Source organism: Cupriavidus necator (assembly GCF_040578825.1).
GTDB lineage: Bacteria > Pseudomonadota > Gammaproteobacteria > Burkholderiales > Burkholderiaceae > Cupriavidus > Cupriavidus necator_E.
In genome coordinates this window covers 1-57,671 of sequence record NZ_JBEFLI010000039.1, presented here as the reverse complement: position 1 = coordinate 57,671, position 57,671 = coordinate 1, and the positions used below count along the sequence as shown (strand labels likewise).

Here is a 57,671-nt window from a genome sequence, read left to right as displayed (position 1 = left end):
CGGAAATGGCGCCGGCGCTGGAAGTGGTAGAGCTTTTCCGGAAAGCCGGCGACAAAGGCCGGGCCTTCCTCGAAACGCGTGGCGGCCGGCTGGCCCACCACGAAATTGACCGGCACGCCGCGCAGCAGCCCCGAGAACGCGTTCTCTTCCGACGTCATCAGCGACTGCCGCTCGGCATCCGCATTGCACCAGTCGAACACAAAGGTACGGTTGACCGGATCCACCTGCAGGATCGACGTGACGAACTGGTGCCCGGTGCGCGTGCGCACGCTCAGCATGCACTTCTGCCACGACAGGTCGCGCAGCACCGTGCCGATCTGCGAGTTGTGGGTCAGGCGGTAACGCTCATCCGGCGGCGCGCCGGCCTCAAAGTCGTCGGCTTCGGCGCCAGGGGCGGCATCGGCATCGGAAAGCCCGGGGGCATCGTGCAGGTTCATGGATTCACGCTACGTCTGGAATGGCGGGATGCCGCAGGGTGCGGGGCGCGGCAAGGTCGGGCCCGCCGTCCGCGCGGCGCATGTTAAGCGCGTGCCCCCGCGTCGGGCAAGACTCATGGCGACACCTTCGGCAATTCTGTGGCGGAACTTGAGGACAGACTTACGTGGGGTAGCGCGCACGCCGCTTTCAGGCGTTCGCGGGCACAGGTGGCGACGCGCCAATCGTTGCCTGCGCTTCTTCGCGCAGCCACGCGAGCAGTACCAGCCGGCGCGTGTCGTGTTCGAACGGCGCCGGCGACAACAAATGGTAAGCGGAGCCGTCGGCGATAAAGCCCGCCGGCGCCGCGAGGCGGCCATCGGCAATCTCGTCGGCCACCATCCACTGTGAGGCCATGGCCCAGCCCAGCCCCGCCGCGGCGGCCTGCAGGCTCAGGTAGAAGTGCTCGTACCAGGCGTCGCCATCGAACTGCATGGGGAATGCGGTCGTGCCGCTGGCCGCTTGCGAGCGTTGCCAGCGTTCCCAGGCAGAAGGCCTGGTGCGGGTGTGCAGGCGCACCGGCATGACGGGCGCCGCCTGGCCAGAGGCGTCCGGCCGGCACACCGGCCCCACCCGCTCCTGTGCCACCTCGCGCGCGTGCCAGCGCGGATCGAAGGCAAAGTCATTGCGCCGCAGCGCCAGGTCGGCGCCGCTGCGGGCAAAGTCGATCGGCCCGCCGGCGGCCATCAGGTGCAGCGGGATATCGGGGTGGCGCACGGCAAAGCGCGGCAGCCGCGGGATCAGCCAGCGCATGGCGATGGTGGGCTCGCACGACAGCACCAGCGCGCGCCCCGGCGGCTGGGTGCGGATACGCGCCGCGGCGCCGGCCAGCACTTCCATCGATTGCGTGGCGGCAGCAAACAGCGTGCGCCCGGCCTCGGTCAGGAAAACGCCGCGGTTGCGCCGCTCGAACAGCGCCACGCCAAGCGTCTCTTCGAGCTGGCGGATCTGCCGGCTGACCGCGCCATGGGTCAGATGCAGCTCGTCCGCGGCGCGAACAAAGCTTTCGTGGCGCGCCGCGGCCTCGAAAAATCGGATCCAGCCCAGCCAGTGCATGGCTTCAGTTTATGTCAGGTTTTCTCACGGAATTGCGCGACTATATATCGGTTGTGGCGGCGCTTCGGCTTACGCAGAATTGGGTACGCTCGGATAGCCGGCTGCGGCGATCTGCGGACAATTGCTAGATAACCTGACACAAAATGATCCCAATCGCCCCCATCCCTGAATTGCTGGCGGTCGCCGCCGTGACCGTGCTCGCCGTCGTCAGCCCCGGTCCGGACTTCGCCATGGTTACGCGCAACAGCTATCTGTACGGGCGGCGCGCGGGCCTGCTTAGCGCGCTGGGCATCGCACTGGGCGTACAGGTGCATGTGCTCTACACGATGTTCGGGGTCGCAGTGCTGATGGCGCATGCCCACAGCGTGCTGACGGTGGTGAAGGCGCTGGGGGCGGCTTACCTGGTGTGGATCGGCATCCAGACGCTGCGCAACCGGCAGGCGCTGGCGGTGGATCTGCAGGGCGAGCGCACGATGCGGCCGCTGGCGTCGCTGCGCATGGGCTTCCTCACCAATGCGCTGAACCCTAAATGCACGCTGTTCGTGGTCAGCACCTATACGCAGGTGGTGGATGTACGCACGCCGGTGCCGGTGCAGTTCGGCTACGGCGCCTTTATGTCGGTGGCGCACTGGGTCTGGTTCAGCCTGGTGGCCTGCGTGTTCACCGCGCCGGCGCTGCGCGCAGCGATGCGGCAGCGACAGCGGCTGCTGGATCGGACCATCGGTTCGGCGCTGTGCGGGCTGGGGGTGGCGCTGGGTTTCAGCAACCTGGGCTAGGGGCCGCCATCAGCGGCCACGCCGCATGGACCAGGTGCTGGGCGCCCTGCGGGCCGAGGCGGCTTTCGAACAGCACCAGCCGCTGCACCGGCCATGGCTCGCTCGCCAGCGTGCGGCTGGTATCGAGCCAGCCGCGCAGCACGCTTTCAGGCACAGATGGCTTGCAGCGCGCCAGCGTCAGGTGCGGATGGAAGCGCCGGCGCTCGGGCGTCATGCCGGTGCCGTCGGCCAGCGCCTGCCCGGCCGCCGCATGCAGTACGCGCAGCGTGTCGAGGCCGGGGCCGGGCGCCAGGCCGGCCCACAGCACCGATCCCTGGCCGCTGCGAAAGCGCCCGGTGCCGAAGGTCTGCAGCGTGAACGCGGGCACGCGGATCCGGCCGAGTGCAGCTTCGACCGGCCCCACCAGTGCTTCGCACTCGCCAAGGAAGTGCAAGGTCAGGTGGACCTGCTCCGGCGGGACCGGCCGCAAGCCGCTGGCGGCGGGCAAGGTCGACAGCAGCCGTGCCGCCTGCGCGGGCGGCACTTCCACGGCGATAAACAGGCGCGGCATGGTCTGCGCGTGGCGGATGCCTCGGCGCTCAGTCCGAGGCCAGCGCGAATGCCGCCGCAACCGGTGCCCGCGCGGTATACACCGCCGGCCGTTGCGGCGCGGCACCGATGCCTTCGCGCTGCAGCAGTGCACGCTTGCGCTCGATGCCGCCGGCATAGCCCGTCAACGCGCCGGCGGCGCCCAGCACACGATGGCAGGGCACGATCACCGACAGCGGATTGCGCCCGACCGCGCTGCCGACCGCGCGTGCATGCGTGGGCGGCAGGCCCAGCATGCGCGCCAGCTCGCCATACGATGCGGTTGCCCCGCACGGAATGGCCTGCAGCGCTTCCCACACGCGCCGCTGGAACATGCTGCCCGCAAAGCGCACCGGCACGGTAAAGGTGTCGAGGCGGCCGGCGAAGTAGCCGGCGAGTTCGGTGGCAGCGCGATCGAGTACGGCGGCCTCGGCTGAGGGCACGTCGCGGCTGTCGACGATGCCGGTGGGGTGGTACTTCTGTCCGGCGAAGAAGACGCCGGTCAGGTACGCTCCCTCGGCCCGCAGCAGCATCGTGCCGAGCGGGCTGTCGATATGGCGATAGCTGGTCATGTGGTGGTCTCCGGTTCGGTCGAGGCGGCCGCTTGCTGGTCTTTCATCGCCTCATACTGATGCCACAGGTGGATGGCCGCATACGCGCGCCACGGTGCCCATTGCGCGGTGCGTTCGTGCATCGCGCGCACGGTGCTGACGCCCAGCACCTTGCGCAACGCGTAGTCCGTGCCGGGGAACGCATCGGGCCAGCCGAGCGCGCGCATCGCGACATACTGCGCGGTCCAGTCGCCGATGCCGCCGATGCCGCGCAACACGGCCACGGTCTGTTCCGGCGCGGCGTGCGGGTCCAGCGCCAGCGTACCGTCCGCCACGCGCTGCGCCAGCGCCTGCAGCGTGCGCGCCTTGCCCGCCGGCACGCCGGCATCGCGCATGCCCTCGGGTGGCAGGGCAGCGAGGGCGGCCGCGGTCGGGAACGTGAAAAGCAGGCCCGCTGGTGCTGTGGCGAGTGCCGTGTTCTGCAGCGGTTGTCCGGCACGCTCGGCCAGACTGGCGAGGATACGCCGCGCATGGACCACCGAGATTACCTGCCCGACCACCGCGCGCACCGCGATCTCGAAGCCATCGACGCAGCCCGGCAGCCGCATGCCCGGCACCGGCCGGGCCAGTTCGCCGAGGTGCCGGTCGACGACATCCGGGCGGCAGCCCAGGTCGCACAACCGCCGCACCTTGCCCAGCGCCTGCGGAATTACACGCGCCAGCGATGCCGACAGCGTCACGCGCAACACCAGCCGGCGCGGCATATGTTCGATCCGCACCCAGCCGACATGCGCGGTGCCGGCTGACTCGATGCGCAGCGTGCGTGCATAGGCGCCGTCGCGCATCTCTTCGATGCCATCGACCGCACGCGTAGCCAGGAAGCCGAGCCACGCGTCCCACGCAAATGGCGGGCGGTAGCCCAGCTCGAACACCAGCCGGTCGGCCACGCCGTCGGCGGCGCGGCGGCGCAGCGCCACCGGGGTCAGCCCGTAGCGGGTCTTCAGCACATCGTTGAAGCGGCGCACGCTGCCGAAGCCCGCCGCCAGCGCCACTTCCGTCACCGGCAGCGCGGTATCGGCCAGCAGACGCTTGGCCAGCAGCAGGCGCTGCGTCTGGGCGTACTCCAGCACCGACACGCCAAACTGCGCATCGAACAGCCGCCGCAGGTGGCGTTCGGTCACGCCGATGCGCGCGGCCAGCGCGGCCACGCTGCCTTCGGCCATGAAGCCTTCGTCGATCAGCGTGGCGGCGGCCTGCGCCAGGCGCCCGGAGATATCGGCCAGCCCGTGCCCGGGCGCCAGCTCGGGACGGCAGCGCAGGCAGGGCCGGAAGCCGTGCTTCTCGGCCGCCGCGGCGCTCTCGTAAAAGCTGCAGTTCTCGCGCTTGGGGGTACGTACCGCGCACACCGGCCGGCAGTACACGCCGGTCGAGGACACGCCGACGAAAAAGCGCCCGTCGAAGCGGCGGTCATGCGACGCAACGGCCTTATAGCAGGTGTCGGGATCGAGGTTCATGACGGCATGCTACCGCTTCAGGCCAGCCCGCACCCGCTGGATTCGGACATTTCCCTCTGGCGTGCGGGCGTGGCCTGCGGCACAGTGATCGGCATGGAGGGCGGCTAGAATTGCAAGCCACGTTGCGCGCCACATTGAATCCCACGTCCGCTGCGACACGCCCTTTCGCCGGCCCGGCCGCCTTGTGCGCGGCCTCGCCAACGGCCTCATCCGGAGACGCCATGCGCCGTTTTGCCCTGCACCTGTCCATGATCGCCGCGCTGGCCTGCGGGCCTGCGCTGGCGCAGCCTGTGCAGGCGATGCCCGCCACGTCAGCCCCGGGGGCCCCGCAACTGGCGCAGCAGGTTGCCTCGGTCGAAGGCATCACCGAATACCGCCTGCCCAATGGTTTTCGCATCCTGCTGGCGCCGGACGCCGCCAAGGCCACCACCACCGTCAACATCACCTATCTGGTCGGCAGCCGCCATGAGAACTATGGCGAGACCGGCATGGCGCACCTGCTCGAGCACCTGCTATTCAAGGGCACGCCGTCGCTGCCGGGCAAGGCCATCCCGACCGAGTTCGCGCGGCGTGGCATGAGCATCAACGGCACCACCGCGCAGGACCGTACCAACTACTTCGGCACCTTCAGCGCCAATGACGAGAACCTCGACTGGGCGCTGCGCATGGAAGCCGACCGCATGGTCAACAGCGTGATCTCGCGCGCCGACCTCGACAGCGAAATGACGGTAGTGCGCAACGAGATGGAAATGGGCGAGAACAGCCCCGGGCGCATGCTGATGCAGCAGACCATGGCCGCTGCTTATCGCTGGCACAACTACGGCAAGGCGCCGATCGGCGCGCGCAGCGATGTCGAGCACGTCGATATCGAGAAGCTGCGCGCCTTCTACCGCCGCTACTACCAGCCCGACAATGCGGTGCTGGTGGTGGCGGGCAGGTTCGATCCCGCCGCGACGCTGGCGCGCATCGAGCGCTACTTCGGGCCGATCCCGCGCCCGACGCGCGTGCTGCCGCCCGAGCATACCGTGGAGCCGGCGCAGGAAGGCGCGCGCGAGCTGGTGGTGATGCGCCCCGGCGACACCAGCCTGGTCGCCGCGCAGTACCACGTCAGCCCGGGCGCGCATCCGGACAGCACCGCGCTGGCGCTGCTGACCATCATCCTCGCCGACACGCCCGGCGGGCGCCTGTACAAGGCGCTGGTCGAACGCGGCCAGGCTACGTCGATCGGCTCGGCCCTCTACGCGATGAAGGATCCGGGCGCGCTGCTGTTCATGGTGGAGACATCGAAGGAGCAACCGCTCGCCGCCGCACGGGCGGGGCTGATCACGCAGGTGGAGGGCTTCGCCGAAGCGCCCGTGACCGAGAATGAGCTGGAACGCGCGCGCGTGCGCATGCGCAACGCATACGAGCACTATATGAACGATCCTGGCTCGCTCGGCATCGCGCTGTCTGAAGCCATCGCCAAGGGTGACTGGCGACTGTTCTTCGTGGCGCGCGACCGCATCGAGACCACCACGCTCGCCGACGTGCAGCGCGTGGCGCTGAACTATTTCCAGGCGTCGAACCGTACCCTGGGCGTGTTCCTTCCCGCCGAGCGGCCATCGCGCGCGCAGGTGCCGCCAGCGCCCGACGTCGCGGCGATGGTCGGCAACTATCGGGGCAAACCGGCGCTGGCCGCGGTGGCGGCGTTCGATCCGAGTCCTGCCAATGTCGAAGCCCACACCACGCGCCAGACACTTGCCAACGGCATGAAGCTTGCGCTGCTGCCCAAGCCCGCGCGCGGTGAAGTGGTGCACGGTGTGCTAGTGCTGCGCATGGGCGACGTGCAGAGCCTGCAGGGGCAGACCACGGTCGGCGCGCTGACCGCCGCGATGCTGCGGCGTGGCGCGGCCGGCATGAGCCGCCAGCAGATCTCCGACCGCATCGAGTCCCTGCGTGCGCGCGTCGGCATCTACGGCGGTTCGGAACGCGTGACGGTCAGCTTCGAGACGCGCCGTGCGCAACTGCCTGAGTTGCTGACGCTGTTGCGCGACCTGCTGCGCGCGCCGACCTTCCCCGAAGCCGAGTTCGAGACGCTGCGCAAGACCAGCATCGCCGAGATCGAAAGCACGCAGCGCCAGCCCGGCGTGATGGCGTCCAATGCACTGGGCCGTCACGGCGATCCCTACCCTCCGGGGGATCCGCGCCACGCACGCACCTTTGCCGAGAATATCGCCGACCTGCAGGCGGCGACGCTGGCGCAGGTGCGCGACTTCTACGCGCGCTTCTACGGCGCGGGCAATGCGCAGCTGAGCCTGGTGGGCGACTTCGATGCGCAGGCCGCTGCGGCACAGGCGGCGCAGCTCTTTGGCGACTGGACCGCGCCGCAGCCGTATGCGCGCATCGACCGCCCCTTCGTGCCGATCACGCCGGCCGAGTTCATGCTGACCACGCCGGGCAAGGCCAATGCCGTCTACCTCGCCGCCGCGCCGATCGACCTGACCAACGAGGACCCGGACTATGCGCTGATGATGATTGCCAACCGCGTGCTGGGCGGCGCCAGCCTGCGTGGCCGCCTGGCGGACCGGCTGCGGCAGCAGGAGGGCCTGAGCTATGGCGCCAGCAGCTGGGTGCAGGTGGGGGCGCTCGATCGCGCCGGACGCTTCGGCGTGCAGGCGCAATACGCGCCGCAGAACCTGCCGCGCGTGCAGCGCGCTGTCGCGGAGGAGCTGGAGCGCTTCGTGCGCGACGGCATTACCGCGCAGGAACTGGCCGAAGCCGTCAGCGGCCTGCTCCAGCAAGGCATGGTCAGCCGCAGCAGCGACTCGGCGCTGGCCGGCACGCTGGCTAACCAGCTCTACCTGGGCCGCACCATGGCGTTCACCGCCGAAGTGGAAGAGCGGCTGCGCAAGGCCACGCTGGAAGCGGTCAACGCCGCGATCCGCCGCTATATGCAACCCGCGGGGCTGTCACGCGTCTATGCTGGAGACTTCAGCGGCGCTGCGGCGCAAGCGGGCGCCACTGGCAATGCCGCGGGCGCTGGCACCCCGGGCACGACAGGTACCACCGGCACAGGGAGCGCGGCCAATGAAGCCGCCGGTGCCGCGCCGCCGGTGCGTCAGTGATATCGTGATGTCTTAGTGAGAGTGCCAGTGACGGGCCGTGACATACGTTGGCAACAATATTCGGCTGCACTGGCGGGGGCCGCGACGGATGCAAATCGCGGCGAGCGCAAGACGATCGGGCGCTGCAAGGACAATGTGCGAAAGCCAGCACCGCTGCTGCGGCGCAAGGCCCTTGCCGCGACCCCGGGTTGACTGTATATTCGTACAGTATAAGTCGATATAAGAGGTGTGGATGTCAATCGTGCGAGCTGGCAGCAAGGCAGAAGCGCTCAGGCTTCTGGCTTCGGAAGACGTGCTGGCGCTTGAGCTGGACTACGAGACCGGATGGCAGGATGCCGTCGAACTCGGCAGGCTCGGAGAAAAGCGCGGTATCAAGGTGCAGTATCGCGGACAGGAAAGCATCGCCGTCCGCTCCCGCGAAGCCCTGATCGAAGGGCTTGCCAAACCGAAGACTACGTTCCGCCAACGCAACCTGTATTGCCAGTTCGATCTCGGCACGCTGGCGGACAATGAACTGCTCGACCTCGAAGCCAAGGCTACGCGGCTCGGGGACTATATCCTCGCCGGACATCTGCTGCGCGATGTCGATGGGGTGTGGCCGCAGTAGTGCGGCGACTGGCCAACCCCCGAAATTCCGCATCCTGCCGGTTGGCTGAGAGGGCAGGAGCGTCAAAGGCTGATGTCCGTGGGTTAAAACCGTTGGCTTCGCTCGATGTGGCTCGTTGCTAGACCACCCCTCACCCCAACCCTCTCCCGCTGAGGGGCGCTGACGGGAGAGGGAGAACACCTTGCTTGGGCTAGTTCGGGCGGCTTTGGCGCACCCAACACCGCTCTACTCTTCCGCGGTGTCTGCATTCAATGCCAGACCCGCCTCGCATTCGCCCACCTGGCCGCGCACGACTGCGCCATGGCAGGCTCGACTGCCTCGCCTGCGGTATCCACCATCGGCGCGTCCGCGACACAAGCCAGCGCGGTACGCCACAGCACCGCCGACACCAGCGTCTTGCATTGGCGCCGCTCGCCATGTGCGAGTGCCAGCAGGCGTTCATAGCCTTCCATCACGATAAGCCGGTCGCCGTGCCGCGGCTGCAACTCCAGCGTGTAGAGGTGATCGCATTCGCACTGCAGGCGCCCGCCGCTCACCGCCACCACGATGGCGCCGGGCAGCGCAATGCCGCTCGCCTGCACCTCGGTGCGCAGCCGCACCAGGTGCGCATGCGCGCGCGGGTCGCTGAAGGTCGCCATCTTGCCGGCTATCTCCGCGGGGATCGCGCTTAGCGACATCAGTTCGGCCGGCGACACCGCCAGCGTGTATGCCTGCAGCGTTGGGCGGTAGGTCGCCACCACGGCGCGCAGCCGGTGTGGCGCGTCGCCGTCATGCTCTGCCTGCAGCGGGCTGGCAAGCCCGCGGATCTGCACATCGTTCATGTCGACTCCTGGCGCGACGGCCCGTGGTCAGTCACGCAGGAGTTGCTTGGCGATGATCATCTGCTGGATCTGCGTGGTGCCTTCGTACAGGCGCAGCAGGCGCACGTCGCGGTAGAAGCGCTCGGCCTTGTACTCGGCGATATAGCCGGCACCGCCGTGGATCTGCACCGCGCGGTCAGCCACGCCGCCCACCATTTCGGTACAGAACATCTTGGTGCAGGAGGCCAGCATGCTGACTTCCGGATCGCTCTTGCCGGCGGGCTTGGCGTCGTAGCGCTGGGCGCAGTCGCGCACCATCGACAGGCCGGCGTAGAGCTCGGCCTGGCTGTCGGCCAGCATCGCCTGGATAAGCTGGAAGTCGCCGATCGGCCTGCCGAACTGCTTGCGCTCCTTGGCATAGGCCACCGCATCGGTGATCAGGCGATGCGCCATGCCGCAGGCCAGCGCCGAGATATGCAGGCGGCCCCGGTCGAGCACCTTCATCGCCGTCTTGAACCCCACCCCCGGCACGCCGCCGATGATGTTGGCCGCCGGCACGCGCACGTTTTCCAGCACCACGTCGCAGGTCTTGGTGCCGCGCTGGCCCATCTTCTTGTCGGGCTTGCCCAGCGAGATGCCGGGCGTGTCGGCCGGCACGATAAAGGCCGAGATGCCGGAGGCGCCCGGGCCGCCGGTGCGCGCCATCAGCGTGAAGGCGCCCGCGCGCGGGGCGTTGGTGATAAAGCGCTTGGTGCCGTTGATGACGTAGTGGTCGCCGTCCGGCTCGGCCTTGGTCTGCAGCGACGCCGCATCCGAGCCGGCATTGGGTTCGGTCAGCGCGAACGAGATGATCAGGTCGCCGCTGGCGATGCGCGGCAGGTAATTCTGCTTCTGCTCCTCGGTGCCATCCATCAGGATGCCCTGCGAGCCGATGCCGACATTGGTGCCGAACACCGAGCGGAAGGCAAAGGCGGTGTGGCCCAGGTCATAGACCACATCGCACTCCTGAGACATCGACAGGCCGATGCCGCCGTAATTCTCGGGGATGGAGATGCCGAACAGGCCCATCTCCTTCATGTCCGCGACGATCTCGGCGGGCACGTCGTCGGTTTCCTCCAGCGTGTCTTCGGCGGGCTTCAGGCGTTCGTCGATGAAGCGCTGCACCGAGGCGCGCAGCAGGGCAAAGGATTCTTGGTCAAGGGCCATGGCGATTCTCCGTTCAAGCCAGTACTTCTGTCTGGCGGACAATGGTACGCCTGCCCCGGTATTTGACAATCCATGCCAGCTTGGACAGAAGCGTCAATATTATTTGACAATCGCCACGCTTCCATCCCATGTGATCGATAGCAGCCCGGCCGTGCCAATCGCCAGGGCGGCAAGCGCGTCCCCCGCAATCAGCCCGCCGCCGATCAGCGACGTGGTGCTCATGTCAGGCGGCAGCCCGCGGCCGGGCCTGCTCGCTCCCGATCGCCTTGCCACGGCGGCGGCCACGCTGGCCACCACCCCACCGGCGGCCATCCAGCCTGCGGCCGCCAGGTTGACGAACCCGCCGAACGACGAAGCATACGGCGACGGCAGGATCACCGCATCGAGCAGGAAATCCGCCGCTTTCCCGCGGTGGCCGGACTGCGCAAAGCGCTGCCATGCCGGCTTGCCGAGAATGGCCTTGCGCAGCACCGCGGTGACGAGCCCGATCGCCACCCCGAGCGCCACCGCCACATGCTGGTCGGTACGCGGCTGGGCCAGCCCGTGCAGCACGCCGACGATCTTGTAGGTCATCGCCGAAGTCCAGCGCGCCGGCTGCTGGTCGGCGGGCAAGGTAGTCTGGTCCAGCGCCAGCACAGGGTAGGCATGCATGAACAGCCGCGCCATCGCCACCGCCACCAGCGCGCCCACGACGATGCCCGCCACCTGGTAGCCGAACTGCACCATGCGGTCGCTGCCCAGGCGCCAGCCGGTGGATCGGTCTTGTTGCATGTCGCTGGCCTCTGCGGTGGCCACCAGCAGCACGGTGGCGGCGATCAGCCCAACGTGCGGCGCGCGCAGCCCGGCGGCAGCCATCAGGATCACGGTCAGCACGAAGGCCGACGAGATCGGGTTCTGGTCGACCATGCCGACCGAGATGCCGTTGACCAGCGCGAATACCAGCACCAGCAGCACCGCCATCAGCTGGAAGCCCAGCGGTTGACCGAACCAGACGACGCCTGCCGCCACCGTCGCCGTGCCCCATAGCAGCGCCCACGCCGCTACCCAGCCCATGTCCGGCCCGCGCCGCGCTGCCGGATGCGGTGCCTGGCGCGCTCCGCCCTGCCCCACTCGTCCCACGCGCCATTGCCGCCACGCCTGCGCCACCAGCAGCGACACATCCAGCACCGCCGCACCCATGATCATGCCGAGCGCGACCAGGAAGGTGGCCTTGCGATATGGCTCGCCGGGCGCCAGCCAACCCGCGGCGACGAACCATGGCGTCATGGCCCATCCCACCAACCCGCCCACCAGCGCCGCGATGCCGATGCGCGCGCCGACGATCATGCCGGCACCAAAGGTTGCGGCCGACAAATCCAGCCCCGCCAGCCACGGCAGGCGCGCGCCGCCCAGGCCGCTTGCCAGGCCCAGCGCCATGCCACCGCCGAGCCGTGCTACCGAGCGGCGCAGCAGCACCGGGTCGGTCAGCGCGCGCAGGATATTGGCCACCGCCAGCCCGGACGGAAAGGTGAGCTGCATCCGGTCCACCAGCAGCGGCGTGTACAGCATGCCGATGCCCACCCCATACATGCCGATGCACAGCATGTACAGCACCAGCTGCCACAGCGGTGGCTGCGCCATGCCGAGCCACGCCATCGCCTGCAGCACCACCGCCATGCCGCCCATACCCGCCACCGAGGCCGCCGCGGTCTGGATGTAGTTGGCGCCGTGGCGCCCGGGGGCGCCATACCCCGCTGTCACCACCGAGCCCAGGATGCCGGCGACCACCTGTCCGCCGACGAAAAAGCCCAGCGAGAAATTCATGTATGCGGCGGCAATTCCGCCCAGCGGCCCCAGCACCAGCATGCCGGCCGCGCCCAGCAGCGCGTGGTACTGCCAGCTACCGGGTGACGGCAACCAGGCAGTGCGGGGCGCGGCGTCGGTGGGCAGCGTAGGCATGGGGAAAGACGGGTGTGCTTCCAGCAAAGCATAGGCGAAGCTCAGCACGCACCGATGTGCGATTGTCTCTTAATGTGCCCGCGCCGGCCCCAGCGGAACCAGGAACGGGGTAAACACTAGTTTCGTGCGCAACTATACAGACGATATAGTTGCGCACACAACTACATTGCATTCACCCGCCCACCGGACTTCGTATGCCAGATCCCAACGCATTCCAGGCCGCCGTGCTTCCGGCACCGCCGCCCACGCCGTCCCGCCCCTGGCCACAGCGCGTGCCGGTGCTCATCGCCGGCGGCGGCCCCGTCGGCCTGACGCTTGCCGCGCTGCTGGCACGCCTGGGCATCGCATCGCTGGTGGTGGAGGCCGATGACGGTTACTGCGCCGGCAGCCGCGCCATCTGCATGTCGCGCCGCTCGCTGGAGATTCTTGGCTGGGTCGGCGCGGACCGGCGCACCGTCGCCACCGGGCTGCCATGGGTAGGCGGGCGCAGCTACTACCGCGACGCCGAGGTGCTGCACTTCCGCATGCCGAGCGAGCCAGGCGAGCGCTTTGCGCCGATGGTCAATATCCAGCAGTACTACCTGGAGGCCTTCGCCCATGACGCCGCGCTGCATGGCGCCCAGCCCGCCGACGTTCGCTTCAGCGCGCGCGTGCAGGCGGTGCGCCCGCACGACGCGGGTGTGGTCGCGCAGATCGAGACCCGCGACGGCATGGTCGAGGTCGATGCGCAATGGCTGGTGGCGTGCGACGGCGGGCGCAGCACGGTGCGCGAACAGCTCGGCCTGCGCATGGAAGGCACGCAGTACGAAGGCCGCTACGTGATCGTCGATATCGTGCAGAAGACAAAGCGCGAGGTCGAGCGGCTGGCCTGGTTCGACCCGCCGTCCAACCCCGGCTCGACCATCCTGATGCACCGCCAGCCCGACGACGTCTGGCGCATCGACTACCAGATCCGCGACGACGAAGACCCGGACGAAGCGGTCAAACCGGAGAACGTGCTGCCGCGCGTGCAGAGCCACCTCGACATGATCGGCGAGACCGAACCGTGGCAGCCGCTATGGATCTCGATCTACAACGCCAAGTGCCTGACGCTGCAGGACTATCGCCACGGCCGCGTGCTGTTCGCCGGCGACGCCGCGCACCTGGTGCCGATCTTCGGCGTGCGCGGGCTCAACTCGGGGCTGGACGATGCCGGCAACCTCGCCTGGAAGCTGGCGTGGGTGCTGCGCGACCAGGCGCCGGACAGCCTGCTCGACGCCTATTCGGCCGAACGCGTGCATGCCACGCGGCAGAACATCGCCTACGGCGCCAAGAGCACGGAGTTCATGGCGCCGCCTGACTTCGCCTTCCGGCTGATGCGCGAGGCCACGTTGCGGCTGGCGCAGCATGACAGCGCGGTGCGTTCACTGATCAACCCGCGGCAGTCGGCGCCGATCGCCTATGACGGCTCGCCGCTGAACGGGCCGTCGGACTTCGGCGACGACTGTCCCGGCGCGGCGCCGGGCATGCCGGCTCCGGAGGCGCGCGTGTCTGGCGCAACCGGCATCGGGCACCTGACGCAGTGCTTCGGGCAGACGTTCACGCTGCTGTATTTCGGTGACGAACCCACGTTGCCCGAGCCGCTGGCCGCGCTGACGCAGGCGCATGCCGACACGCTGCAGGCGCGCGTCATCGTCGGCCGCTCCGGCGAGTCTGGGCATGCCGCGTTCACCGACGTCGCCGGCCAGGCCCACATCCGCTATGGCGCACAGCCCGGCACCCTCTACATCATCCGCCCCGACGGCTACGTACTCGCGCGCTGGCGCAAACCCGCATGGAACGCCGTGCGCGCCACTCTCGCCCCGCTGCTGCAAACCGGAGCCCGCCATGCAAGCTGAAGACCTCGACACCGCCTACACCCGCCTGTGCGAAGCCATGGGCCGCACCGGCGAAGCGCGCGCCCCGCTGCTGCTGGCGATGGTGTGCCTGGGCCTGATCAGCCGGCAGGAAACGCTGGCGCCGGTGCTGGCACTGATCGACGAGGCCGAGGCGCGCACCACGGCATAGCACGCCGCAAAGCGCTCTACAATGCCGACGCCCGACACCACATCGCCATGAAGCCACTGCCACGCCTCGACCAGTTTCTGACCTACCGCCTGCACCAGGTCAACAAGCTCAGCGACAAGGACAGCGCCGCCGCCTACCTGGCGCAATGCGGCCTGCTGCTCAGCGAAGGCCGCTGCCTGGCGGCGATCGGCGCGTTTGCGCCGCTGTCGGTCAATGAACTGGCGCACCGCGCCAACCTGACCAAGGGCCAGGCCAGCCGCTCGGCGCAGGCGCTGGTGGAGCGCGGGCTGGTCAGCAAGGAAGCCAGCGAAGCCGACGGGCGCGGCGTGGTGCTGTCGCTGACCGCGCAGGGCAAGCCGCTGTACCGGCAGGCGATCGCAATGATCGCCAAGCGCAATGAAGAGATCTTTGGCTGCCTGAGCGATGCGGAACAGGCGCTGCTGGGCAGCCTGCTCGACCGGCTGGTGGCGCACGCCGGCCGGCAGGAAGACGACGATACCGACGACGGCGCGGCCTAACGGCGCAGGTTGTCCACCTGCGTACGCGCGCCATCGCGGCGCGCGGCCTCGGCCACCTCGTTGCTGACCACGGTCTGGCCGATCGGCGCCAGCGCGATGCCGGCCAGCTTCAGGTGCTGGATCGCGAACGGGATGCCGATGATGGTGACGAAGTTGGCGATCGCCGACATCACATGCCCGATCGCCAGCCACACGCCGGCAAACACAAACCACAGCACATTGCCCACCAGCCCCAGCGCGCCGGTGCCGAGATCGTCGCGGCCGGTCAGCTCGCGCCGGCTGATGGCCTGCTTGCCGAACGGGAAGAAGGTGAAGGCGCCGATCACGAAGCAGGCCTTGCCCCATGGGATCCCGATGATCGAGATAAAGCAGAGCAGCCCTGCCAGCCACCAGGCCAGGCCCATCACCACGCCGCCAAGGATGAACCAGAGGAAGTTGCCGATTGCGCGCATGCCAGCCTTTCGGAGGGAGAGAACAACACGCATGATACGCAATGCGGCGCGGTGGAAGCCTTGGCGGACGAAAGCGTACCCGTTTCTGCGTACCCGGAGGCGACTGTCAAAACCGCGTCGCGATGCCTTCAGCGACTGGCCTGGATATGTTCTGCTGCTATCAAAAGACTTCGGAATTCGGGCTGCGGCAATGGCCGGAAGCTGGCTTGCGAGGGCAAAGCGTACCCGTTTCTGCGTGCCCTTCCGGATGCGTTCTGTTGGCCCCATGCCGCCCGCCGATGTCGCTCGCAAAGCCGCATCTCGAGCATGGTCGCCTTCGGCAAGCCTGTTGCCACAGCGATAGAATGTGACGCTTGCCAGCCAGCCGCCATCGCGACGGCTGCGCCGCCTCCCGCATTCACCCTTCGCCAACCCTACCAGCCCGCGCACCCTGTCCCCGCCATGAAGCCCACGCTGCTGATCCTGATCCAGGTCGCTCCTCAGCATCTCGATGCGATCGCCGAACGCTTCGAGATCGTCTACGCCCCCGACGCGCAAGCTCGCGCCGCGCAGATCGCCACGCAAGGCGCGCGCATCGGCGCCGTGCTGACCAATGGCTCCACCGGCCTGAACTCTGCCGAGATCGACGCGATGCCGGCGCTGGAACTGGTATGCGCGCTGGGCGCGGGCTATGAGAACATCGCCGTCGCCCATGCCCGCGCACGCGGCATCGCGGTGGCCAACGGCGCCGGCACCAACGACAGCTGCGTGGCCGACCACGCCTTCGCGCTGCTATTGGCGATCGTACGCGCCGTGCCGCAACTGGACGCGGCCACGCGCGCCGGCACCTGGCGCACCGCGCTGCCGCTGCGGCCCAATGTGTCAGGCAAGCGCCTGGGTATCGTCGGGCTGGGTACGATCGGCCGGCGCGTCGCGCGGCGCGGCGAGGGTTTCGATCTCGAGATCGGCTATCACAACCGCAAGCCGAGGGAAGATGTGGGGTATCGCTATTTCGACAGTGTCAGCGCGCTGGCCGCGTGGGCGGATTACCTGGTGATCGCCACACCCGGGGGTGCCGATACCCGCCACCTCGTCGATGCCAGCGTGCTCACAGCGCTGGGACCGGCGGGATTCCTGGTCAATATCGCGCGCGGCAGCGTGGTGGATACGCAGGCACTGGCCTCGGCACTGCGCAGCGGAAAGCTTGGCGGCGCGGGGCTGGACGTCTATGAAAGCGAGCCGGCGCCGCCGGTGGTGTTGTTCGATTGCCCTAACGTTGTGCTCACACCGCATGTTGCCGGATGGTCGCCGGAAGCGATTACGGCGTCGGTCATGCAGTTTCTGGAGAATGCGCGAAGGCATTTTGCGGGAGAGGGGTTGTTGACGCCGGTGGGTTGAAGATCCCTCCGGCAGGGTTCTCAGAGTCGATGCGAAGGCCGGGAGCATTGATGTAGCGACAGTGACATGGTGAGGCGCGAACGATGAGCAAGATCTTTGTAGCCGGCTCTCTCAGTATCAAACAGCTCGATCCGAAGGTCCGGGAGCGCATCGATAACATCGTGCAGGGGGATCACACCGTTATCGTAGGCGACGCAAATGGCGCAGACAGTTCCGTCCAGTCCTACCTGTCCGGCAAAGGGGCGGCTGGGGCCGTTGTCTACTGCAGCGGCAGCAAACCTCGAAACAATCTTGGCCACTGGCCAGTTATCTGCGTGGATGCAGCCCATGTGGCACCCGGATCCCGCGCCTTCTTTACCGCCAAGGATGTCGAGATGGCGCAGGCGGCCGACTTCGGCCTGATGATCTGGGACGCGAGGAGCACCGGCACGCTAAGCAACGTCATCGAACTGCTTCGCCGCAAGAAGACTACTGTTGTTTTTATCAACAAGACCAGGTCTTTTCAAACGGTGCGGGATGTCGATCAGCTTGAACTTCTGCTCTCCGTCATGACGGAACCTGCGTTGCGCAAGGCAGAAGAGAAACTCCGTTTGCGCAGGGAAATCAGCCAGTTGCGGCATCAGCAGGCTGAGATGTTCGCCTGAACTTAACCCTTTTCAAACACCACCCTGACCCGCAACCCCGGCCCCGCATCCTCCAGCGTCACCCGCGCGCCGTGCGACTGCGCAATCTCCGCGACGATAGCCAACCCCAGCCCGCTGCCCCCCGTCGGCGCATCCGCCAGCCGATAGAAGCGATCAAACACGCGCTCGCGCTCCTCGACGGCAATCCCCGGCCCGGTATCGCTGACCATCAGTTCGACCGAGCGCCCATCGGCACTGCGCCCCACCCGCACATCGATCCGGCTGCCCGCAGGGATATATGCCAACGCGTTATCCAGCAGGTTGGTCAGCAGGATGCGCAACGCATCCGGATCCCCACGCACCATCGCAGGCGTCCGGTCCTCGCTCCCATCCAGGCCGAGATCGATATGCCGGTCCAGCGCCGCCTGCGCCATCTCCGCCACCACGCTGGCAGCAAGTTCGCGCAATTCGACCGGTTCCTGCGGTGTGGCCGCTGCACCAGGCTCCTGCCGCGCCAGCGTCAGCAGTTGCGTCACCAGGTGAGTCAGCCGCTCCAGCCCCTGCCGCAGCCTGGCAATCGCCTCGTCGCGCGCCGGGCCGCTGTCGGCGCGCTCGACCAGTTGCGCCTGTAGCTGTAGCGCGGCCAGCGGGGTGCGCAGCGCATGCGCGGCGTCGGCGACGAAGGCGCGTTGCGTGTCGATGGCGTGCGACAGCCGCTCCAGAAGCTGGTTCAGCGCGGCACTCAGCGGGGCGATCTCGTCCGGCATCTGGCGCAAGGCCAGCGGTGCCAGCGTGGTGGCGTCGCGCGAGCGGACCTCGGCGGCGATCTCGCGCAGCGGGCGCAGGCCGCGGCCGACAGCCATCCATACCAGCCACCCCAGCAGCGGCAGCAGCAGGAACAGCGGCGCCACGGTACGCAGCGCCATGCGCGCGGCCAGCGTGCGGCGCGCGCTCATCGGCTGCGCGATCTGCACGACCGCGGGCCCAAGCTGCATGCTGTACAGGCGCCATTCGCCCTGCCCGGTGGTGACGTTGGAGAAACCGAGTTCGGCGCGCGGCGGCAGCGCCGGATGCGAGTGCGACAGGTACAGGCTGCGGCCCGAGCCATCCCAGATATGGATGACGACGTCTTCGTCCGCATGGGTCAGGTCGCCCGGCGCGCCGACGAACGGCGGCGCCACCGGGTTGCCGAACTGGCTGGGCAACGCGGCGGCCATCTGCTTCATCTGGTAGTCGAACAGTGCATTGGCTTCCTGCCGGGCCTGCCCGTAGATCAGCGCGGTGGCGATGGCGATGCCCGCCAGCAGGCCCGCGGCCAGCCACCACAGCAGGGTCCGCTGGATCGAGCGCATCAGCGGCTGTCTCCGTCGCCGGCCGCCTTGTCCGGTGCCGCATCGCTGTCAAGCCGCGGCACCACATAACCCACGCCGCGGATATTGCGGATCAGCGCGGCGCCGAACTTCTTGCGCAGCGCGTGGATATAGACCTCGACGGTATTGCTGCCGACTTCGTCGTCCCAGCCGTACAGGCGCTCCTGCAATTGCGGCACCGACCAGACCTTGCCGGGCCGCGCCATCAGCGCGGACAGCAGCGCGAACTCGCGCGCCGACAGCCGCACCGGTTCGCCCCGATGCGTGGCTTCGCGCGTGGCGGGGTTGAGCACGATGTCGCCGTAGGCGATCAGCGGCTCGGCCCGGCCCGCGGCGCGGCGCGCCAGTGCGTGCATGCGTGCGGCCAGTTCCTGCAGGTCGAAAGGCTTGACCAGGTAGTCGTCGGCACCGGCGTTCAGGCCTGCCACGCGGTCGGCCACCGCATCGCGCGCCGTCAGGATCAGCACCGGCGTGGCGACGCCGCGCGCGCGCAGCGTGCGCAGCACGTCCAGGCCGGAACGGCGCGGCAGGCCGAGGTCGAGCAACACCAGGTCGTAGCACGCTTCGCCGTCCTGCGCGGTGCTCGCCGCGGCCAGTCCGGCATCGCCGTCGCGTACCCAGTCGACGGTAAAGCCCTCCTGGCGCAGTGCCACCCTGACGCTGTCGCCGATCATGGCGTCGTCTTCCACCAGCAATACGCGCATGGCTCGTGTCCTGTCCCGTAAATGGCTTGATAAATGAAATCGTCCAATTGCTCGTCAGGCTAGGCGCGAGGAGGCGCCATAGCCGTAGCGATGGCAACGACGAGCAACGACGCATGGCAGGCAACTGGGCGATTTCATATCGAGTTTATTTGCGGGACAGGACACTAGCTCTTCCTGCCCCCGAGCCGCTCGTCCAGCGCCTGCGCCAGGCCGGCCAGCGCCGGGTGGCGCGCGGTGATGACATGGACCGGCACGGCCTCGAGCCAGCCGCGCATGCGGCCCTTGGCGACAAAGCGCTCGGCAAACACCGAGGCCTGCAGCGCCGGCACGAAGCGCGGCAGGATGCCGCCGCCCAGGTACACGCCGCCGCGCGCCCCCAGCACCAGCGCGATATCGGCCGCGACCGAACCGAGCAGCCCGAAGAACACGGCCATGGTGCGCTGGCACAGCGGGTCATTGCGCTCAAATGCGCCGGCGGTGACCTGCTCCGGCTGCAGCGGCGCGAGCAAAAGCGTACCCGTTTCTGCGGCCAGCGCGGCATGGATATGCGACAGGCCGCTGCCCGACAACAGCCGCTCCGCCGACACGCGGCCCACGCTGCGATGGGCGGCGCGCCAGGCCACCCATTCATCGCCGGTGTCCGGCATCAGCTCGATATGGCCGCCCTCGCCCGCCAGCGCCACTGCCTGCCCGCCCGGCGCGGGCACCAGTCCCGATACGCCCAGCCCGGTGCCCGGCCCCACCAGCGCCAGCGGCGCGGTGCGTACCGCGGTGCCGGGGCGCACCTGCACCAGCCCGTCGGCCGGCAGGTGCGGCAAGGCCAGCGCCAGCGCGGTGAAATCGTTGATCGCCACCAGCGTCTGCAGCCCGAGCGCGCGCCGCATGCCGTCGATCGAGAAGGCCCAGTTGTGGTTGGTCAGCCGGACCTGGTCGCTGGTCACCGGGTTGGCCAGGCCGATCGCCGCGTGTTGCGGCACCGGCTGGCCGGAACCGGCGAGCCCGTCCAGGTACTGGCGCAGCGCCGCTTCGAGCGAGGGGAAGTCGGCGACCTTCAGCGCGGTCACCGGGCCGATCTGCCGCGGCGCCGTCTCCAGCGCGAAGCGCACGTTGGTGCCGCCGACATCGCCAAGCAGGCGCGGGAAGGTGTCGGGAGAGGGAGCGGAAGCAGTGGCCATGGCGTCGGGGAAGCGTCCCAGGGAAGGTTGGTGCAAGAAAGACCTGGTGCCTTTGATCAGGCCTTGAACACGTCAAACCCGTGCCGGTGCCGCGACGCGACCAGGCTCACCGGCAGCGCCGGTGTGGGCGCGTGCAGCGCGCGGTCGAGAACCTCGGCCTTGGCCGCGCCGGTCACGGACAGGAAGGCGCGCTCGGCCGCCAGCAGCGCGGCCAGATTCAGCGTGATGCGCGCATGCGGCGCGACCGACGGATGCGTGATCAGGTAGCCCGGCTGCGTTTCGCTCAGCGCGGTCTGCAGCTCGGGCGCATCCGGGAACAGCGAGGCGGTGTGGCCATCCTCGCCCATGCCCAGCACCACCACGTCGGGCTGGCGGAAGCCGCGGTTGGCGCGCGCGACGGCCTGCGCGGGGTCTGCCACATCCTGCTCGTCGGCAATCAGCGGCAGGAAGGCAGCGCTGGCGGCGGCCTCGCGCAGCAGGTGCGCGCGCACGAGCGCGGCGTTGCTGTCGGGATGGTCGGGCGGCACCACGCGTTCGTCGACCAGCGTGACGGTCACCATTTCCCAGCGCACCGGCCGGTAGCGCAGGCGCTCGAACATCGCCACCGGCGACCGCCCGCCCGACACCGCCAGCACCGCCCAGCCGTTGGCGCGGATAGCCAGCTCCAGCGCATTGCTGATCGAGATGGCCAGCGCCTCGGCCTGGTCCATCGGGGTGGGATGTTCAAACATGCGCATGATGGTTTCCTTTGCTGATCCGGTTGGCACTACGGCTTGTGTTCGCTCGCATCGCTCAGGCTTCCTCGTGCCACAGCCCGCCGTCGCGCGACATCAGCGCCGACGACGCGGCCGGGCCCCAGGTGCCGGCGGTATAGGGCTTGGGCGGCACGGTGCTCTCGGCCCAGGTGTCGATGATGGGTTCGACCCAGCGCCATGCCTGCACCTGTTCGTCGCGGCGCACGAACAGGCCCAGCCGGCCGCGAATCACGTCGAGCAGCAAGCGTTCGTAGGCACCCGCGCGGCGCGCCTTGAACGAGTTGGCGAAATCCAGGTCGAGCGAGGTCGGCGTCAGCTCCAGCGTATCGCCGGGCTGCTTGACCAGGCAGTACAGCCGGATGCTCTCTTCGGGCTGCAACTGGATCACCAGCCGATTCTGCGGCGACAGCGTCAGCGGGCGCGGGAAGATCGCGTGCGGCACGTCGCGGAAATGGATCACGATCTCGGCCACGCGCGACTGCATGCGCTTGCCGGTGCGCAGGTAGAACGGCACGCCCTCCCAGCGCCAGTTGGCGATCTCGGCCTTGATCGCGACGAAGGTCTCGGTACGGCTGTCGGGCGCGATGCCTTCTTCTTCCAGGTAGCCGGGCACCGGCTTGCCGCCGATGGCGCCGGAGCGGTACTGGCCGCGCACGGTCTTCTCGGCCACGTCCTGCGGCGTGATCGGCTTGAGCGCCTTCAGGATCTTGATCTTCTCGTCGCGGATCGCGTCTTCGGAGAGGCTGGCCGGTGGTTCCATTGCCACCATGCACAGCAGTTGCAGCAGGTGGTTCTGCACCATGTCGCGCAGCGCGCCGGTGCGGTCGTAGAAATCGCCGCGCGTTTCCACGCCCAGCTCTTCGGCGATAGTGATCTGCACATCCTGCACCCACTCGCGCCGCCACAGCGGCTCGAACAGCGCGTTGCCGAAGCGGATCGCCATCAGGTTCTGCACCGACTCCTTGCCGAGGTAATGGTCGATGCGATAGATCTGCTCTTCGGCGAAGAACTTTGCCACCGCCGAATTGATCGCTTCGTTGGATTCGAGATCGTGGCCCAGCGGCTTTTCCAGCACGATGCGGACCTTGGGCGCGTCGGGTTCGCCCAAGGTATTGAGGCCGGTACGGCCGAGCTGCTCGCAGATCGGCACGAACAGGTGCGGCGCGGTGGCGAGATAGCACACCACCACTTCGGGCTTGCGCGACAGCACCTGCTCGGCCAGCGCGTCGAAATGCGCGGGCACGCGTGCATCGGCCTGCACGTAGACGATGCGCGCGCAGAACTTGTCCCATGACTCCGGCGGCGCATGCGCCAGCGCGGGCCGCACGGTGTGCTCCAGCGAAGCGAGGTAGTCCGCGGTCGACTGTGGCTGGCTGCCCGTGGCGAGGATGCGCGCGGCGGGATGCAGCAGGCCCGCGTGGTGGGCATCGAACAGGGAAGGCAGCAGCTTGCGCCGCGCCAGGTCGCCGGTGCCGCCAAACAGCACCATGTCGAAATCAGGCATGCTCACCCAGGACTCCTTGATCCATTGTTGCGGCCATTGCAGGCATTGCCGCCATTGAGGGCGGTGTTGCGGCCAGTTTACGTGAGTCCCCACCGCTTGGCGAGGACGCGTACCCATTTCTGCGTGCCCCGTGCAGTGCGAGGGAAAGTGCGCTAGGCTGAAGGCTCCCCCGCAGGAGAACCCCATGCCACGTCATCCAGTGCTCGAGCGGGTCACCGCCCGCATCGTCTCCCGCAGCGCCGCCTCGCGCCAGGCGTATCTCGACCGCACCCGCGCCATGGCCGGGCAGAAGGTCGAACGCGCGCAGCTCTCTTGTACCAACCTCGCCCACGCGGTGGCTGCGATGCCTGACGCCGCCAAGATCCGCCTGAAGGCCGACGAGCAGCCCAACGTGGCGATCGTCTCAGCCTACAACGACATGCTGTCGGCGCACCAGCCGCTGGCCGCGTTCCCGCAATGGATCAAGGAAGCCGCGCTCGAAGCCGGCGGTACCGCGCAGTTCGCAGGCGGCACGCCGGCGATGTGCGACGGCGTCACGCAGGGCCAGGACGGCATGGACCTGTCGCTGTTTTCGCGCGACGTGATCGCGTTGTCCACCGCGGTGGCGCTGTCGCACCAGATGTTCGATGCCGCGTTGTACCTGGGTGTGTGCGACAAGATCGTTCCCGGACTGGTGATGGGGGCGCTGTCGTTCGGCCACCTGCCGGCAGTGTTCGTGCCGGGCGGGCCGATGACCACCGGCATCGGCAACGACGAGAAGGCGCGCATCCGCCAGCTCTATGCCGAAGGCAAGATCGGCCGCGAGGAACTGCTCGAGGCCGAGACCCGCTCCTATCACGGCCCCGGCACCTGCACCTTCTACGGCACCGCCAACTCCAACCAGATGCTGATGGAAATGATGGGGCTGCATCTGCCAGGCACGGCCTTCATCAATCCCAACACGCCGCTGCGCGAGGCGCTGACGCGCGAGTCGGCGCGCCAGGCGCTGAAGCTGGTGCACGGCGGCGAGCGCTATACGCCGGTGGCGGAGGTGCTGGACGAGCGCGCCTTCGTCAACGGCATCGTCGGGCTGCTGGCCACCGGCGGCTCGACCAACCACACGCTGCACCTCATTGCCATGGCGCGTGTGGCGGGTATCGTGCTGGGGTGGGATGACTTCGATGAACTGTCCGCGGTGGTGCCGCTGCTGGCGCGCGTCTATCCCAACGGCAAGGCCGACGTGAACCAGTTCCAGGCAGCCGGCGGGCTGCCGGTGGTGATCCGCGGGCTGCTGTCGCTGGGACTGCTGCATGACGACGTGACCACCATCGTCGGGCGCGGGCTGGCGGACTACACGCGCGAGCCGGTGCTGCGCGATGGCAAGCTGACCTGGATCGATGGCCCCGCGGCGCCGCTGGACGACAGCATCGTGCGCAGCGCCGACAAACCCTTCGCGCCGGATGGCGGCATCAAGGTGCTCGACGGCAAGCTGGGCCGCGCGGTGATCAAGACGTCCGCGGTCAAGGCCGAGCACCAGGTGGTGCAGGCGCCGGCGATCGTATTCGAGCATCAGGACGATGTGCTGCACGCGTTCAAGCGCGGCGAGCTGGAGCGCGACTTTGTCGCGGTGCTGCCATGGCAGGGCCCGGCCTCTTGCGGCATGCCGGAGCTGCACAAGCTCACGCCGACGCTGACGGTGCTGCAGGACCGGGGCTTCCATGTGGCACTGGTGACCGACGGGCGCATGTCGGGCGCGTCGGGCAAGGTGCCAGCTGCAATTCATGTCTGCCCCGAAGCGCTGCGCGGCGGCGCGCTGGCGCGGGTGCGTACCGGCGACCTGGTACGCGTTGATGCGCCGGCGGGCGTGCTGGACGTGCTGGTGCCCGCCGATGAGTGGAACGCGCGCGACACGACGCGTCCTGATCTCACCGCGAACCGGCATGGCGTGGGGCGCGAGCTGTTCGCGACCTTCCGCTGCAATGTGAGCACCGCCGAGAGCGGCGCCTGCACGCTGTTTTCCGATGAAGGCGTCACCTCGCACGACGAAGCGCGCAAGGCCCACACGGGCGCGGGCAGCCACGCCACCCACGCCGGCTGAGGCCTCTCGTTTTTTGCAAGGCTAACCGGCCTGGTGCGCCGGCTGCCGCGGGCCGGCGGCCGGCCGTGCCGAGGCGGGGTTGGAGGCCGCGGGCGCGCTGTCGCTGACCCTTACCGCGCCGGGCACTGCCGACGAGCCTGGCACATGCAGCTCCTGGATCGGCACGGCGAGCTTGCAGCCGGCGGCTTCCAGTACCTGCTTGATGCGCTCGTAGAAGGCGAAGCGTACGTTCCAGTAATCATCGTTCGAAGTCCAGTAGCGCACGTTCAGCGTAATGCCCTGCTGCGTGTAGTTGACCACCATGGTCTCGGGCGCGGGCTCGTCGAGCAGGCGCCGCTCGCGCACCAGCATTTCGCGCAGCGCTTCCAGTCCCTTCTGCACGTCGCTGTCGAACGTCACCGTGGCCTCGATATCGGCGCGGCGCGTCGCGTTCTCGCTGTAGTTGGTGATCGCGCTGCCCCACAGCTTGCCGTTGGGCACGCGCAGGCAGACGCCGTCGAACGTGGTCAGCTCCGTCATGAACAGGCCGGTCTCGCGCACGGTGCCGGCGACGCCCTGCGCATCGATGTACTGCCCGACGCGGAACGGCCGCAGCAACACCAGCATGATGCCGGCGGCGATGTTCTGCAGCGTGCCCTGCAGCGCCAGCCCGATGGCCAGGCCCGCGGCACCCAGCATGGCGATGATGCTGGCGGTCTGCACGCCGAACTGCGACAGCACCAGCACGATGGTCAGTACCCGCACCATCCACTGCAACGCATTGGCCAGCAGCGGACGCATGGTCGCGTCGACATGGGTGCCGCTCAGCGCGCGCCGCGCGGCGGTGGCGATGCGTCCTGACAGCCACCAGCCGGCGATCAGGATAGCAATGGCCGCCAGGCAGTTCATGCCCTGGTTGATGGCGAACTGAACCAGGTAAGTCCAGCCGGCCTCCAGCTTGTCTGCGTCGATGAAGTTGAGGTCCATGGGAGCGGCTCCGTTTTGCGTTGTTGTTCCGATCGTGGTCGAGCGCAATGCGCCGTTTCGGAAAAGCGGTGCCGCGGCGCGCGCGGCGTACCCGTTTCTGCGTGCCTAAGCGTGCCTCAGCGTGCGTCGGCGGACGTCATGGGCCCAGCCTCATTGCCCGTATCCGCGGGATTTACTTTGACAAATTGATGAACGTTGAATGCACGATGTCAGACGATCACCGACAAAGCCGAGTCACGCACTACAGTGAAGGGGACAAGCAAAGCGGGATTTGGTTTCCGGCCGATCCGCCGCGCGCGCAGCCGTGCCGGCGCCAGCCGTTGCGGCGCCGAGGCTGGCGCCGGATCTAGTTTTCGCTCGGGGACGCGTGAACGCAGACCGATGCGCCAGCGCGCCAGCCGCCCGGCGTGACGCCGAAGGCAGCGCGAAAGCGATGGCTCAGGTGGCTGGCCGAGGCAAACCCTGCGCGCGCCGCCACCTCATGCAGGGTCAGGCGCGGCTCGCTCAGCAGCCGCTGCGCGCGTTCCAGCCGTGTGCGCAGGATCCACGCATGCGGCGGCATGCCGAACGACACGCGGAACATCCGCGCGAAATGGAATTCGGACAGACCGGACAGCGCCGCCAGCTCACCCAGCGTCGGGTTGTGCGCGGGATGGCTGTCGATCCAGTCGCGTACCAGGCGCCTTGCCTGCGCCGACAAGCCACCGCGCCATTCCATCGATGCCGCGCGGCCCGCGTGGCTTAGCACCAGGTGGCTGACGGCCTCATGGGCCAGCGCGTTGCCGGCCATGCGCGCTTCGGGTACGCGCCAGTCCAGCGCGGCCAGCCGCCGGCTCAGCGCGAACAGGTAAGGATCTTCGGCAAAGGTCAGGTCGCGCAGCGCCACCGCGCGCGGCTCACGATCCAGCAGGCGCACGCAGTGCCAGGCCAGGTATTCGGGCCGGAAATACAGGTGCAGGAAGCGCTGGGCACCGCCCACATGCCAGCGCGACGCATGATCGGCCGGCAGCAGGCACAGCCGGCCGGGACCCCCCTTGTTGCCGGGCTGGTCGCGCCGGTAGGTGCCGTGCCCCCCTTCCAGGTAGACCGACATGGTGTGGTGGCCAGGCTGCGCGTAGTCGGTACTGTCGTTCCGGTTGCGCCACAGCGCCAGGCCCAGGCCATCGCCCAGCGCAGTGGCGCGTTCGAGCGAGGCGCGCGAGCCGCTGAGCGCGGCAAACACCGCGTGGCGCTGGAGCGGGTCGGTGGGATTGGCCATGGGGCTGGAGGACGTTGAAAGGGCGCGCTGTCGAGCGTTGCGGGATCGTGCCGGGTCCAACTTTCAGCGACGAAAGTTGGCCGGCAAGCCCAGACTATACCGCCGCCAGCACCGGCCCCGACGCACGCAGAAACGGGTACGCTCGCCAGCCCATGGGCTCGGTTTTGCCGCCGCTCAGGCGGGATGGTCGTGCAGCTTGTCGCGCGAGGCCAGCGCCGGAAACAGCCGCATCCACACTGCCACCACCAGCAGTGTGCCGACGCCCCCCAGGATTACCGCGCCCACCGGGCCAAACAGCGCCGCGGTGACGCCGGACTCGAACTCGCCCAACTGGTTGGACGCGCCAATAAACACCGAATTGACCGCACCCACTCGCCCGCGCATGTCGTCGGGGGTATCGAGCTGGACCAGCGTGGAGCGCACCACCACGCTGATCATGTCCGAGGCGCCCAGCACCACCAGCGCCGCCATCGACAGCGGCAGCCAGGTCGACACCCCGAACACCACGGTGGCGACGCCGAACACCGCCACCGCGCCGAACATGATGGGCCCGGCGCGCCGGTTCAGCGGATGGCGCGCCAGCCACAGCGCCATTGCCAGCGCGCCGATGGCCGGCGACGAGCGCAGCAGCCCCAGCCCCCACGGCCCGGTGTGCAGGATGTCGCGTGCGTAGATCGGCAACAGCGCGGCGGCGCCGCCCAGCAGCACCGCGAACAAGTCGAGCGAAATCGCGCCGAGCAGCACCGGACGGCTGCGGATATAGGCAAAGCCGGCAAACACGGTGCGCACGCTGACCGGCGCCGTCAGGCGCTGCGCGGCCTGGCGCAGCCGGATGCCGCTGACCAGCACCGCGGCGATGACGAACAGCGTGGCGCTGAGCGAGTAGACCACGCCCGGTCCCGCTACATAAGCAAATCCGCCGATGGCCGGGCCGATGATGATGGCGGTCTGGCCGGCCGAGCTTGCCAGCGCCACCGCGCGCGGCAGCTGGCGCGGTGTCACCACGCTGGGCAGCAGTGCCTGCAGCGTCGGGTTCTCGAACGCGCGCGTGGCACCGATCAGCGCGACAAAGACAAAGATATGGTGGCTGTCAATCCAGCCGCTCAGGCTCGCTACCGCCATGCCGGCGGCCAGCAGCGCCTCGAGCGACTGGCAGGTACGCACGATCTTGCGCCGGTCGAAACGGTCGGCCACGTGGCCCGACATCAGGATCAGCACCACCGACGGCAGGAACTGCACCAGCCCCACCATGCCGAGCATCAGCGGATCGCGCGTCAGGTCATACATCTGCCAGCCGACCGCCACGGTAAAGATCTGGTAGCCGATGGTGGTGCACAGGCGTGCGAACCAGTAGCGGCGGAAAAACGCGTCGCCGAATACGCTGTCCGGCTCGGCGGCCGGGACGGTGGCAGGGGAAGACATGGATGAGGGAGAAGGCGGAGATTGGTGTGCGCCGGGGCCAGCCTGCCCGACGCCGGTCAGGCTCGGGCGTGCGTGACGCACAAAGGCAAGATTCTAAAGCGCCTGCTGAATAGCTGCATACAAATGCCCACAGCCGCACACTCCCGGCGGGACAATGCGCCCACGAGATGTCGATATTACGCCTCACCCATGTAGCCTTAATGTCTCTACATTGATGCAGAGATACCACAATTGCCCCGGCTGACGTGCCGGGTGCCTCGCTTTTGAGAATCAGTCGCATTTATAATCGCCGCCCATTGGCGCGGCCGCCGACTTTTCTCACCCGGCTTGCGGATCGCGCTGCCTTTCAGGAATCTCATCTTGCAGCCCGCTTTCCGCCTTTCCGTCGGTGCCTTCGGCGCCGCCCTGCTGTGCGCGCAGCTTGCCCACGCCGCCGAACCCGCTCCCGCTGCCGCTGCCGCGGCCACTTCCGAAACCACGCTGAACGCGGTCACCGTAGTCGGCAACTGGCTGGAAAATGCCAACGAGGCCAAGGTACTGGAGCACCCGGGCGCGCGCACCATCGTCGACCGCCAGACTTTCCAGGAAGCCGGCGCCAACAATGTCCGGGAAGCGCTGCGCCGCATTCCGGGCGTGCAGGTGCAGGAGAACAACGGCACCGGCGGCAGCGATGTGTCATTGAACGTGGGCGTGCGCGGACTGACCTCGCGCCTGTCGCCGCGCTCGACCATCCTGATGGACGGCATTCCGCTGGCCGTGGCGCCGTACGGCCAGCCGCAGTTGTCGATGGCACCGCTGTCGCTTGGCAACCTGGAAACCATCGACGTGGTGCGCGGCGCCGGCTCGGTGCGCTACGGCCCGCAGAACGTGGGCGGCATCATCAACTTCGTCACGCGCCCGATCCCGAAGACGTACGCCGCCGATGCGTCGATCGAGACCGACATCTACAGCCACGGCGGCAATATCAAGACCAACCCGACCGCGTTTATCGGCGGCACCAACGAGCAGGGGCTGGGCGGCGCGCTGTTGTACTCCGGGATCCATGGCAACGGCTATCGCGAGAGCAACGACCACGTCAATATCGACGACCTGCTGCTCAAGGGTGCTTACCGGATCTCCAGGACCGATGCGCTGAGCGCGTCGTTCCACTACTACGAAGGCACGGCCGGCATGCCGGGCGGCCTGACGCCGGGGCAGTACGCGGCCAATCCGTTCCAGTCGGTGCGCCCGTTCGACAATTTCAGCGGCCGCCGCCACGACTTCAGCCTGAAGTACAGCCACAACGACAACGACCGCAAGTTCGAGGTGCTGACGTACTACACCGACAGCTTCCGCGGCAGCAATATCGAGCAGGAAGGCACCGGCGCGCAGGCGGGACGCCGCCGCCTGACCGCGGCGCCGCGCAACTACCACACGTTCGCGATCGAGCCGCGTTACTCGCAGCTCTTCCGTGGCGAGAGCATGAGCCACGAGGTCAGCGTCGGCTACCGCTTCCTGCGCGAAGCGAGCGACGAGCAGGCCTCGCGCACCGCTTACTACTTGCCGGGTTCGGTCGATGCCACCACGCTGGCTTCGCCGGTGTACCAGTGGCGCACCGGCGGCACCACCGCCAACGCGGTCTATATCGACGACACCATCAACGTCGGCAACTGGACCATCACGCCGGGCCTGCGCTACGAGTTCATCCGCGCGAACGTGACCGACCGCTTCACCGACGTGCGCCGCGACGTCTCGTCCAACGAGCCGCTGCCCTCGCTGGCCGTGATGTACCACGTCAGCGACCAGTGGAAGCTCTTTGCCAACGCCGGCGTGTCGTTCGGCCCGTTGCAGTACTTCCAGATCGCGCAGACCACCAACGGCCTGACGCCGGAGAAGGCCAAGACCTACGAGGTCGGCACGCATTTCAACGCCAATGGCTGGGGCGGCGAGCTGACGCTGTTCAATATCGACTTCGACGACGAGCTGCAGTTGCGCGGCGGCACCGGCGGCGCGCCGGATGCGTGGACCAACCTCGGCGCCACCACCCACCGCGGTGTGGAGTCGTCGCTGCGCTATGACTTCGGCGCGCTCGACAAGTCGCTGGCCGGCCTGTCGGCGTATGCGACCTATACCTTCACCGAAGCGACCTACAACCAGGGCAACTTCGCCGGGCGCGACCTGCCGTTCTACTCGCGCCACGTGGCCACGGTGGGCATGCGCTATGCGCGCAACCGCTGGGCGTTCAATATCGACGGGTTTGCGCAGTCAAAGCAGCGCTCGCCGGGCGATCCCAGCACGTCTACGACGTACCAGACCGCTGAAAGCGCCAACGGTGCGCTGGGCGATATCCCCGGCTATGCGCTGATGAACCTGCGCGTGGGCTATGACTTCGGCAAGGCCGCGCAGAACCTGAAGGTGGCGGTGGGGGTGAAGAACGTGTTCGACCGGCGCTATTTCACGCGTTCGACGGATAACAATGCCGGCAAGTATGTGGGGATGCCGCGGACGTTCTATATCCAGGCGTCGCTGGCTTACTAACGCTGCGGGACTCGCGTACTGACGCCTGCATTGAAGTCCACCGTCCCACGCGGACGCTCCCCTCGCCCGCAAGCGGGAGAGGGGAGCAAACCCTCAGATAGCAAAACGGCTCGCATTAGCGAGCCGTTTTGCATTGCAGTCGCGTCCGCGATCAAACGATCTCACGCGTCTCCAGGAACTGCAGGTTCGGGAACCGCTCCTGCGTGAGCCTCAGGTTCACCATGCTCGGCGCCAGGTACACATGATCGCCAGCGCCATCGAGCGCCACATTGTGCCCCGCCTTCGCGATCAGCTTCTCGATCTCCGCCGCATCGCCCTTGAGCCAGCGCGCCGTCGCGCACTCATGCGATTCGAAGATGGCATCGACGCCGTACTCATGCTCCAGCCGGTGCGCCACCACATCGAACTGCAGGATACCAACCGCGCCCAGCACCAGGTCATTCGACGCCAGCGGTCGGAACATCTGCGTGGCGCCCTCTTCCGCAAGCTGCTGCAACCCCTTCTGCAACTGCTTGACCTTCAGCGGGTTGTTCAGGCGCGCGCGGCGGAAGAACTCCGGCGCGAACGACGGGATGCCGGTGAATTTGAGCGGTTCGCCCTCGGTGAATACATCGCCCAGCCGGATGGTGCCGTGGTTGGGTACGCCGATGATATCGCCGGCGTAGGCTTCCTCAGTGGTGTTGCGATCCTGCGCCATGAACGTGATGGCGTTGTTGATCGCCACGGTCTTGCCGGCGGACACGTGCAGCAGCTTCATGCCGCGCTCGAAGCGGCCCGAACACACGCGCACGAAGGCGATGCGGTCGCGGTGGCGCGGATCCATATTGGCCTGGATCTTGAATACGAAGCCGGTGAACTTTTGTTCCTGCGGCTCCACCACGCGCGAGTCCGTGTTGCGCGCCAGCGGCGGCGGCGACAGCTCGCACAGCGCGTTGAGCAGCGACTGCACGCCGAAGTTGTTGATCGCCGAGCCGAAGTAGACCGGGGTCTGCTTGCCGTTGAGGAACGCTTCCTTGTCGAAGGTGTGCGAGGCGCCGCGCACCAGCTCGATCTCGATGCGCAGCTCCTCGGCCTGGCTGCCCAGGATGCGGTCGAGTTCCGGATTGTCCAGCCCGTCCAGGATTGCCGCGGTGCCCTTGTCGCCGTGCGGGTCGAACAGCTGCACCTTGTCGTCGATCAGGTGGTACACGCCGCGGAAGGCCTTGCCCATGCCGATCGGCCAGGTCATCGGCGCGCACTGGATCTGCAGCACGTCCTCGATTTCATCGAGCAGTTCGATCGGCGAGCGGCCCTCGCGGTCGAGCTTGTTGATAAAGGTGAGGATGGGCGTGTCGCGCAGGCGGCAGACATTGAGCAGCTTGATGGTCTGCGCTTCCACGCCGTTGACCGAATCGATCACCATCACTGCCGAGTCGACCGCGGTCAGCGTACGGTAGGTGTCTTCGGAGAAGTCCTCGTGGCCCGGGGTGTCGAGCAGGTTGACGATGTTCTCCTGCGCATTGCCGTTGCCAGTGTCGCGGCGGTACGGGAACTGCATCACCGACGAGGTCACCGAGATGCCGCGCTGCTTTTCCAGCTCCATCCAGTCGGAGGTGGCATGGCGGTCGGCCTTGCGCGCGCGCACTTCGCCGGCGACCTGGATCGCGCCGCCGAACCACAGCAGCTTTTCGGTCAGGGTCGTCTTGCCCGCGTCGGGGTGGGAGATGATGGCAAAGGTGCGACGACGCGCAATTTCAGAAACGAGCGAGCTCACGGCAGGAGTTTGACTGGGAAGTAGGATTGGCCCGGCGGGTGGCCGGTACCAGGACCGGCAGCGCCGCGGGCGGCGGTGGGCCGGGCCCTGCGGGCACGCGTTGGGAATGAATGGGGCGCTATTTTACCGGTTCGCGCGCCGCAGCGGGCCGATTCGTCCAACTACCCCCAACTACGCCGCCAGCTACTCCGCGAGCTTCTCCGCCGGTTTGCCGCGCAGGCTGCCGAACTGCAACGCGTACTGGCGCGTCAGCTCGGCGCCGAAGAAGAAGATCTGCGCCGAGTAATACACCCACAGCATCAGCGCCACCACCGAACCCGCGGCCCCGTACGAGGAGGCCACGGCGCTGTTGCCCAGGTAGAGGCCGATCAGCCGCTTGCCGATCGAGAACAGCAGCGCGGTGATGACCGCGCCCATGGTGACGTCACGCCAGGCGATGCGGGCGTTGGGCAGCATCTTGAAGATCACCGCGAACAGCGTGGTCACCACGACGAAGGAAAACGCCGTCGAGATCACGTCCGCCACCGGCGCGAACCAGGATTGGGTCCATAACTGGCCCCAGACGCGCTCGACCACGGCTAGCGCCGCATTGACGATCAGCGACACCAGCAGCATCAGGGCCAGCACCAGCACCAGGCTGAACGACAGCAGCCGTGCGCGTACCAGTTGGCGCCAGCTTGCCGTCTTGGGCACTGGCACATGCCAGATGTCGTCCAGGCTGCTCTTGAGTTCGACGAACGCGCTGGTGGCGCCGACGATCAGGATGCCTGTCGCAATCAGCGCAGCCATGCCGCTGCCGCCCGCGCGGTGCGTGGCGGCCAGGATTTCCTGGATCGCCGCGGCGCCCTGCTCGCCCACCAGGCCCCGGATCTGCGAAAAGATCTCGCCGCGCGCGGCTTCGGCGCCGAAGAACAGCCCGGCAATGGAGATCACCAGCACCAGGATCGGCGCCAGCGAGAACAACATGTAGAAGGAGAGTGCCGCACCCTTGCTGGCAGCGCGATGGTCGAACCAGGAACTGACTGCCGCGCTGACCACGCGCACCGTGCGCGCCCCGGTATGGCGGTCCGGCAGCCAGGGCGGTCGATTGGTCCGGGGCTGCGGAGTCCCGCCGGTAGAAGGAGAGGACGGCTGTTCGGTCTTTTCGCTCACGGCCTGTGTGCTTGCCCGCCCGGGGGCATCTGCGTTCATGATACTGCGCATCGCGCGCTTTGCCCAAGGCGGCGCCGCCGGGCGACCTGCTACAGTAAGACCAGGCATACCTGCCGGCGCAACCCGTGCCGCGCGCCGGCGCAAGGAGGCATCTGTGACCCGCATCCTCTACGCACGCCCGGTGGCCGCACTCCTTATTGTCGGGGTGCTTGGCTGTGCCGGCTGCGAGCAGCGCGGCCAACCCGGCCCCAAGCCCATTTCCGGGACGGGCGCCGGGACAGCATCCGACCGCCCGGCCGCAACGGTCCCCGCCACGCCTGCCAATCCCGGCGCACCAAGCGCACCGAGCGCGCCAGCATCGGGCCAGGCACGCTGACTAGCCGCGCTGGCGGGACTGGGCCGTACCCATTTCTGCGTGCCCGCGACAACGGCCAGCCACACCGTCCTGCACACGGCCCGCGACGAACATCCGGGCCAGGCCGCATGCGTTGTGCCTTTCTCCGCGCTGTTACGCGAATGCAAGGCTGATGTAACGCAAGTTTCAGTCGTGCAACCCGGTGCAATGCCGTCCCGGCAGGCATGTCGGGGCGCGCTATCCGCACCCCGCGCCCCCCACGGGCAGCATCCGTTGCCCGACTGGCAGTCCGGGCGCGCCAGCGTTCACGTGGCGTGCGTTACAACGGCGAAACCGATTGATTCGTCATCGCACGCCGGCGCCGCCACCAATCCTGCCCGCCCGCCGCAAACCCGCATGGCATAAGCCTTTGCGGCCATTGGCACACTTGTCGCTCAGTATCGGCAGGGACGCTGCACGCGTCAGTGATCAACGATCCGCCCTTGCACGCAGGAGACAATCCAGCCATGCGTCATCCGCCATCACGCATGACGGCGCGCCGGCGCTCATACCGGCTGGCGGGCCCGCCACCGTCCGTGACGGACCTGCTGTCGCCGCCGCTGCTGCCCTCTCCGCGCACGCATCCGCCGCCGGTCGCGACGGCCGTGCCGTGCGCGGCATGCAGCATCAGCAAGGGACCGGCCTTCGCCCGCGCCGCCTGCCGGCGCCACGCGGGCAAGCGGCGCGCCTGAAGGCGCCCGCCGCCGGTCGGAGAGGGGCTCACTGCCACAGTGCTGCCAGCAGGAACATTGCAGGGGCGCGAGCCAGCGCGCCTGCACGGATTTGTGCTCCGTCCCCCGGCGGGCACTTTTTTCCACAGGGAGGCGCTGTCCATGAAAGCCGCAATCCTTGCCGCCGCGCTGGCCGTCTGCTCAGGCGGCGCCGTGGCGGCGAGCTATGCATGGTTCGATCGCCCCGAAGAAGCCAGCGCCAACAGCCATGCCGCCGTCAGTAACGACAGCTATGTGCGCGGCTGGGGCTGGGCCTGGGGCGAACTGCGCATGCGGCCCGATGCGCCCACCACGCCGGCGCCGCAACCCGGCCGCCAGGCGCGCGACAGCCTGGATCGCCGCGACGCGGTGCCGTGGCGCCAGCAAGACGAGCCGCGCCATCCTCGCGGCAAGATCAGCATGAATCTCGCGACGGGGCCGGCAGCGCATGCTGGCCGCGGGGGGCAGCGGGTGTACTGAAGGGGTGTACGGAAGGGTTGTGCGCTGACGTGCCAACTGGCACGGGGAAAGGAGGAACCGGCGAGCGGACGTCGCCGTCTCCCCTTTCCTGGGCGCCTCTGACTTGCGCTTGCGCGCCTGGCGGCTCGGCTATTCGCCCGGGGACGCCTGGCTCTCCACCCGGATATTGTGCTTGTGCATGAGCCGGTACAACGTCACGCGCGACACGTTGAGCTCGCGCGCGGCCGGCACCACGTGAAAGCCGTGGCTGGCCATCACGGTACGGATCGCCTCGCGCTCGGCCTCTTCGCGGATCGCGTCGAGGGTCTTGCGCGGCAGCTCGGCGCCGCCATGCAACTGCAGATCCTCGGCCGTAATCTTGCGGTTGTCGGTCATCACGATCGCGCGACGCACGCGGTTGATCAGCTCGCGCACATTGCCCGGCCAGGCGTATTGCATCATCGCCTGGGTCGCGCATGCGGAGAAACCGCGGATGCGGCGGTGCGCCTCGTGCCCGTGCTCGTTCAGCACCGCGTTGGCCAGCAGCAGGATGTCCTCGCCGCGCTCGCGCAGCGGCGGGATGGTCAGCGTCAGCACGCACAGCCGGTGGAACAGGTCGGAGCGGAAGCGCCCGTCTGTTTGCGCCACCACCAGGTCCACGTGCGTGGCCGAGATGATGCGCAGGTTCAGCGGGATCGACTGGTGTCCGCCCAGGCGCGTGATGGTGCCTTGCTGCAGGAAGCGCAGCAGTGCCACCTGGCTTTCCAGCGGCAGGTCGCCGATCTCGTCCAGGAACAGCGTGCCGCCCTGCGCCTGCTCGATCCACCCGATCTTGCGCTGGTTGGCGCCGGTGAATGCGCCCTTCTCGTAGCCGAACAATTCGGACTGCACGAGGTGCGAGGGAATCGCGCCGCAGTTGATGGCGATAAACGGACCCTTGCGCCGGCTCGACGCATCGTGGATCGCTTGCGCGGCGAGCTCCTTGCCGGTGCCGGATTCGCCGGAGATGAATACCGGCGCCTCGTTGTGCGCGACCTTGGCCAGTGAGCGGAACATCGCGCGCATGGCCGCGCATTCGCCGATCATCGTGCCGCGCGACGCGCTCTCCTGCACGCGCACGCCATGCAGCGAGGCCATGCCGTGCGCATGCTTGAGCGTGTAGAGCAGTTCGTCCGCGGAAAACGGCACGCGCACATAATCGACGCAGTAGTCGCGGATCAGCCGGCGCACGCGGTCCTCGGCGAGCATGGCTTCGGAGGTGATCGCCACCCAGGTGACATGCAGGTACTGCAGCGCCTGCTCGAGCTGCGTGAACTCGGCCTCGCTGTAGTCGGACTGCAGGTCGATCAGGCCGGCCATCGGCGCGCTGGCGCGCACGACGCGCTCGAGATCGCGCACCTGCTGCACGCGGCGGACTTCCCATCCCGCGCCGAAGCTGGACGGGTCAACACCAAAATCTTCATGACGCGACACGACCACGATCTGTGCAGTGCGTGACGCCTTGCACAGTCGGTCCATCACGATCTCCCGGACGTTAGGCTTGTTCTTGGTTCCGGCACCCGTGGCCACCGCCGCGGCTTGTTGCCGAGGGGTGCGGTGGGGCTGAACTGGCTGCGGGCACGCGCCCGCGCGCGACGTCGGTATCACGAGCTGGACAGACTGCGGGGCTGCGCATCGGGCGCGACAACGTAATCCGCGCCGCCCTGCAGCTCTTCGCGGATGCGCCGCCGCACCGCCTCCTTCTCACGCATCAGCTCCAGGCTCGGCGCCTGCGACGACTGGCCTGAGTACTGATAGTACAGCGTCTTGTAGGTGAGCTGGCTCAGGATCCATTCCTGCAGCAGCACGCGCTGGCGCGCCATTTCGCCTTCGAGCAGGCGATGGCGGTGCAGCAGGTTCTGCACGACCGCACGTGCGCTGTCACTGAGTTCGCTGTCGCTGGCAAGCAAGGCATCCACGTCAGCCGTCGCGCCGTCGTGCATTGCCTTGCTGCGGGGTGCTTCGCCTGCAGCCTCCCCCAGTACAGCCCAGGCGCGATGAATGGATCGGTTGGCGGACTCCCTGACGGGCCCGTTGGCGGGTCGCCGGATCTCTCCTGCGGTCATGATTATCCCCGTTGAACAACATCCCCCGGCACTACACGTCTGCGGTTACCACTTTTCAGTCTTGGAATATTCTGTCTGCGTGGCGCGCGTGTGTCCCGCACGCTCTCTGATGGTGGCAGTGCCGTCTTGTTGACGGTCTGTTCGGAGATGTCCCCGGACTGGCGGACTGCGCCGAAGCGCTCTCGGTGTCCTCCGGCATCATGCAGCATGCACCGGAGTCAAGAAGGGGCGCCTTGCCGCGCCCCTCTGTTTGCCACGCCTATAGTTCAGTGCATTTGGGGCGGTTTGTCCAGCCCTGAGTGGGTGACTTACACCCAATCTCATACTTTCGTATGAGCCCGCGCGCACACTCTTCCAACCGCCCTGTTTTGCCCTGCCATCGCCCCATGGGACCGGTAAATGTCCGCTTACATGGTACGCAGAATCGGGTACGCTTGCGCGCTCCGAGGGGGTGACCGGGGTGGTGTCATCGAAGCGATTTGCGGGGTTGGCCTGAGGCTTGTCGTGGCCGTGGTTGCCTTGCGCCGGCATCGTCGGGTGCATAGTCGGCGCACGCAGAAACAGGTACGCCCGGTGCGCCGCGAGCGGGTTTGGCGGTACGCAGAAATGGGTACGCCCGGCATTTCGGACAGGGTTGCCGGGCATGCCTGTGCGGTCCCGCGCAAGCACCGCGGGATAAGCGCCGAAGGGGCAATGAGAAGCAATTCGCCTCGTCATGGGCTCGTCATGGAAAAGGGACGGCTTCTGCCGTCCCTTTCTTGTCTCATGTACTGCGTACCTTTGCTTAGCGTTCTCCCGGGCCTTTGTCCTATCCTGCCGGCCGTAGTCAGTGTCCTGGCAGGTAGTAGAACTTGAAGACAAAGACCGCCGCGATGATCCACACCATCACCGGTACCCCGCGCGCTCGGCCGGTGAACAGCTTGAGCGCCGCGTAGCTGATAAAGCCGAACGCGACGCCGTTTGCGACCGAGTACGTAAACGGCATGCCGAGTGCGGTCATCACCGCGGGCACGACTTCGGTCACGTCGTTCCAGTCGATCTCCAGCAGCTCGCGCAACATCAGGCACGACACGTAGAGCAGCGCCGGGGCGGTGGCATAGGCCGGCACCGTGCCCGCGAGCGGCGCGATAAACAGCGCCGCGAGGAACAGCACCGCCACGGTGACCGCGGTCAGGCCGGTGCGCCCGCCCGCCTGCACGCCCGACGCGCTTTCGATATAGGCGGTGGTGGAGGAGGTGCCAAGGAAGGAGCCCGCCATGATCGCAGTGCTGTCGGCCATCAGCGCCTTGTTCAGCCGGCCCATGCGCCCGGCCTTGAGCAGGCCGGCGCGGTTGGCCACGCCCATCAGCGTGCCGGTGGCATCGAACAGCTCCACCAGGAAAAACACCAGCACCACGTTGATGATCCCGATCGACAGCGCCGCGGTGATATCGAGCTTGAACAGCGTGGGATCGAGCGACGGCGGCGCGGAGAACACGCCTTGGAAGGTATTGCCGGCGAAGGCGAAGCTCAGCAGCGTGGTGAGCAGGATACCGATCAGGATCGCGCCCTTCACACGCAGGTGGTCCAGCGCCACGATCACGAAGAAGCCGACGATGGCCAGCACGGCCGACGGCTGGTGCAGATCGCCGATGGTCACAAGCGTGGCGGGGCTTGCCACCACGATACCGGCGTTCTTCAGCGCGACGATTGCCAGGAACAGGCCGATGCCCGCGGTGATCGCCACGCGGATCGAATGCGGGATGCCGTTCACGATCATCTCGCGCACGCGGAACAGCGTCACCAGCAGGAACAGGCAGCCGGAGATAAAGACCGCGCCGAGGGCCGCTTCCCACGGGAAGCCCATGCCCTTGACCACGGTGTACGCAAAGTAGGCGTTCAGGCCCATGCCGGGCGCCATCGCGATCGGGTAGTTGGCGTAGAAGCCCATGATCAGCGTGCCGATCGCCGCGGCCACGCACGTGGCGACGAACACCGCATCCTTGGGCATGCCCGCGTCGCCCAGGATGGACGGGTTGACGAAGATGATGTACGCCATTGTCAGGAACGTGGTGATGCCGGCGAGGATCTCGGTACGGACATCGGTCTGGTGTTCGCGCAGCTTGAACACGCGCTCGACCAGCGAAGGCGCCTGCGGCTGGGATGGATTGGCGGAAGAAGTGCCCGGCTTGGAAGCGGGTTCCGGCATCGACATGACTGGACTCCTGGTATCGTTATCGTGTCCGCGGCGGCGAGGCTGCCCGGCTGGCTGGCGGCAGCGTGACCGGCCCGTTACGCGGCAAGCGTACTCTGGTCCAGGTCGTCCCTGCTGCGCACGGGCGCGCACGAATAAGCGAAATTCAAAAGGCGTGATGATCCCACAGGCCCCGCACGCCAGCGACGAGCCCCGCTCCGGGCATGTCCCCTTGGGGCCGCCCCCAGCTTGACGCTGGCGCCAATCCCCCGTATAAACCCGGCTAGATTCAAGTGACGAGGCAACAGTTCATTCGTTAGCCACCGTCTGGTACTTCGGTTGTCCATGGTGTCCTTTCCTTGAGTTCCCCGTGTCGGATGACGTGTTCGTCATGCGATCTTTTATGTCCTTTTTCTGGAAAGCAAATCATGCAAACCGGTATCGTCAAGTGGTTCAACGACGCCAAGGGCTTCGGCTTCATCAAGCCGGACGCGGGTGGTGATGACCTCTTCGCCCATTTCTCGGAAATCCGCGCCGATGGCTTCAAGTCGCTGCAGGAAAACCAGCGCGTGCAGTTCGAAGTCAAGAACGGCCCGAAGGGCCTGCAGGCCGCGAACATCACCCCGCTGTAAACGTTGACCGCCGGCGCGCTCCGCGCGCGCCGCACAGCGTGAAAACCCCGCCCTATGGCGGGGTTTTTTTGTTTCTGGCGGTTAGAGTTCCTTGTCGGCGCGCCTGCGCTGCTTCCCCACTTTCCACTCCATCCGCCTGCGTGACCGGAACTGGTGGTTCCGTACGGCTCCCACACGCCAACACACCCCCGCATGTCGGCACGACAAACGCCGCACACTGCGCCAGGCGCTTCATATCGACCAGCCCCTCGGCCCAATTGCCGTGGCGCTTCCAGGCCCGCTCTGCGTCCCACCCCTCCCGCAGAAACGGGTACGCCTTGTTGCGCCGCACGCTCAAACCCTGGCCGGCGCCCGTTCGCAGAAACGGGTACGCCCTGCGATTTCGTAGCGCTGCTTCCAACGATCTTCCCTCGCAGAAACGGGTACGCCTGAGCTGGCGCCCGCTGTGTCAACGGCCTTTCGGCACGCAGAAACGGGTACGCATGCCGTGGGAGTCGTGGAAATCGATGGCAGCGTCCATGGGTCCCTTGGCCGCGCCGCGCGCCGACATATCCACACGCTGTGATCTGTGCCGACACCGCAGAAACGGGTACGGCAGCTTTTGCACCGCCGCATGACCTCGGACCGTCGCGTAGACCGCCCTGCTTCGCAGAAACGGGTACGCCCGATCATCGAGGGCGCCGCGACACAGCACGCAGAAACGGGTACGGCCCTGCCGCAATCGTGGCCGTGCTTCGGACTACCGTGGACACGGCCTGGCTTGTTGAGCGCAGAAACGGGTACGCCCACCAGTTTGGCGTCAGCTCTACGTATACGTAGAGTGTAAGCGCTAGCTTTTACTGCAAGGTTGGTGTACCATAGATCCTAAGCGAAGATCCCTCCCCAACTCGCTCCGTTGCCGCCGCAGAAACGGGTACGGATCAACAGACAAGCCCATCGGGACAGCACGCAGAAACGGGTACGCTTGATTCGCTCAGGCTGTAGCGCCCACGGTTCGCAGAAATGGGTACGCCGCAGAAACAGGTACGCAACGGGCACGCGCCGGCGCGATTCCGGTGCAGCGCAGAAACGGGTACGGTTTGAGGGCCCGGCACGCAGAAACAGGTACGCTTTGCCGCCACGGACCCCCACGGGGCCTGCGAGGACGAACCAATTTCTGCGTGGATAACCGGCGTGCGGCGCAGATATCCACTGGAATCGGCCAGGGATTCGCAGGTAAACGACGTATACGCCCTGCGCTCTCGCAGAAACGGGTACGCTTGCAGGCCTTGCCGCTGTGGACAAGCCTGTGGGTGCGCCGGGTTATCCCCGCAGAAACCAGTACGCGGGCGCCGCAGATACGGGTTCGGACGGTCGCAGATACGGGTTCGGCCCTTCGCAGAATCGAGTACGTTTGTCCGCAGATTCGGGTTCGCTGGGGTTGTTTTTTCCCTTATGAATCAAGGTGCTGAACTACACGTATACGGTTTACAAGTAGTTAACCCGTATCGGTATCGTTTACTGGTAGTGGATGGCTGGCGAACCGTGGACAACCCTGCCGGGTTGCCCACCGTCCGCCACCATGCGACCAGTCATTAGGTCCTCCGGCTTGCAGAACCAGCCGCAAGCAATACAGGACCTTGCGTACCTGTTTCTGCGTGACAACCCTGGCGGCTTCGAGTACAAAGGCGGGTAATCCGAAGCACGCCAATATGCCCATCAAACGCTCCCCGGCCGCCACGGGGGAACGAAGTGTCCTCGACCTGGACGCCGAGCCCTCCCGCATCATTGTTCCCGGCAACGAGAACAGCCTGATTCCGTCCGAGAAATTCCAGCGTCTGTTCGACGAAGCCCAGGCCATGGAGCGCGAAGACGCCTGGCAAAGCGGTGAGGTTGGCTTCCTGAGCCGCGCCAGCGTCCAGGTCACGCTGCCATACCGCGCGCCCAAGGGCGCGCCGCCGGTATGGACGCGCACCAGCGGCAATATCTCGCTGATGATCCAGCCTGGCTATTTCACGCAACAGCGCTCGGAGCGGGCCGCAAACGGCCGCCAGAAGCTGGTTTCCGAAACGGTCTCGCTGGGCTATCCCTACGGCTCCTACCCGCGCCTGATGCTCGCCTGGATCGGCAAAGAGATCATGGCGAAGAAAAAGCGCGGCGAATTCACCGGCACGGTGGAGGACCGTCGCATTTCGCTGGGGAATTCGCTGTCCGAGTTCATGTACAACCTCGGCATCCCGATGGCCACGGGCGGCAAGCGCGGCACCATGACGCTGGTACGCCAGCAGATGATCCGGCTGTTCTCGGCGACTATCGCCATCGTGCAGAACAAGTCGACGCCGAGCCAGAACCAGAACCCCAACCACGAGCCGCTGTCGATCGACCGCGTCGGCTACCTGCTCGCGGACCAGCTCTCAACCTGGTGGGACCCGATGCAACCAGGGCAGGGCTCGATGTTCGAGAGCTTCGTGGTGCTGTCCGAGCCGTTCTTCAACGAGCTGGTCAACCGCCCGGTGCCGGTCGATATGCGCGCGCTGAAGGCGCTCAAGCAGTCGCCATTCGCGCTGGACGTGTACTCGTGGCTGACCTACCGCTTCTTCACCATCCAGCGTCGCACCGAGATCCCGTGGGAAGCGCTGCAGATGCAGTTCGGCACCGAAACCGAAAGCGAGCGCAAGTTCCGCGCGCTGTTCCGCAAGGCGCTGAAAGACGTGCTGGTGGTGTATCCGGGTGCCAAGGTCGATGCGGATTCGTCGAAGGCGCTGATCCTGCAGCCGTCGCGCACCAGCGTGCGCAAGCTCGGCTGATACCCGCACAAGAGGGCGGGCCAGATCAGGACCTGAGCCGGCCTCAGATGCAAAAAAGGCAAGCGATAAACGCTTGCCTTTTTTGTTTGCCCGCCGCGGACAAGTCCGTAACGGGCGAGGTCAGCCGAGGCTGGATCAGGCCGGCTTGATCGCCGAAGCCTGCAGGCCCTTCGGACCTTGCTTGACTTCAAACGTCACGCGCTGCCCATCCTTCAGGGTCTTGAAGCCCGAACCCTGGATTTCCGAGAAGTGCGCGAACAGGTCTGCACCACCGTCGTCCGGGGTAATGAAGCCAAAGCCCTTGGTCTCGTTGAACCACTTGACCGTACCGGTTGCCATAGGAATTTCCTTTCGAAGCAAGTTCTTGTACACAACGCAAACAACCGTTCAAGCACGTTGAGTTCTCGTAGATACCGAACGGAAGCCGACGAGGTTGACACGACTTGACTCGACTGTAGCGCGCATCATAACCACTTTGCATTGCGGTGTCATGTGCGGCGTAATGCGCACTACAAATACTTTAGGCACATCCCTGCCGGCTTTTCAAGCAATTTTATTAGGCTTCGCTTGACGCGATAGATAGTCCTTACTCGTGCAGGCCTTCTATTCCGCAACATATATTTTGTTAAATTTGGAAAACGGTTGATACGTCACCTGCTTTTGGCTAAAGTTGCGCCTTAAGGTCAAAACCGCGCTTTCAGCGCTGAAAGAGAGGTCGCAGTGCCAGCCAAAATCATCACAGTGTTCAACCAGAAAGGTGGTTGCGGCAAGACCACGGTCAGCATGCATCTGGCCGGCACCCTAGGACTGCGCGGTGCGCGTTCGATGCTGGTCGATATGGACGAGCAAGGCACGGCAACCCGCTGGGCCGCCCAGGCCAGCGACGAGCGGCCCTTTCCCGCTTCGGTGATCGGCCTGGCCCCATCCGGCGGCGCCATGCACCGCGAGGTGCGCAAGTTCGTACAGGATTACGACTACATCGTGGTGGATTGCCCGCCCGCCGTGCATTCCGCCGCGCCTTCCAGTGCGCTGCTCATTTCCGACCTGGCCATCATTCCGGTGGTGCCGTCCCCGCCGGACCTGTGGGCAGCCGTCGCTGCGAAGACGCTGGCACAGCATGCGCAAGTCCAGAATGAATCGCTGCTGATCCGCGTGATGGCCAATATGGTTCAGCGGCGCGTTTCGATTGCACGGCAAGCGATTGAAATTCTGGGCGACGACGGCGATGTGCCGCTGATGAATTCGATGATTGGCTCGCGCTCGGCATTCCGCGAATGCCAGGCGATCGGCTGCACCGTCCACGGCGTCGCCGGCGCACGTGAGGCGGTGCAGGAGGTCGACATGATGGTCGACGAAGTGTTGTCTTTGATTGAGCAATAGGCATGGCTACAAAACTGAAGAGCCTGAAGGCCGGCATGCTCGCCGGCATGGCGGCCGAAAAAACCCGAAGCGATACGCTGGACCGCTTTGCCCGCGCCGAGGCGGCCATTTCGCAGCATCCGAACGGCTTGCTGCAGAGCAGGGCGGCCGACGGGGCGCCCGTTTTCAGCGCTGAAAGTTTCAGCGACGCGGCCTCGGGCCGGCAGCTTGTCAGGATCCCGCTGGCACAGCTTCACGACAACCCGCTGAATGCTCGCCGGCTCTACGACCCCGCCGTGGTGCAAGAGCGTGCGGCATCGATCGCCACGCACGGCCAGAAGACGCCCGGCCTGGCCGCGCCAGATCCTGCGCGCCCCGGTCACTACATCCTGATCGACGGCCATTACCGCAAGCGAGCCCTGGCGTCCGCCGGCAAGCTCGACATGGAATGTTTTGTCGAGAACGACCTGAGCGACCTGGATTTCTACCGGCTGTCGTTCATGCTCAACGAGCAGCGTTCCGATCAGTCGGCGCTGGACAATGCGATCGCGTGGCGCCAGCTATTGGACGAGGGCAAGGTCCAGAAGGAAGAAGAGATCTGCGAGCTGACCGGCATGTCCGCCGGCACGGTGAACAAGACGCTGGCGCTGCTGCGCCTGCCGGACTCCGTGCTGGGCGTCATGCGCGAGCGTCCGAGCGCCATCGGCATTGCGGCCGGCTATGAGCTGACGCTGTACTGCAAGCTGGCGGGGGAGGAAAGGACGCGGGAACTGGCCGCACGGATCATCAACGACGGACTGTCGAGCCGCGAAGTCGAAGCGATCCGCAAGCAGGCGCAGGAAGGCAAGGCACGGAAGGTCAAGGAGATCAGCCGGCAATACAAGATCAAGACGGACAGCGGCCAGTTGCTCGGCACCATCAAGGAATGGGACTCGGGGCGGGTGATGCTCGACGTCCAGCTCACCGACCGCAGCGCGCGCGAGGCGCTGGTCGAGGCACTGAAGGCCCGCTTCGGGCTCGACAAGACCTTGCTTTGAATCGAATCCGATAACGGATATCGGACCGGCCCGGAGCGGCCAGCCGAACCCGATGCATTGACCGCCGGCGAGCATGCCGGCGGCATCTTCCCAGCGTCACCGGCCAATAGCGCCCCTACCTGCCACAGCGGCGAGCCCCGTCTCTCCGGCAGGGCAACTCCCGCAGCGCCCCCCTCAGCCCATCAAATCCCGGGGCGAACGCACCGCAAAATTCTCATCCTGCTGCGCGCGATAGCGAGCGATTGCGGCAGACAGCAACGCATGCAGGCCGCGTACCGAATATGGTGGATGCGGGCTGGCATCCCGCTTGCGCCGGGCACGGCGGGTAGGAGGAGAGCGGGGCGGCCCCAGCAGCGGTACTGCCTGCAGCCCCGCGTCGCCGGAGAGGGCACTGTCCAGCGCCAGACCCCGGTCGTGCCAGTGCTGCCGCAGCGCAGCCAGGGCGGTATCGCTGAGGCAGCGGCGGCGACCGTGCTGCGACGCCTCGGTGGGGTCTGTCGGGTCGGACGCCGGCGCCAGATGCGTCGCCCGCAGGTCCACCAGCTCGGCCAGCCCCGGCTGCAATTCGCGCATCAATGCCAGCGCCGCGGCGGCGGCCCGGTAGCGCAACCCGCCCGGATGACGGGCCTGGATGTCGAGCCATTCGATGAACGGGCCCAGGCTCGCGCGGTCGCGCCGGCGGGGCTCAGGTAGCGCGTCCGGTGGCATGACCGGTTCATCCGCAACCATCGAATCGTACGCAGCAGTTGGTACGGGCAGCACCGTAACGTCCTCCAGCGCGGCCGGTCCGGCCGCCCCGGACATGGAGCGACTGCCGGCACCCCCGCCGGCAGAAAGCGGCTCCCACCGCGCCGCTACCGGATATCCGCTGCGTCCCATCCAGCTCCAGAGCGCAGCCAGTACCCGCATGCTGTGCCGGATGCTGGCCTCGCCCAGCGGACCGGTAAAGGGCCGCCAGGCGGCCTGGTGGCGTGGCGCGCGCGGCCCGCACCAGCGCGACACGGGAAGCGGGGCCGCCAGGAACGCCAGGTAGGCGCGGCGGTCCTCGACGCCCAGGGCGGCCAGCCCCTTGCGGCGCTCGATCGCGGCCCACAGCAGCAGCCGTTCCGCCTCTTTGCGATAGGCGGCATAGGTGGCGCTGCCGGCGGTGCCGCTGTCTTGCAGCCAACGCCGTACCACCTCGACCCCGGCCGCAAACGGGCAGTCCGGTGGCGCGTCGGCCCCGGCCGCCATCAGTTCGAGCGGCAGCAGGCGGGCCATCGCCGGCGCCAGCACGCCGCGCACCAGCGGTTCCCGATTGCCCACATGCTGTGCCAGCAACGGCTGGCCATCGCCGTCGCGGATTGCCTGACGATGTTCGCCGAGCCAGCGGTTGATAGCATTGCCAGCCAGCGCGCCGATCCGCGGCACGCCGCGCCACCAGCCCGTGCCGCGCCGGTTCACTCGCTCGATAAGTGCTTTAAGAGTAATAATTTCACCGTGGCGCAGCCGTCGCGCGAGGGCCGGCCCGAACCACAGCTCCACCCCGTGCGCAGGCCGTGGCGCCGCCGTACCCAGCCGCTCCAGCTCGGCGAGCGCGTCAACACGACGATCCATGCCACGGTTGGAGCGCCCCGGCCCCGCCACCAGCAGTTCAGCCAGATCCTGCCGGCCGTGCAGGTGGGCCAGCTGCACCATGCGGTCGCGCAGGCCGAGCAGAACCCGCAATGCGGATTCGCCGCTGTTGTCATCCTCCCCATCGTCGGACAGGTAGCGACCGACCACCATTGGCGCGGGCATGCCCTGCACGTACGCACGCACTGCCGCAAATTCGGACCGGGTCAGGGTAATGGGGTGGATGCCGGGCAACATGGACGCGAGAAGAAGAGGATAGGCAAGCGGGCCAGAGATCGAGGGATGCGGTGGCGCCTGGAACGCAACAGCGCCAGCAAGCATCCTATCGCTAACTTATTGATTTATAAGGCACCCCAAAACTCGGGCAATCCATCCAGCCCAAAATGCACATCAAAACACAATGCCGATAATTCTATGCGACTTTCCATCCCTTCGGGGCGGTCCAACACGCTCCGGCAGGCGCGTTGCCTGAGTATGCTCAGCTCCAAAGGCTTTCGAGAGCCTGCCCGTGCAGCGGTCCGCCCCAGGGGTCGGGGAAAACCCGCTGCGATGCAACAGCGGCTTGCTTTTGCAGCGCCTGTTTCATAAGCTGAACACCAGAATTAGATTTGCTTACATCTGAGTTGCAAAGTTTCTAAAGCGTCAGTCAACAGATAAGTGCCAGCGGCGAACGTCGCCAAGGCAGCGAAATCCAGAACGGCGCAAAACGGGGCGATCCGGCTCCTCCATGGGAAGGGGCGGCGCGGCAACCGACGGGAAGCCGCGACCGGCCAGGAGCAAGGCTGGGTCGTATGGAATGGCCAATCGCAAGATAGCGGCAGCCGTTCCAACAGCAAACGCGGGTCGTCGCAGGACCTGCGGTTGCCGCAATAAGAAGGAGAGCGGCCGTGGCCAGCATCCTCTTGATCGAACACCACCCACTACTGCGCTTGGGACTTCGCCATTTGCTGGCGCAAGCGCATATCTCTGGCGACCTCATCGATATCGATCCGCTCGCGCCGATCGAACCCGATCTCTGGCTGCTCGAAGCAGACCTGCTGGTCTACGGCCTTCCAGCCGACACGGCCGCAGGCTGGGCGCAGCTCGACGACCTGTGCGAGCGGCTGCGGCCGCGCCGCGTGCTGCTGCTGACCGACGAGCCCGCCGCGGCGCTGTCCGGCCCGGCGCTGCCCGAAGCGGTACGGGGCTGCCTGCACAAGACGGCGAGTGCCGAGGCGCTCGACGCCGCCGTGCGGCTGGTGCTGGCCGGCGGCGAGTGCTTTCCGTCGCAGCTTCAGCCCGAGGCGGCCACAGGCCGCACCGGCGTAACCACCCCGCCTGCAACGCTGGTGACCGACAGCGCGACCCCCGTGGTCGTACCGCTGCATGCGTTCCGCGGCGAGGGCAGGCCTGGCGCATCGGAACGCGCGGCAGCATCCGTGCATGTCAGCGAAACGCCTTCGGCCGGCGCGCACCTGCTCAATATCACCGAGCGGCAGTACGAAGTGCTGGCACTGCTGGCGCGCGGCTACCCGATCAAGACCGTCAGCCGGATGCTCAATATCTCGGTGGCCACGGCCAAGACGCACGCCTGCACGCTGTACCAGCGCCTGCATGTGCGTAACAAGGGCGAAGCTGTGTACGTGGCGCTGCAACGCGGTGCCACGCTGGACTGGTCCGGCCCGCCGCCGGCAGCCAGGCCCGCCGGCGCCTGCCAGGCTGCCTGAAGGAGCGGGATGCAGCGGCGGGACGCCAGTCCCGCCGCTGCCCTGGTCTCGCCGCAGCAGGCCGCTGCCAGGGTGTCGCGCTCTGTGTCGGCACACTAGTAAGCGTGCAAGCAAGCCCTTCAGTCCGGTACTGCCTGCCCGCACGCCGACATCCATCGAGCCTCCAGACATCCGACGCGCATCCCTGGCAGCGAGCCACCATGGGATGGCCCCGGGTTGGCATCCCGCACCCACGTCATCCGTTTGATGAGGAGCCCTCATCCAAAAGCATGAGGCGCTGCCCCGCCTCGCTTGCTACGTTGACAGTAAGACGCCCGTCGCATCTGGCCAGGCCAGCTGTCACGCGGAGGTTGCCGGACCGTGCGCGGTTCGGATCGATCTTTCAACCACTCCGACTATCCGATCATCCGACCTCACGTCCATCCCCTGCCGGCGCGGGCTTTATGCGCGCATGGCTTCGGATGCCATGCCGAATCGATGCCAACTTACCTCATCGCCAGCAATGAAATGATGTGCCGCACCCTGGTGCGGCGCCTGGAAGCGCTTGGCTTGCCGCGCCCGATCCGGTGGCGCCCGCCGCAATGGCTGCAGGCAGGAGGGGGATTGCCACCAGCGCGGCGCCCGGCCGCCGATCCCTTCCACGGCGGAGAGGACAACGATCCCGCCGACGTTGCGCTGATCGATTGCAGCGGACTGGAGGGCGACCCGCGCAAGCTGCTCGACCAGCTCCAGGCGCGCCTGGCGCCGCGGCGCTGGCTGGTGCTGTCGGATCGCCTCGATGCCCCGCTGATCGTGCATGCGGCGCTGCTGGGCGCAAGCGGCTGCCTGGCTGTGCCGGCTCCGGCCGAACTGGTTTGCGCCGCGACCGCGCTGGTATGGGCCGGCGGCCAATGCTTCCCGCGCATGGCGCTGTCGCTGCTGCCAGCGACGACATCGAACACCGTCGCGACCCCAACATAGTTGTCTGCACCAACGGCACTACTGCCAGCGGATGAGGGCGCCCGCACCGAGCGGCGGCTATGCTGGAAAGCGCCCGGTACGCAAGCGGCCCCGACCGAAGAGGCCTGCCGCGCCGGGATGCAAGGGGGTCATATGAAAGGCGGGCTGGAATACCTGGTCGTGCGCGGCTTCGCCGTGCGCGAGGGGCGCGGCAAGTGGGCGTGCTGTTTCGAGATCCGGCTGGCGGGTGTGGGCGACCAACCGCTGCTGTATCGCGGCGAGCTGCACGGGCGCCGGTTCGATTGCGAGCATGCTGCCGCCGAGGCGGCACGCGAGGCCGGCGAGCGTGAGGCCGAGCTGAGGGTGGAGAGTCTCAGGGCGCTGATCGTGGATCCGCGTCGAATGAGGGGGCCGGTTGGTGTGGTGCCTTGAATTGCGGTCGTGGATGCTGCCGTGTCTGCGGCTGGCATCTTGTCGATGCCTGGCGGCCCTGATGCGAGTCAGGGACAGTGCAGGCGTTGACCCGTTCTTACGATCACCAGGCCGGGCGTCGAGCGGTGGCAGCTCGCCAACCCCTGCTCACATCAATGCCTCAGGCCACGCTGCGCGCGGCGGCCTGCGTCGCATTGATTGCGCGCCGCCGCGCCTTCCCCCTCTCGCTGTCTCTGCCCGGTCCATTGCCGATTCCGTTCCCTCCGCCGCAAGCAGCAGCGCAGAGGCAATCGCGAGCGCATGGACCAAGCCGACACACCCACACGCGTAGCCCTAAAAAAGAAGCCCGCCGACCGGGGGACCATGCGGGCTTTGAAGACGCGCAGGGCGCAACTACCACCCCACAGCGTCCCCTTGACGATATCCAATCGACACGCGCCGCTCTATCAACCAGAAGCACCATGCGCGACACGCATGCGGCTGAATGCATCTGAACCGGCTGAACCACCTGAACCGCGCGTACCGCGCGTGATACATCCCAAGCCTCGGCGCGCATGAGCGCCCACCGCCCCACGCGTCTCACCACGCGCCGATCCCCGCCGCGTGGAGTTTGCGTGAATTTGTGCGCCGTCCAACAGACTCCGCTGAATCGCGCGCGCCAAGATCGCAACACGACCGATGGCGCAAGTATCTGGCTCGGTGTTGGTGAGAGGCGGGGCATGGCAAGAGTCAGTGCACGGGCTGCGGTATCGCAAGCGCATCGGCGCGCGCCTGGCGCGGGCTGTGCACACCCGCAAACGGAACGGCATGGCAGGCGCGGAGGTCACTAGTGTACGGCGACACCAAGATGCGTGGACGTGGCGGACCAGGGTTGCGCGGCGGCAACCCGGTGTGGTCGCACGTCAACTGCCACATCGACCTGTGGATCGAGTTGCTGCACGGACTCGAGCTGCCACCGGTCGCCGCGCTGCCATGCGCGGTGCGGCAAGACTTCGAGGCCGACCACTTCACGCAGTGCCGCTTTCCCGCGGCCGACCTGGAGCGGTTGTACGGCGTGACCACCCACGCGATGACCCTGTACGACTCGCTCGAGTCGCACGTGGCCGCGCAGACCGCGCGCGGCCATATCGTGGCGATGGAGCTCGACAGCAGCCAGTTGCCGCCCCCGTCGGGTGCCGGCTACCAGCGCCATCGCACACCGACCTGGATCGCCATCGATGTGCTGATTCCCGAAGCGGGCGCGGTCGGCTACTACCATACCGACGGCTACCACACCGCCAGCGGCGAAGACTATGCCGCGATCTTCCGGCTCGCGCCCGGTGCGTGCAGTGCCGAGACGCTGCCCTTCACGCATGCCGACATGGTGCGCCGCGGCCCCCGCGCGCGGCCCGATGAAACGCTGCTCGACGCATCGCTGGCGCTGCTGCGCATGCACCTGCATAACCGTCCGCAGATCAATCCGCTGACGCAGTTCCGCGCCGCCTTTCCCCAACATCTCGATCGCCTGATGGCGCGTGGCGAGCCGGGCTTTCATCATTACGCTTCGGGCGTGCTGCGCCAGCTCGGCGCCAACTTCGAACTGCTGGCGCGCTACCTGCGCTGGCTGATGACGCAGGGGCAGCAGGTGCCCGACAAAGCGGCTGAAGCCTGCTACACCATGGCGTCGGAAGCGATGGTGATGCAATTCCGGCTGATGCGCGCGGTGATCAGCCGCAAGCCCGATCGCTGCGAAGATTGCCTGGACCAGCTCGAGGCCTCGTACCAGGCCAGCGTGCCGGTGCTGGCCGCGCATTTCGGCGAGCCCGCGCCGTGAGCCCGCTGACCGTGGCCGCTGCCGGCACCGATGTGGCTTGCGAGCCCGCGTCGAGTCCGCTGCACCGGCACGACTACTGGTACCGGCTGCGCTTTGCCGGCCACGGACGCCGGTTGCTGCGCGTGCGCGGCCTCGACCGCGCCGCCGAGGCCTGGATCAACGGCCGCCTGGTCATCGGGCCCGGCCACGCGCCGGATATCTGCGATGCAGAGGTCGAGCTTGCCGGCGCCAACACGCTCGACCTGTGCTTTCGTGCGCCGCGTGCGGTGCTGCATGCCGGACGCGCCGCGGCTGGCTGGCGCTTCGCCGCGGCCGCGGCTGCAACACAGGCGGCATCGGCACAGACTACCTCGACACAGACCATCGGCTACGCCGCGCCGGCGCAGCCGCTGCATGCGGTAGGTCCGTACCAGCCGGTCGAACTGCTGGCGCTGGCACCGCGGCACGAAGCCTCTGGCCCCGATGCGGCGATCGCTACCTCGATCGACACCGCGCTGACCGACGGTGCCGGCATGCTGAAGCTGACGGTGCGCCTGCGCGAGCACGGCACGTTCGAAGTCCACGGCGGCGACCGCATCACCGCGGGCCAGCTCTCGATGGTAAGCCCCGGCACGCTGACCGGCATCGTGCGCGTCGATAGTCCGATGCTGTGGTGTCCAACGGGTTTTGTTTATCAGGCCTGCGATGCGCTGGGCATGCTGGTGTGGCGCGCTGCCGCATCGGCCAGCCTGCCCGCGCTCGCCGCGGTGCCGTGTGCGCGCACCCTGGCCGAGGCGGGACCGGCCGCCACGCCGCTGGACCCGCGCTGGAAGGCCGGCATCCCGCGCCAGCGGGGCGATGCGTGGGACGCGGAAGAGCTGCGCGACCGCAGCCTGCGCACGCGCTACCGCGTGGATCCGCCCACGCTGCGCCGCGATGCGCCGCAACGCTACCTGCTGCTGTCGCGCGCGCTGGTCGCGGATCTGGTTGCCGACGCCGTGTCGGCCCATCGCACCGCATGGATGGTGAGCACTGGCGCAGAAGCCCCGACGCGGGCCTGCACGCCGTGCTGCGCGGCGGCCCGGGCGACTGGTCGCTCGACGTCTCGGCCACCCGCTTCGCTCACCGCGTCCATATCGAGGATCGCGCGTGGCATGCGGTGCAGGACTGGTTCGACCTGGCGCCAGGCGCCACCCGGCGTATCCGTCTTTTGCACGAGAAGTCAGCAGACGCTGGCCCTGGGCTCGCGCCCGCCGGCGACGTTACGGCGATGAATCATCCCTCGCCGGTGCGCTACGGCTAAGGGGCTCCTGAGTGGTCCGAGAGCGTCTCTGAGCGCTCCCTCAGCCACCGCCATGGCCCCGCTGCGCCCGCAGCGCCCGCAGCGCCCCGGCCGCTGTCCGCGTTCGCGTCCCCGCGCGCCGCGTTCGCCTTTCCGGCCAACCTCCCGATGGATGAGCGCTTCCCAACCATTCGCCTACTGTCGGACCGCGTTTCCATGGCGCTAAATAGAGTCACTGTCTTGCAGACAGCGCCGCAGCAGGGTCGGCGGCGGCAAGGCAGCAGTCGGACACGCGACATAGCCGGCCCACGCCGGCGCTGAACCGGGGCCGGCGCAGCGGCGATGCCATTCGTGGCGGTGCGCCGTGCCGGCGCAGGGTTGTTCCCGAACGGGGCTTGGACAGGGGTACGAAAAATGATTACGCATCGATCGGATCTGCATGTCAACTACCTGCTCAGCGCGCTGCCGCGCGCCGAGTGGGAAACGCTGGCGCAACACTTCGAGCTGGTCCGGTTGCGCGCCGGCGAACTGCTTACCGATTCCGGCCAGCGCATCGTCCATGTCTACTTCCCGACCACGGCGGTGGTGTCGTTGCTGTCGCTGCTCGAAGACGGCGCCACGGTCGAGATCGCGGCGGTCGGCAACGAAGGGCTTGTCGGCATCCCGGTGGTCACCGGCGGCGACACCATGCCGAGCCGCGTGGAAGTGCGCAGCCCCGGCCTGGCCTACCGCATCCCCGCCCGCATGCTGCGCAGCGAGCTGCCGCGCCTGCCCACGCTGCAGCGCGTGACGCTGCTGTACGTGCAGGCCATGCTCACGCAGATCGCGCAGACCGCGGCCTGCAACCGCCACCATTCGCTGAACAAGCAACTGTGCCGCTGGCTGCTGCTCGCGATCGACCGGCTGTCCTCCAACGAACTGGTGATCACGCAGCAGGTCATTGCCAACATGCTGGGCGTGCGCCGCGAAGGCGTGACCGAAGCCGCCGGCAAGCTCGAAGACCTCGGCCTGATCCATCACAGCCGCGGCCATATCACCGTGCTGGACCGTTGCGGGCTGGAGAAGCACTCATGCGAGTGCTACAAGCTGGTCAAGCGCGAATATGACCGCCTGCTGCCCGCACTGGCTAGTGCCTGAGTTGCAGCGCAGCCCGTCGTCGAGCAGGCGCGGCGGACGATGCGCGGCGTGCAGGTACGCCGCGCCGATCCCATTTGAGGAGCAGTTGCCGTGAGCAGACTGTCATATGCCGGCGCACCGGCTGAAGGCGCCGCCCCCCGCCGGGATCCCCAGGCGGCCGGGACGCGCCGGGCGCGCGCACTGATGGACCACATGGGCTGGATCGTCGCCGCGGGCGTGGCCGGTGCCGCGCTGGGCGCGCTGGTGGCGCTGTCCGCGCCGCCGCAATATCGCGCGCAGGCCCTGGTGCAGGTGGAAGGCCGCGATGGCGGCGCGCGCACCGTGGCGCAGACACAGGGCGCTGCCGGCTTCGATGCGGGCCTGTTCAAGAGCCGCGCCGTGGTCGGGCCTGTGGTCGAGCGCCTGCGGCTGGATATCACCGTGCAGCCATTGCGCGCGCCGCTCGTGGGCGCGCTGGTCAACCGCTTCGCCACACCCGGCAAGCGGGGCGGCACCTGGCCCACGAGCCTGGGCTATGCGTGGGGCGGCGAACGGCTGGTGATCGACAGCATGACCGTGCCCGAGATACTGGTGGACCAGCCGCTCACGTTCGAAGTGCGCAGCGACGGTCGCTATCGCCTGTTCCAGCAGCACGCGTTGCTGCTCGAGGGGCGCGTGGGCGAACCCGCCAGCGCCAACGGTATCGTGCTGCGCGTGGACAGGATCGAGGCCGCGCCCGGCACGCGCTTCACGCTGACGCGGCATGACCTTGCCCGCACCGCCGAAGCCGTGCGCCACGGGCTGGTGGTCGAAACCGAAAGCGCCGAGACGCCGGCGAGCCTCGCCGGCGCCGCCACGCCAGCGCTGCCCGGCGGCACCGTGCGCGTGAGCTGGCAGTACCCTGACCGCCAGCTTGCCGCAGAACTCGTCAACGGCGTCACGCGCGCCTATATCGACGGCCAGACCACCAGGCGCCGCCAGGACGCGGCCGGCACGCTTGCCTTCCTGTCGGGCGAACTGCCGCGCGTACAAGCCGAACTGACGCGCGCTGAAGAGGCGCTGACGCGCTACCGCGCGCGTACCGGCTCGTTCCAGCCCAGCCGCGACGCGCAATCGTTCCTGAACAACAGCATGGAGTACCAGCGCCAGATCGCCGCGCTGCGGCTTGAGCGCACGCGGCTGCTGCAGCGCTTCACCTCCGAGGCCAACGAGGTGCGCACCGTCGACAGCCAGATCCAGCAGATGATCCGCGAGCGCGCCGAGATCGATGCGCGCATGCAGAGCCTGTCGGCCTCCGAGCGCGAAGCGGTCGCGATCACGCGCGACGTCAAGGTGGCGGAGGACATGTACATGACGCTGCGCGGCAAGGTCGAGCAGCTATCGCTGATGCTGTCCGACAGCTCAAGCCAGCTGCGCGTGGTCGATGCCGCGATCGCGCCGGTGACCCCGGTCGGCGTCGGCGCCTGGCCGTTCGCGTCGGCCGGTGCGTTGCTCGGCCTGTGCCTGGGCGTCGCCGGTGTCAACCTGCGCCAGCGCCTGCGCCCATCGGTGGCCAGCGCCGCCGATGCCGAGCAGCAACTCGGCATGGCCATGCTGGGCGATATCGCCTTCAGCAACGAACAGACCGACCTGGAGCGGCAGATCGAGGGCCGGCGCCGCCTTGGCATCGCCGCCGGCTTTGCGCTGCCCCCGAACGCGCGGCTGGGCTGGCCCGAGGCACCCACCAACGTCATCGACGCGGCCGCGGCCGCCGCGCCCGAAGACGAGCGCGCCCGCGCCGAACGGCTGCTGCGCCAGGGTTTGCACGACTTGTTCCTGCTGGCCCGCCAGGCGCCTCACTCGCTCGCGGTCGAGGGCCTGCGCTCGCTGCGCGCGGCGCTGCATTTCGCGCTGCGCGACGCGCCCAACTGCGTGGTCGCGGTCACCAGCCCCGCGGCGGGTGCGGGCAAGACCTTCGCCGCGGTCAACCTCGCGGTGCTGTTCGCGGAAGCCGGCCAGCGCGTGCTGCTGATCGACGCCGACCTGCGCCGCGGCCGCGTGGCCGACTGGTTCGACCAGCCCTCGGAGCCTGGCTTGGCTGAAGTACTGGCCGGGCGCACTGCCATCACCGACGCGGTCAAGCCGAGCGTGGTCAACGGCCTTTTCCTGCTCAACCGTGGCGCGGCGCCGGCCAATCCGTCTGAACTGCTGATGTTGCCGACACTGGCCGAAACGCTACGGCTGTGCGCCGGGCGCTTCGACCTGGTGCTGGTCGATACGCCGCCGGTGATGGCGGTGGCCGATGCCACGCTGGTGGCGAACCTGGCGGGCTCGACGCTGGTGGTAGTCCGTGCCGATGTCACGGCGACGGTGCAGGTCGATGAAACGCTCAAGCGTCTGGCGCATGCCAATGCACGGCTCGCGGGCGGCATCCTGAACGGCGTCATGCCAAGGCGCAGCAACCGGGCGGATTTCAACACCATCAATCCGTACCTGGGAATGCCGTTGCCGGTCAGTGTGGTGCGGGCGCCGGCGCTGGAACAAGGGGAGAAAAAACAAGGATAAGGGGGAAAGCGTACCCGTTTCTGCGGGCGGGTACGGGTTGTTGGGATTGCCGCTGTCGGTGCTTTTAGGGCGCCGGCAGCGGCGTTTTGTTTTGGGGAGAGGGGCCGGGGGAGAGGGCAGGCCTGTGCCTGGCGATATGGCGTGTTGGTGCGCGACGGCCCGGCCCTTACCCTAGCCCGCTCCCGCAAGCGGGAGAGGGAACCGGTTCGCGGTCATTCGGGCGCCATCGTCTGACGCACCGCTTGATTGCGTTCTCCCGCAAGCCGGAGCGCGCAAGCAACCACCCCACCTACCTCCGATACGCCGGAAAATACCCCCTCAGATCCGCC

General features: G+C 67.4%; 47 protein-coding genes (1 of these 47 running past the window's edge). 23 read left to right on the top strand and 24 right to left on the bottom strand.

Annotated elements, in window-relative coordinates; genetic code table 11:
• Nucleotides 1-437, bottom strand: partial view of a flagellar brake protein gene (locus tag AB1I47_RS19625; protein ID WP_354685402.1) — the 5' portion only. 346 nt of this gene lie to the left of the window's left edge; only the first 437 of its 783 coding nucleotides appear in the window; its start codon is at nt 435-437; its stop codon lies off the left edge, out of view.
• A gap of 187 nt (nt 438-624) precedes the next feature.
• Complete coding sequence (locus tag AB1I47_RS19620; RefSeq protein ID WP_354685401.1) at nt 625-1,530, bottom strand: LysR family transcriptional regulator; 906 nt, start codon at nt 1,528-1,530, stop codon at nt 625-627.
• Between the two features lie 143 nt (nt 1,531-1,673).
• Between AB1I47_RS19620 and AB1I47_RS19615 the strand changes: the two genes are divergently transcribed.
• Complete coding sequence (locus AB1I47_RS19615; protein WP_407935870.1) at nt 1,674-2,306, top strand: LysE family translocator; 633 nt, start codon at nt 1,674-1,676, stop codon at nt 2,304-2,306.
• On the opposite strand, the gene thpR is transcribed toward AB1I47_RS19615, so the two are convergent.
• From thpR to AB1I47_RS19600, 3 genes are read right to left on the bottom strand one after another with little or no spacing between them, the layout of a single operon-like run.
• Entirely contained in the window at nt 2,290-2,856 is a 567-nt protein-coding gene (gene thpR, locus AB1I47_RS19610; protein WP_354685400.1) for an RNA 2',3'-cyclic phosphodiesterase, read from the bottom strand. The two genes, AB1I47_RS19615 and thpR, sit on opposite strands and share 17 nt — an antisense overlap.
• A 28-nt stretch (nt 2,857-2,884) precedes the next feature.
• Complete coding sequence (locus AB1I47_RS19605) at nt 2,885-3,445, bottom strand: methylated-DNA--[protein]-cysteine S-methyltransferase (protein WP_354685399.1); 561 nt, start codon at nt 3,443-3,445, stop codon at nt 2,885-2,887.
• Nucleotides 3,442-4,938: a DNA-3-methyladenine glycosylase 2 family protein gene (locus tag AB1I47_RS19600; protein WP_354685398.1), complete on the bottom strand. Its 1,497-nt coding sequence runs from the start codon at nt 4,936-4,938 to the stop codon at nt 3,442-3,444. Before AB1I47_RS19600 ends, AB1I47_RS19605 begins: the two co-directional genes overlap by 4 nt.
• Nucleotides 4,939-5,159: 221 nt before the next feature.
• Between AB1I47_RS19600 and AB1I47_RS19595 the strand changes: the two genes are divergently transcribed.
• Nucleotides 5,160-8,042 (top strand): M16 family metallopeptidase, encoded by a 2,883-nt coding sequence (locus tag AB1I47_RS19595; protein ID WP_354685397.1) that lies wholly within the window; start codon nt 5,160-5,162, stop codon nt 8,040-8,042.
• 232 nt (nt 8,043-8,274) lie between these two features.
• Entirely contained in the window at nt 8,275-8,649 is a 375-nt protein-coding gene (locus tag AB1I47_RS19590; protein ID WP_354685396.1) for a PHA-granule associated protein 4, read from the top strand.
• Between the two features lie 248 nt (nt 8,650-8,897).
• Here AB1I47_RS19590 and AB1I47_RS19585 read toward each other — a convergent pair whose 3' ends face one another.
• The 3 genes from AB1I47_RS19585 to AB1I47_RS19575 all read right to left on the bottom strand — a co-directional run bounded on the left by AB1I47_RS19585 (nt 8,898) and on the right by AB1I47_RS19575 (nt 12,593).
• Nucleotides 8,898-9,470, bottom strand: coding sequence for a hypothetical protein (locus AB1I47_RS19585; RefSeq protein ID WP_354685395.1), 573 nt, complete (start codon nt 9,468-9,470; stop codon nt 8,898-8,900).
• A gap of 27 nt (nt 9,471-9,497) precedes the next feature.
• Nucleotides 9,498-10,655 carry an acyl-CoA dehydrogenase family protein gene (locus tag AB1I47_RS19580; RefSeq protein ID WP_354685394.1) on the bottom strand — a complete coding sequence of 386 codons (1,158 nt, stop codon included), beginning with the start codon at nt 10,653-10,655 and terminating at the stop codon, nt 9,498-9,500.
• A 99-nt stretch (nt 10,656-10,754) separates the two neighbouring features.
• A complete protein-coding gene (locus AB1I47_RS19575; RefSeq protein ID WP_354685393.1) occupies nt 10,755-12,593 on the bottom strand; it encodes an OPT/YSL family transporter in 1,839 nt (612 codons plus the stop codon).
• A 194-nt stretch (nt 12,594-12,787) separates the two neighbouring features.
• On the opposite strand from AB1I47_RS19575, the gene AB1I47_RS19570 reads away from it, so the two are divergent.
• Genes AB1I47_RS19570 through AB1I47_RS19560 form a run of 3 tightly spaced genes read left to right on the top strand, consistent with a single transcriptional unit; the run spans nt 12,788 to nt 15,157 of the window.
• Nucleotides 12,788-14,470: an FAD-dependent oxidoreductase gene (locus tag AB1I47_RS19570; protein WP_354685392.1), complete on the top strand. Its 1,683-nt coding sequence runs from the start codon at nt 12,788-12,790 to the stop codon at nt 14,468-14,470.
• Nucleotides 14,460-14,639 carry a hypothetical protein gene (locus tag AB1I47_RS19565; protein WP_354685391.1) on the top strand — a complete coding sequence of 60 codons (180 nt, stop codon included), beginning with the start codon at nt 14,460-14,462 and terminating at the stop codon, nt 14,637-14,639. The genes AB1I47_RS19570 and AB1I47_RS19565 overlap by 11 nt, the downstream gene beginning before the upstream one ends.
• A gap of 47 nt (nt 14,640-14,686) precedes the next feature.
• Nucleotides 14,687-15,157 (top strand): MarR family winged helix-turn-helix transcriptional regulator, encoded by a 471-nt coding sequence (locus AB1I47_RS19560; RefSeq protein WP_354685390.1) that lies wholly within the window; start codon nt 14,687-14,689, stop codon nt 15,155-15,157.
• Here the strand turns inward: AB1I47_RS19560 and AB1I47_RS19555 are convergent.
• A complete protein-coding gene (locus tag AB1I47_RS19555) occupies nt 15,154-15,609 on the bottom strand; it encodes a YccF domain-containing protein (protein WP_354685389.1) in 456 nt (151 codons plus the stop codon). The genes AB1I47_RS19560 and AB1I47_RS19555 overlap by 4 nt on opposite strands.
• Before the next feature lie 441 nt (nt 15,610-16,050).
• Here AB1I47_RS19555 and AB1I47_RS19550 point away from each other — a divergent pair, with 441 nt between their 5' ends.
• On the top strand, nt 16,051-16,986 hold the full coding sequence (locus AB1I47_RS19550) for a 2-hydroxyacid dehydrogenase (RefSeq protein WP_354685388.1): 936 nt from the start codon (nt 16,051-16,053) through the stop codon (nt 16,984-16,986).
• Between the two features lie 83 nt (nt 16,987-17,069).
• Nucleotides 17,070-17,630: a hypothetical protein gene (locus AB1I47_RS19545; protein ID WP_354685387.1), complete on the top strand. Its 561-nt coding sequence runs from the start codon at nt 17,070-17,072 to the stop codon at nt 17,628-17,630.
• Between the two features lie 2 nt (nt 17,631-17,632).
• Here the strand turns inward: AB1I47_RS19545 and AB1I47_RS19540 are convergent, their stop codons facing one another.
• From AB1I47_RS19540 to zwf, 5 genes are all read right to left on the bottom strand, one after another.
• Complete coding sequence (locus tag AB1I47_RS19540; RefSeq protein WP_354685386.1) at nt 17,633-18,961, bottom strand: sensor histidine kinase; 1,329 nt, start codon at nt 18,959-18,961, stop codon at nt 17,633-17,635.
• Nucleotides 18,961-19,683, bottom strand: coding sequence for a response regulator transcription factor (locus tag AB1I47_RS19535; protein WP_354685385.1), 723 nt, complete (start codon nt 19,681-19,683; stop codon nt 18,961-18,963). Before AB1I47_RS19535 ends, AB1I47_RS19540 begins: the two co-directional genes overlap by 1 nt.
• Nucleotides 19,684-19,847: 164 nt before the next feature.
• Complete coding sequence (gene glk, locus AB1I47_RS19530) at nt 19,848-20,858, bottom strand: glucokinase (RefSeq protein ID WP_354685415.1); 1,011 nt, start codon at nt 20,856-20,858, stop codon at nt 19,848-19,850.
• A 56-nt stretch (nt 20,859-20,914) separates the two neighbouring features.
• On the bottom strand, nt 20,915-21,595 hold the full coding sequence (pgl, locus tag AB1I47_RS19525; protein ID WP_354685384.1) for a 6-phosphogluconolactonase: 681 nt from the start codon (nt 21,593-21,595) through the stop codon (nt 20,915-20,917).
• Between the two features lie 55 nt (nt 21,596-21,650).
• Complete coding sequence (gene zwf / locus AB1I47_RS19520) at nt 21,651-23,117, bottom strand: glucose-6-phosphate dehydrogenase (RefSeq protein ID WP_354685414.1); 1,467 nt, start codon at nt 23,115-23,117, stop codon at nt 21,651-21,653.
• Between the two features lie 184 nt (nt 23,118-23,301).
• On the opposite strand from zwf, the gene edd reads away from it, so the two are divergent.
• Nucleotides 23,302-25,194 carry a phosphogluconate dehydratase gene (gene edd, locus AB1I47_RS19515; RefSeq protein WP_354685383.1) on the top strand — a complete coding sequence of 631 codons (1,893 nt, stop codon included), beginning with the start codon at nt 23,302-23,304 and terminating at the stop codon, nt 25,192-25,194.
• Between the two features lie 21 nt (nt 25,195-25,215).
• On the opposite strand, the gene AB1I47_RS19510 is transcribed toward edd, so the two are convergent.
• The 3 genes from AB1I47_RS19510 to AB1I47_RS19500 all read right to left on the bottom strand — a co-directional run bounded on the left by AB1I47_RS19510 (nt 25,216) and on the right by AB1I47_RS19500 (nt 28,840).
• The gene (locus tag AB1I47_RS19510) at nt 25,216-26,160 is read right to left on the bottom strand and encodes a mechanosensitive ion channel family protein (RefSeq protein ID WP_354685382.1); all 945 of its coding nucleotides are present in this window, start codon (nt 26,158-26,160) and stop codon (nt 25,216-25,218) included.
• Between the two features lie 346 nt (nt 26,161-26,506).
• Complete coding sequence (locus AB1I47_RS19505) at nt 26,507-27,418, bottom strand: AraC family transcriptional regulator (protein WP_354685381.1); 912 nt, start codon at nt 27,416-27,418, stop codon at nt 26,507-26,509.
• Between the two features lie 174 nt (nt 27,419-27,592).
• Nucleotides 27,593-28,840: an MFS transporter gene (locus tag AB1I47_RS19500; protein ID WP_354685380.1), complete on the bottom strand. Its 1,248-nt coding sequence runs from the start codon at nt 28,838-28,840 to the stop codon at nt 27,593-27,595.
• 360 nt (nt 28,841-29,200) lie between these two features.
• Here AB1I47_RS19500 and AB1I47_RS19495 point away from each other — a divergent pair, with 360 nt between their 5' ends.
• Nucleotides 29,201-31,357 (top strand): TonB-dependent receptor family protein, encoded by a 2,157-nt coding sequence (locus AB1I47_RS19495; protein ID WP_354685379.1) that lies wholly within the window; start codon nt 29,201-29,203, stop codon nt 31,355-31,357.
• A 151-nt stretch (nt 31,358-31,508) separates the two neighbouring features.
• Here AB1I47_RS19495 and AB1I47_RS19490 read toward each other — a convergent pair whose 3' ends face one another.
• Nucleotides 31,509-33,110 carry a peptide chain release factor 3 gene (locus tag AB1I47_RS19490; protein WP_354685378.1) on the bottom strand — a complete coding sequence of 534 codons (1,602 nt, stop codon included), beginning with the start codon at nt 33,108-33,110 and terminating at the stop codon, nt 31,509-31,511.
• A 183-nt stretch (nt 33,111-33,293) separates the two neighbouring features.
• On the bottom strand, nt 33,294-34,313 hold the full coding sequence (locus tag AB1I47_RS19485; RefSeq protein ID WP_354685377.1) for a YihY/virulence factor BrkB family protein: 1,020 nt from the start codon (nt 34,311-34,313) through the stop codon (nt 33,294-33,296).
• 810 nt (nt 34,314-35,123) lie between these two features.
• Here AB1I47_RS19485 and AB1I47_RS19480 point away from each other — a divergent pair.
• Together AB1I47_RS19480 and AB1I47_RS19475 are read left to right on the top strand one after the other, a co-directional pair.
• Complete coding sequence (locus AB1I47_RS19480) at nt 35,124-35,348, top strand: hypothetical protein (RefSeq protein ID WP_354685376.1); 225 nt, start codon at nt 35,124-35,126, stop codon at nt 35,346-35,348.
• A gap of 141 nt (nt 35,349-35,489) precedes the next feature.
• On the top strand, nt 35,490-35,846 hold the full coding sequence (locus tag AB1I47_RS19475) for a hypothetical protein (protein ID WP_354685375.1): 357 nt from the start codon (nt 35,490-35,492) through the stop codon (nt 35,844-35,846).
• Nucleotides 35,847-35,975: 129 nt separating this feature from the next.
• Here AB1I47_RS19475 and AB1I47_RS19470 read toward each other — a convergent pair whose 3' ends face one another.
• The 3 genes from AB1I47_RS19470 to AB1I47_RS19460 form a co-directional block, all read right to left on the bottom strand.
• Nucleotides 35,976-37,343 (bottom strand): sigma-54 dependent transcriptional regulator, encoded by a 1,368-nt coding sequence (locus AB1I47_RS19470; RefSeq protein WP_354685374.1) that lies wholly within the window; start codon nt 37,341-37,343, stop codon nt 35,976-35,978.
• 125 nt (nt 37,344-37,468) lie between these two features.
• Nucleotides 37,469-37,930 (bottom strand): hypothetical protein, encoded by a 462-nt coding sequence (locus AB1I47_RS19465; RefSeq protein WP_354685373.1) that lies wholly within the window; start codon nt 37,928-37,930, stop codon nt 37,469-37,471.
• 826 nt (nt 37,931-38,756) lie between these two features.
• A complete protein-coding gene (locus AB1I47_RS19460) occupies nt 38,757-40,124 on the bottom strand; it encodes an NCS2 family permease (protein WP_354685372.1) in 1,368 nt (455 codons plus the stop codon).
• 407 nt (nt 40,125-40,531) lie between these two features.
• On the opposite strand from AB1I47_RS19460, the gene AB1I47_RS19455 reads away from it, so the two are divergent.
• Nucleotides 40,532-40,735, top strand: coding sequence for a cold-shock protein (locus AB1I47_RS19455; RefSeq protein ID WP_010811149.1), 204 nt, complete (start codon nt 40,532-40,534; stop codon nt 40,733-40,735).
• Nucleotides 40,736-42,426: 1,691 nt separating this feature from the next.
• The gene (locus AB1I47_RS19450; RefSeq protein WP_354685371.1) at nt 42,427-43,521 is read left to right on the top strand and encodes a replication protein RepA; all 1,095 of its coding nucleotides are present in this window, start codon (nt 42,427-42,429) and stop codon (nt 43,519-43,521) included.
• Between the two features lie 135 nt (nt 43,522-43,656).
• Here AB1I47_RS19450 and AB1I47_RS19445 read toward each other — a convergent pair whose 3' ends face one another.
• Nucleotides 43,657-43,860: a cold-shock protein gene (locus AB1I47_RS19445; protein ID WP_006159056.1), complete on the bottom strand. Its 204-nt coding sequence runs from the start codon at nt 43,858-43,860 to the stop codon at nt 43,657-43,659.
• A gap of 381 nt (nt 43,861-44,241) precedes the next feature.
• Between AB1I47_RS19445 and AB1I47_RS19440 the strand changes: the two genes are divergently transcribed.
• Nucleotides 44,242-44,901 carry an AAA family ATPase gene (locus AB1I47_RS19440; RefSeq protein WP_354685370.1) on the top strand — a complete coding sequence of 220 codons (660 nt, stop codon included), beginning with the start codon at nt 44,242-44,244 and terminating at the stop codon, nt 44,899-44,901.
• Nucleotides 44,902-44,903: 2 nt separating this feature from the next.
• The gene (locus AB1I47_RS19435) at nt 44,904-45,917 is read left to right on the top strand and encodes a ParB/RepB/Spo0J family partition protein (RefSeq protein WP_354685369.1); all 1,014 of its coding nucleotides are present in this window, start codon (nt 44,904-44,906) and stop codon (nt 45,915-45,917) included.
• A 174-nt stretch (nt 45,918-46,091) separates the two neighbouring features.
• On the opposite strand, the gene AB1I47_RS19430 is transcribed toward AB1I47_RS19435, so the two are convergent.
• On the bottom strand, nt 46,092-47,768 hold the full coding sequence (locus tag AB1I47_RS19430; protein WP_354685368.1) for a phage integrase family protein: 1,677 nt from the start codon (nt 47,766-47,768) through the stop codon (nt 46,092-46,094).
• A gap of 650 nt (nt 47,769-48,418) precedes the next feature.
• Between AB1I47_RS19430 and AB1I47_RS19425 the strand changes: the two genes are divergently transcribed.
• The 7 genes from AB1I47_RS19425 (at nt 48,419) to AB1I47_RS19395 (ending at nt 57,342) form a co-directional block, all read left to right on the top strand.
• Complete coding sequence (locus tag AB1I47_RS19425) at nt 48,419-49,237, top strand: helix-turn-helix transcriptional regulator (protein WP_354685367.1); 819 nt, start codon at nt 48,419-48,421, stop codon at nt 49,235-49,237.
• 477 nt (nt 49,238-49,714) lie between these two features.
• On the top strand, nt 49,715-50,197 hold the full coding sequence (locus tag AB1I47_RS19420; protein ID WP_354685366.1) for a DNA-binding response regulator: 483 nt from the start codon (nt 49,715-49,717) through the stop codon (nt 50,195-50,197).
• A gap of 132 nt (nt 50,198-50,329) precedes the next feature.
• Nucleotides 50,330-50,608, top strand: a complete 279-nt coding sequence (locus tag AB1I47_RS19415) for a hypothetical protein (RefSeq protein WP_354685365.1) — start codon at nt 50,330-50,332, stop codon at nt 50,606-50,608.
• A gap of 829 nt (nt 50,609-51,437) precedes the next feature.
• Nucleotides 51,438-52,421 (top strand): DUF1839 family protein, encoded by a 984-nt coding sequence (locus AB1I47_RS19410; protein WP_407935869.1) that lies wholly within the window; start codon nt 51,438-51,440, stop codon nt 52,419-52,421.
• The gene (locus tag AB1I47_RS19405; RefSeq protein WP_354685363.1) at nt 52,418-53,674 is read left to right on the top strand and encodes a glycoside hydrolase family 2 protein; all 1,257 of its coding nucleotides are present in this window, start codon (nt 52,418-52,420) and stop codon (nt 53,672-53,674) included. Before AB1I47_RS19410 ends, AB1I47_RS19405 begins: the two co-directional genes overlap by 4 nt.
• Nucleotides 53,675-54,096: 422 nt before the next feature.
• Nucleotides 54,097-54,819, top strand: coding sequence for a Crp/Fnr family transcriptional regulator (locus AB1I47_RS19400; protein WP_354685362.1), 723 nt, complete (start codon nt 54,097-54,099; stop codon nt 54,817-54,819).
• A 90-nt stretch (nt 54,820-54,909) separates the two neighbouring features.
• Nucleotides 54,910-57,342, top strand: a complete 2,433-nt coding sequence (locus tag AB1I47_RS19395; RefSeq protein ID WP_354685361.1) for a polysaccharide biosynthesis tyrosine autokinase — start codon at nt 54,910-54,912, stop codon at nt 57,340-57,342.
• Nucleotides 57,343-57,671: the final 329 nt, after the last annotated feature.

Bases quoted from the DNA above. Each gene is read 5' to 3' on its own strand.
- AB1I47_RS19550 (WP_354685388.1), top strand. From the start codon at position 16,051: ATGAAGCCCACGCTGCTGATCCTGATCCAGGTCGCTCCTCAGCATCTC.
- AB1I47_RS19435 (WP_354685369.1), top strand. From the start codon at position 44,904: ATGGCTACAAAACTGAAGAGCCTGAAGGCCGGCATGCTCGCCGGCATG.
- AB1I47_RS19585 (WP_354685395.1), bottom strand. From the start codon at position 9,470: ATGAACGATGTGCAGATCCGCGGGCTTGCCAGCCCGCTGCAGGCAGAG.
- AB1I47_RS19460 (WP_354685372.1), bottom strand. From the start codon at position 40,124: ATGTCGATGCCGGAACCCGCTTCCAAGCCGGGCACTTCTTCCGCCAAT.
- AB1I47_RS19510 (WP_354685382.1), bottom strand. From the start codon at position 26,160: ATGGACCTCAACTTCATCGACGCAGACAAGCTGGAGGCCGGCTGGACT.
- AB1I47_RS19455 (WP_010811149.1), top strand. From the start codon at position 40,532: ATGCAAACCGGTATCGTCAAGTGGTTCAACGACGCCAAGGGCTTCGGC.
- AB1I47_RS19500 (WP_354685380.1), bottom strand. From the start codon at position 28,840: ATGTCTTCCCCTGCCACCGTCCCGGCCGCCGAGCCGGACAGCGTATTC.
- AB1I47_RS19545 (WP_354685387.1), top strand. From the start codon at position 17,070: ATGAGCAAGATCTTTGTAGCCGGCTCTCTCAGTATCAAACAGCTCGAT.
- AB1I47_RS19465 (WP_354685373.1), bottom strand. From the start codon at position 37,930: ATGACCGCAGGAGAGATCCGGCGACCCGCCAACGGGCCCGTCAGGGAG.
- AB1I47_RS19600 (WP_354685398.1), bottom strand. From the start codon at position 4,938: ATGAACCTCGATCCCGACACCTGCTATAAGGCCGTTGCGTCGCATGAC.
- AB1I47_RS19575 (WP_354685393.1), bottom strand. From the start codon at position 12,593: ATGCCTACGCTGCCCACCGACGCCGCGCCCCGCACTGCCTGGTTGCCG.
- AB1I47_RS19595 (WP_354685397.1), top strand. From the start codon at position 5,160: ATGCGCCGTTTTGCCCTGCACCTGTCCATGATCGCCGCGCTGGCCTGC.
- zwf (WP_354685414.1), bottom strand. From the start codon at position 23,117: ATGCCTGATTTCGACATGGTGCTGTTTGGCGGCACCGGCGACCTGGCG.
- AB1I47_RS19555 (WP_354685389.1), bottom strand. From the start codon at position 15,609: ATGCGCGCAATCGGCAACTTCCTCTGGTTCATCCTTGGCGGCGTGGTG.
- pgl (WP_354685384.1), bottom strand. From the start codon at position 21,595: ATGCGCATGTTTGAACATCCCACCCCGATGGACCAGGCCGAGGCGCTG.
- AB1I47_RS19505 (WP_354685381.1), bottom strand. From the start codon at position 27,418: ATGGCCAATCCCACCGACCCGCTCCAGCGCCACGCGGTGTTTGCCGCG.
- AB1I47_RS19485 (WP_354685377.1), bottom strand. From the start codon at position 34,313: ATGCGCAGTATCATGAACGCAGATGCCCCCGGGCGGGCAAGCACACAG.
- AB1I47_RS19400 (WP_354685362.1), top strand. From the start codon at position 54,097: ATGATTACGCATCGATCGGATCTGCATGTCAACTACCTGCTCAGCGCG.
- edd (WP_354685383.1), top strand. From the start codon at position 23,302: ATGCCACGTCATCCAGTGCTCGAGCGGGTCACCGCCCGCATCGTCTCC.
- AB1I47_RS19565 (WP_354685391.1), top strand. From the start codon at position 14,460: ATGCAAGCTGAAGACCTCGACACCGCCTACACCCGCCTGTGCGAAGCC.
- AB1I47_RS19615 (WP_407935870.1), top strand. From the start codon at position 1,674: ATGATCCCAATCGCCCCCATCCCTGAATTGCTGGCGGTCGCCGCCGTG.
- AB1I47_RS19535 (WP_354685385.1), bottom strand. From the start codon at position 19,683: ATGCGCGTATTGCTGGTGGAAGACGACGCCATGATCGGCGACAGCGTC.
- AB1I47_RS19620 (WP_354685401.1), bottom strand. From the start codon at position 1,530: ATGCACTGGCTGGGCTGGATCCGATTTTTCGAGGCCGCGGCGCGCCAC.
- AB1I47_RS19580 (WP_354685394.1), bottom strand. From the start codon at position 10,655: ATGGCCCTTGACCAAGAATCCTTTGCCCTGCTGCGCGCCTCGGTGCAG.
- glk (WP_354685415.1), bottom strand. From the start codon at position 20,858: ATGGCCACTGCTTCCGCTCCCTCTCCCGACACCTTCCCGCGCCTGCTT.
- AB1I47_RS19415 (WP_354685365.1), top strand. From the start codon at position 50,330: ATGAAAGGCGGGCTGGAATACCTGGTCGTGCGCGGCTTCGCCGTGCGC.
- AB1I47_RS19420 (WP_354685366.1), top strand. From the start codon at position 49,715: ATGCCAACTTACCTCATCGCCAGCAATGAAATGATGTGCCGCACCCTG.
- AB1I47_RS19570 (WP_354685392.1), top strand. From the start codon at position 12,788: ATGCCAGATCCCAACGCATTCCAGGCCGCCGTGCTTCCGGCACCGCCG.
- AB1I47_RS19540 (WP_354685386.1), bottom strand. From the start codon at position 18,961: ATGCGCTCGATCCAGCGGACCCTGCTGTGGTGGCTGGCCGCGGGCCTG.
- AB1I47_RS19475 (WP_354685375.1), top strand. From the start codon at position 35,490: ATGAAAGCCGCAATCCTTGCCGCCGCGCTGGCCGTCTGCTCAGGCGGC.
- AB1I47_RS19605 (WP_354685399.1), bottom strand. From the start codon at position 3,445: ATGACCAGCTATCGCCATATCGACAGCCCGCTCGGCACGATGCTGCTG.
- AB1I47_RS19450 (WP_354685371.1), top strand. From the start codon at position 42,427: ATGCCCATCAAACGCTCCCCGGCCGCCACGGGGGAACGAAGTGTCCTC.
- AB1I47_RS19430 (WP_354685368.1), bottom strand. From the start codon at position 47,768: ATGTTGCCCGGCATCCACCCCATTACCCTGACCCGGTCCGAATTTGCG.
- AB1I47_RS19470 (WP_354685374.1), bottom strand. From the start codon at position 37,343: ATGGACCGACTGTGCAAGGCGTCACGCACTGCACAGATCGTGGTCGTG.
- AB1I47_RS19590 (WP_354685396.1), top strand. From the start codon at position 8,275: ATGTCAATCGTGCGAGCTGGCAGCAAGGCAGAAGCGCTCAGGCTTCTG.
- AB1I47_RS19560 (WP_354685390.1), top strand. From the start codon at position 14,687: ATGAAGCCACTGCCACGCCTCGACCAGTTTCTGACCTACCGCCTGCAC.
- thpR (WP_354685400.1), bottom strand. From the start codon at position 2,856: ATGCCGCGCCTGTTTATCGCCGTGGAAGTGCCGCCCGCGCAGGCGGCA.
- AB1I47_RS19445 (WP_006159056.1), bottom strand. From the start codon at position 43,860: ATGGCAACCGGTACGGTCAAGTGGTTCAACGAGACCAAGGGCTTTGGC.
- AB1I47_RS19480 (WP_354685376.1), top strand. From the start codon at position 35,124: ATGCGTCATCCGCCATCACGCATGACGGCGCGCCGGCGCTCATACCGG.